The following is a 56,006-nucleotide window of genomic DNA, read 5'->3' as shown; positions in this document are numbered from 1 at the left end:
CCCGGTCAGCCGGCTCACCCAGGAGGAGAAGGAGCGGCTGCTCGGTCTTGAGGAGCATCTGCATCAGCGGGTCGTCGGCCAGGAGGAGGCCGTCGCGGTGGTCGCCGAGGCGGTGCTGCGTTCGCGCGCCGGGCTCGCCAGCCCCTCCCGGCCGATCGGCAGCTTCCTCTTCCTCGGCCCGACCGGGGTCGGCAAGACCGAGCTGGCCCGCGCGCTCGCCGAGGCGCTGTTCGGCAGCGAGGACCGCATGGTCCGCCTCGACATGAGCGAGTACCAGGAGCGGCACACCGTCTCCCGGCTGGTCGGCGCCCCGCCCGGCTATGTCGGCCACGAGGAGGCGGGACAGCTCACCGAGGTGGTGCGCCGGCACCCGTACTCGCTGCTGCTGCTCGACGAGGTGGAGAAGGCGCATCCGGACGTCTTCAACATCCTGCTCCAGGTGCTGGACGACGGCCGGCTCACCGACTCCCAGGGCCGCACGGTCGACTTCACCAACACGGTCATCGTGATGACCAGCAACCTCGGCTCCGAGGCGATCACCCGGCGCGGCGCCGGGATCGGTTTCGGTCCCGGCGGCGCGGAGGCCGACGAGGAGGCGCGGCGGGAGCAGATCATGCGGCCGCTGCGCGAGCACTTCCGGCCCGAGTTCCTCAACCGCATCGACGAGATCGTGGTCTTCCGGCAGCTCACCGGCGAGCAACTGCGGCAGATCACCGACCTGTTGCTGGAGAGCACCCGGCGGCTGCTGGACGGGCAGGGCGTCGCGGTGGAGTTCACGGACGCGGCGGTCGACTGGATCGCCGAGCGCGGCTACCAACCGGAGTACGGCGCCCGGCCGTTGCGCCGCACCATCCAGCGCGAGGTGGACAACCGGCTGTCTCGGCTGCTGCTGAACGGCACGGTCTCCGCGGGCGGCCGGGTCACCGTGGACGTCAGGGACGGGCGGCTGGACTTCCGCACACCCGAGGCGCCCGAGGCCGCGCAGGCCCCGCCCGCCGGATGAGACCCGTACGCGAGGGTGCCGGAGGCGAGCCGCCTCCGGCACCCTCGCGCATGTCGTGCGCCCGGCGGCTACGGGGCCGGGTCCACCACCATCGCCGAGCCCCCGCCGCGTCGTACCTTCTCGGCCGCGGCGAGCCACTTGCCGTCCGGCAGCCGCTGCACCCCGGTCGCGGCGCCGATCTCCGGGTTGAGGGTGAAGTGGTGGCCGATGGCCTCCAGTTGCTGTCTCAACGGGCTGTTGTACAGGGCGGGTTCGAGTTCCGTCCGGGCCGCGTTGCGCTGGCTGGCGCGGGGCGCGGCGATCGCGTCGACCAGCGGCAGCCGCCGGTCGAGGAACTCGGTCAGGGTCTGGAGCACGGTGGTGATGATGGTCGCGCCACCGGGCGAACCCAGCGCCACCACCGGCCTGTTGCCGCCGTCGAGGACGATCGCCGGGGAGATGGAGGAGCGCGGCCGCTTGCCCGGACCGGGCAGGTTCGGGTCGGGCACGGACGGGCTCGCCGGGGTGAAGGAGAAGTCCGTCAGCTCGTTGTTGAGCAGGAAGCCCCGGCCGGGCACGGTCATCGCGCTGCCGCCGGTCTGCTCGATGGTGAGGGTGTAGGAGACGACGTTCCCCCACTTGTCGGCGACCGTGAGATGGGTGGTGTTCTGGCCCTCGTACGTCGTCGGCGCCGCCTTGCCGCCCCTGGCGCAGTCCTTCGGGTGGTACGGGTCGCCGGGGGCGAGCGGGCTGGTGAGGACCGCGTCGTCCTTGATCAGGCAGGCCCGCGAGTCGGCGAACCGCTGCGCGAGCAACTGGCGGGTGGGGACCTTCTCGTAGGCGGGGTCGCCGACCCAGCGGCCGCGGTCGGCGAAGGCGATCCGGCTGGCCTCGATGAAGTGGTGCAGGTACTGCGCCTCGCTCATCTTCGACAGGTCGGAGCTCTCCAGGATGTTGAGCGCCTCGCCGACCGTGGTGCCGCCCGAGGAGGACGGGGCGATGGAGTAGACGTTCAGACCCCGGTACGCCGTCCTGGTGGGTGCCTGGAGCTTGGCGCGGTAGACGGCGAGGTCCTTCTCGGCGAGCTTGCCGGGGCGGGCGTTCCAGCCGGAGGCCGGGTCCACGGGCGGGTGCTCGACGGTCCTGACGATGTCGTCGCCTATGTCACCGTGATAAATCGCCCCCATCCCTTTCTTCGCCAACTCCTCGTAGGTCTTGGCGAGTTCGGGGTTCTTGAAGGTCGAGCCGACCGCGGGCGGCCTGCCGCCGGGCAGGAACAGCCGGGCGGTGTCCGGGAAGTAGCGAAACCGGGTCTCGTTGTCGGCGGTCTGCGAGCGGAAGGTGTCGTCCACGGTGAAGCCGTCACGGGCGAGCCGCTCGGCCGGTTCCAGGACGCTGCCGAGCTTACGGCTGCCCCACTGGTCGAGGGCGGTCTGCCAGGTGGCGGGGGTGCCCGGGGTGCCGACGCTGAGTCCGCTGCTGACGGCGTCGTCGAAGGAGAGCGGTTTGCCGTTCTCCACGAACAGGTCGGAGTCGGCGGACCGCGGTGCCGTCTCGCGGCCGTCGATGGTGTGGACCGTGCGGGTCCGCGCGTCGTAGTAGACGAAGTAGCCGCCCCCGCCGACGCCGGACGAGTAGGGCTCGGTGACGCCGAGCGCGGCGGCGGTGGCGACGGCGGCGTCCACCGCGTTGCCGCCGTGCCTGAGGACCTCGATACCGGCGGCGGTGGCGTCCTTGTCGACGCTGGCGACGGCACCGCCGTAGCCCACGGCCACCGCCTGCTTGGCGGCCGGCTCGCTCGCCCTCGGGGCGGGCGGCGGTGCCGCGGCCCCCACCGTCACCACGGCGGCCGAGACCACCGTCAGAACCGCCAGTCTCCGCGTGCCTGGACGACCCATCCGTACCTCCCGTCGGGACAGTCAGCGCAGCGTAGCCAGATTGTCACTCTAACGACAGTAGGCCCGGGCCGCTCGCCACACGACCGACACAGTTCGAACACCGGTACGTCCAGGGCACCCTGGCCCGCTACCATGCGCGGCCATGAACGACGACGTGCGCAACATCGTCCTGGGCCTGGTGGCGACCGCCATCTCCGCCTCCTTGGGCTGGCTGGCCCGCACCGGTCTGTGGCGCCGCAGACTCCGGCGCGAGCGGGCCTTCTTCGGGCTGCCGGAGCATGCCGAGTCGCTGCTCGTCGTCAACCGGGACCCGGCCGCGACCGAGCCCGCGGTGCACCGCTACGACGTGTTCGCGCTGCTGGAGCTGTCCGCGCTCATCAAGGAGTGCGGGGCGCACGCCGAGGTGGCCACCCAGGACACGGTCCGCCAGGGCTTCGGCGAACGCACCGAGTTCTGTGTGGGCGGGCCCGCCTCGAACCGCCGTACGGCCGCGCATCTGTCGGCGATGCTGCCCGGGCTGCGGATCACCACCGACCCCGAACCGGTCGCCGAGCGGGGCACGTTCCGCATCGGCGGGGAGGTGTACCGGATGGAGCGGGGCGTGTCGGAGTACGTGCTGCTCGCGCGGGTCACCACCGGGGGCCGGGCCCGTCCGGTGTTCCTGTTCTGCGGCCAGCGCGCGATCACCAACCAGGCCGCGACCCGCTATCTGGCCCGCCATCACGAGCGGTTGGCGCGCAGGTACGGCGACGGCACGTTCGTCCTCCTGCTGAAGGTCCTCAACTCGCAGGCGTACGGGCCGGACGTGGTGGAGCTGGTGGCGGATGTGACCCGAGCGGCGCGCACTCCGCTGCCGGAACCCGAGCCGGAGCCCGCGAGTTCCGCATGAGGCGGGGCGGTGACGGCCCGTCGAGCGCAACTCGTCCGGCGCAGCTGACCTTCTCCTCGCCCGTGCGAGCAGTGATCTCCGGCTGCCGCCGGACGAGCCTGGCCCGTGTGAACTGCCGCCCCTCTCACGGTGCGGGGGCCATGGGGTCCCCGCCCGGCGGCAGTGTCTCCATCCCGGTGCGGCGGGGCTTGATCACCTCACCACGGGGCGGAACGCACCATCGTAGTCGAGACGTCGGGGGCCCGGGTTCCCGGCATGGGGGTAGGGCCCGCGGGCAGTCGCCGGGGCCGGTTACCGAACGCGTCCGCGGGCCCCGGTAACGGGTGGGCCGCGAAGGGGTGTGACGGACGGGGATTGACGGGGCGCCGGGTGAACCGGCCGGTGCGCGTTGCCTGGTACGCCTTCTTCCAGTCGCCGTTCCTCGGTTCGATCAACGGATCGACGGCCATACGCAGCCCTACTCCACTCTCCGCTGGGTGGTGGTTGCCGCAAACTATCCAGCCGGGCCGGGGAGTCGGGAGGCGACACGCACCTTTCCGGCATTAGCCGTATTTAAGGCCGTGTTGGGGAGGACGTGGCTCCGGGGCCGCCGGGAGTCCGGACCGGTTCAGACCTCGGCGATCTCCGCGTACAGCTGGGACAGCTCGGGCACGCCGGTCGCGGCCCACTGGCGGCCCGCGTCCACCACCTCCACCTCGCGGCCTGAGGCGAGGCGCAGCACGGGCTCGCCGCCGGCGCTGATCCGCCAGGCGGCGCCGGGTACGGTGCGCACCACGACGGTGCCCAGGTACAGCCCGGCGTCATGGCCGAGCCAGGGCAGCGTCTCGGCGTCGTCGCGCCAGCGCGGGACCATCTGGTCCAGGGCCTCCAGGGAGGCCGGGGTGTCGTCCAGGCGGACGCCGCCCCGGGCCGCCTGGGCACGCAGCAGATCGCACTCGGACAGCAGCGCGGCCACCGACTCGGGGTCGGCGGGCAGCGCGGGGTGCTTCTTGTGCCGTGGGCCCAGGAACGGAAGGTTCATGGACCCAGCGTGGCATCACACGTCGAGGTCGACCACCACGGGCGCGTGATCGGAGGCGCCCTTGCCCTTGCGCTCCTCGCGGTCGACGTAGGCGTCCTTGACGGCCCCGGCGAAGGCCGCGTTGCCGTACACCAGGTCGATGCGCATGCCGCGGTTCTTGGGGAAGCAGAGCTGGCGGTAGTCCCAGTAGGTGAACGGGTGGTCGTACTTGAGCGGGCGCGGTACGACGTCGTCGAGGCCGGACTCGCGCAGGGCGGTGAGGGCGGCGCGCTCGGCGGGGGTGACATGGGTGGCGCCCTCGAAGGCGGCACGGTCGTAGACGTCGTCGTCGGTCGGCGCCACGTTGTAGTCACCGAGGACGGCGAAGGGGCGGCTGCCCTGGGCGTCGCCGAGGACGGCGGCGCGCAGGGCCTCGAACCACTGGAGCTTGTACGCGTAGTGCGGGTGGTCGACCTCGCGGCCGTTGGGCACGTACACCGACCAGACGCGGACGGGGCCGCAGGTGGCGGAGATGGCGCGGGGCTCGGTCACGCCCTCGTACCCGGGGTCGCCGGGCAGTCCCTTGACGACGTCCGCCAGGCCGACGCGGGAGAGCACCGCCACGCCGTTCCACCGGCCGGTGGCGTGCACCGCGGCCTCGTAGCCCAGCTCGCGCAGCGGCTCGATCGGGAACTGCCCCTCGGCGACCTTGGCCTCCTGGAGGCAGAGCACGTCGGTGCCGCTGCTCTCCAGCCAGGCCAGCAGGCGCGGGAGGCGGGCGGTGATCGAGTTCACGTTCCAGGTCGCGATGCGCATGTCTCACAACCTACCTGGCGGGTACGACAACCCGCCCCGCCCCGCCTCACAGGCGGGCGAAGGCCCCCGGGGCGAGCCGCTGGTGGTCGGTGCCGCCGAGGGCGCCGATCTGGTGGTCGTAGATCGGCCGGGCCAGGTCGGTGAGCAGGGCGTCGTGGATGTCGTAGGCGCGCCGCGGACGCACCTCGCGGACGTAGTCGATCACCTCGGAGATCTTGTTCCAGGGGGCCATGACCGGGAGCATCAGCGTCTCCACGGGCTGGTCGGGGACGGTGAGGGCGTCGCCGGGGTGGAAGATCTTCCCGCCGTCGAGGAGGTAGCCGACGTTGGTGATGCGCGGGATGTCCGGGTGGATCACGGCGTGCAGCTCGCCGTGCACGCGTACGTCGAAGCCGGCGGCGGTGAAGGCGTCGCCGTGCCCGACGGTGTGCACACGGCCCGGGAACGCCGCCGCGATCTTCTCCGCGACGGACCGCAGCGTCCAGATCCGGGCGGCCGGGTTGGCCTCCATCGCCGCCCGCAGCCGGGACTCGTCGAAGTGGTCCGCGTGCTCGTGCGTCACCAGGATCGCGTCCGCCCCGAGCGCGGCGTCCTCCTCACTGAACCCTCCGGGGTCGATGACGAGCACCTGCCCGTCCTTCTCCACCCGGACACAGGCATGGGACTTCTTGGTGAGCTTCATGCCTCACCATCCTGCCGGAGGGGGCGGGGGGATGCCTGGGGGGCGGAGCCCGCCCGTGCTGCGGACGTTCGGGGCCCGTTCACTCCGCCGGGGTCGTCTCCTCCTGGATGATCCGCTGGGCCACCTTGAAGGCGCTGGTGGCGGCGGGGAGGCCGCAGTAGAGGGAGGTGTGCAGGAGGATCTCGCGGATCTCGTCGGGGGTGAGGCCGTTGCGCAGCGCGGCGCGGGTGTGGGAGGCGAGTTCGTCCAGGTGGCCGCCCGCGACCAGCGCGGTGAGCGTGATGCAGCTGCGGGTACGGCGGTCCAGGCCGGGCCGGTCCCAGATCTCGCCCCAGGCGTAGCGCGTGACGAACTCCTGGAAGTCCCCGGAGAACCCGTCCGCCCCGGCCAGCTCCTGGTCGACGCGCGCGTCACCGAGCACCTCGCGGCGGATCTTGAGCCCGGTCTCGTACCGGTCGGCCCGGTCCGCGGGCGGCGCGGCGGCGGCCGGCGGGGCGATCTCCGCGACCGGGACCACGGCCTGCGGCGGCACCATCGGCGGCGGCGCCGCGACCTGGGCCCCCGGCAGGGCGAGCTGGCCGGTGTCGTACGGCTGCTGCCAGGCCGTGGCGAAGTGGTGGACCAGCAGATCGGTGACGGCGGCCGGCTGCTCGACCGGGACCAGATGGGAGGCGCCGGGCACGACCGCGAGCCGCGCGTCCCGGATGCCCGCGACCAGCGTGCGGGCCTCGGCCGGGCCGGTGACCTGGTCCTCGGAGCCGACCAGGACCAGCGTCGGCGCCGCGACCCGGCCCAGCTCGGCCCGCACGTCGAACGCGGCGAGGGCCTCGCAGGAGGCGATGTAGCAGCCGGGGTCCGTGGTGCGCACCATCTGCACCGCCCACTCGGTGATCGCGGGCTGCGCCGCCGAGAACCCGCTGGTGAACCAGCGGTCCGGCGAGGTACGGGCGATGGGGTCCAGGCCGTTGGTGCGGACGATCACGCCGCGCTGCCGGAACTCGTCGGCCGTCCCGAACCGGGGCGAGGCCGCGACCAGCGCCAGCGAGGCCAGCCGCTCGGGGTGCCGCAGGGCCAGCTCGATCCCGATCGCGCCGCCCAGCGCGCAGCCCGCGTACCCGAAGCGCTGCACACCGAGCGAGTCCAGGGTCGCGAGCAGCCGGGCGCTCAACTCCCCCACGGACCCGGCCGGATGCGCGGGCGCCCCGCCGTGCCCGGGCAGATCGAACCGGAAGATCCGCCACTGCTTGGCCAGCTCCGGGATCTGCCGGTCCCACATGTGCCAGGTGGTGCCCAGTGAGGGAGCCAGAATCAGTACGGGGGCCTCTTCCGGCCCGTCGAGGCGGTATTGCAGGGTGTTCGGTGGTGTCTCGCTCACGCCCAAGACCCTCTCACGGAACACCGGACCTCACGGGGCCGGGGGAACCCGGAGCCGCCGCGGCACGGGGTCGTGGTCACATCTCCGAGGACAGCGGGATCGGTGTGAACATCTCCGGTTCCTGGTCGGGGGTCAGCGCGGTCGGGCCGTAGAGCCAGTCGACGAAGGAGTAGTCGTAGGGGTCGCGGGCGCGCAGCAGGGCGTTGCGCTGCTCGCGGGGGGTGCCGTCGAGGTGCCACAGTTCGCCCCACTTTCGGGAGGTGGTCACCACGCGGCGGCAGTGTTCGGGGCGGACGGCCTGGTAGGCGGTGAGCGCGGGATCCCAGTCGACCGTGCCGTCGGCGGCGCGGTTGCGGGCGATGTGTTCGCCGAGGACCCAGCCGTCCTCGATCGCCATGATCGCGCCCTGGGCGATGTACTGGAGCGGCGGGTGCGCGGAGTCGCCGAGCAGGGCGATCCGGCCATGGACCCAGTTCATGGCCGGCTCGCGGTCGAACATCCGCCACCACTTGTCCCGCCACATGTACGGCAGGCCCTCCCGGACGAAGTCGCAGGTCCCGGCGAAGGCGGCGTCGAGCTCGTCGGGTGTGCCCCAGTCCTCCCGTCCGGCCAGCGCCTTGGGCGACTCGAACACTGCGACCTGGTTGAGCAGTTCGCCGCCGCGCAGGCCGTAGTGCACGAAGTGGCAGGAGGGGCCGACGTAGACCACGACCTCGCCGAGGTCGGTGGAGCGCACCCGCGGCAGTGCGGCGGGCACGGTGCCGCGGTAGGCGACGTACGCCGAGGAGACCGGCTCGTCGTCGACGAGCAGCTCGCGGGCGAGGGAGTGCAGGCCGTCGGCCGCGATCACCACACCGGCCGCATGGGTCTCACCGCCCGCGAGAGTCACCCGGGCGCCGTCCCCGGTGTTCTCGTACGCGGTCACCGTGGCGTCCGTGACCAGCTCGACGCCGACGCGTTCGCACGCGCGCAGCAGCAGGCCGTGCAGGTCGCTGCGGTGGATGACCAGGTACGGGTAGCCGTACCGCTTCTCCAGGTCCCGCAGGTCGAGCCGGGTCAGCTCGGTGCCGTCGACGGCGTCGCGCATGACCATGGAGTCGGGGACGACGCCGAGCCGTACGGCCTCGTCGAGCAGGCCGTAATCGTCCAGGATGCGGGTGCAGTTGGGCGCGAGCTGGATGCCGGCGCCGACCTCGCCGAAGGCGGGGGCACGCTCCAGCAGGCGGACGCGCAGGCCCTGGCGGGTCAGTGCGAAGGCGGCGCCGAGGCCGCCGAGGCCGCCGCCGACGACGATGACATCGGGAGGGGACATGACGACGTCAGGTTGGGACATGACTCGACTCCTCAGAGCCACGGGCCGAGGCCGGGGGCGTCGGCGAGCGAATGCGGGCGGCCGGTCAGCCAGGCGGCGAGCTGCGGGAGCGGCCCGGCGGGCAGGGCGGTCAGGCCGCGCCGGCCGCGGACCTCTTCGACCAGCGCGGTCAGGAATCCGTCGGGCAGTTCGGCGAAGGTGACGCCGGTACCGAGGTCGACGGCGTGCACGCACACCTCGCGGGCGCGCATCCACGGCAGTTCGGTGGCGGGGACGGTACGGCCCTGGGCGGTGACGACCTCGTGGCGCCACTGCTGGTCGGCGAGCGCGTCCAGGCCCTCGGCGAGCCGGGCCGCGGAGGCCGTCAGCCAGCCGCGCAGCTCCTCGGCCGACAGGGTCGGGCCCTTGGCGATGCCGGCGGCGCGTTCCCCGGCGGAGGCGTACATGGGCCGTTCCTCGCCGGTGGCCGCCCAGTGCACGAGGTTGCACAGCGCGTCGGCGTTCGCGGCGACATGCGCGGCCAGGTGCTTGCGGGTCCAGCCGGGCAGCGGGCTGTCGGCCGAGAGCGCGGCCTCGTCCAGGTCCGCCACGGCGGCGAGGAACAGCCGCGTGCCCGTGCGGGCCCAGCCGCGCGCGTCGGCGAGGGCCCGGGCGGCCCCGGTCACGCCTCGACCACCTTGTTCACGCAGGCGCCCAGGCCGGAGATCTCGGTGACCACGGTGTCGCCGGGGCGCAGGAAGACCTTCGGGTCGCGGGCGTTGCCGACGCCGGCCGGGGTGCCGGTGGCGATGATGTCGCCGGGGCGCAGGGTGATGACCGTGGAGATGTACCGCACCAGGAACACCGGGTCGAACAGCAGCGTGCCGGTGTCGTCCCGCTGCCTGACCTCCCCGTCGACGACCGTCCGCACCTGGAGCGCGGGGCGGACGCCGCCGACCTCGTCGGGGGTGACGACATAGGGGCCGACCGGGGTGGTGGCCTCCCAGATCTTGCCCTGGGTCCACTCGATGGTGCGGAACTGCCAGTCGCGCGCCGAGATGTCGTTCATGACGGTGAACCCGGCGATGGCGTCGGCGGCCTGCTGCTCGTCGGCGCGGCGCACCCGCTTGCCGATCACGACGGCCAGCTCGACCTCCCAGTCGAGCGCGTCGGTCTCGGCCGGCTTGACGATGTCGTCGCCCGCGCCCAGCAGGGTCTCGGCGAACTTCGGGAACAGCGTCGGGTATCGGGGCAGCTCCCGGCCCATCTCCTTGATGTGGTCGGTGTAGTTGTGCCCGACGCAGACGACCTTGGACGGGTGGGGCACGACCGGTGCGAAGTCGGCGTCGGCGGCGGGGTACGTCGCGCCGGGGGCGGTGGCCCGCTCCCGCCAGTCGGCCTCGGCGAACAGCTCGCCCAGGTCGGCGTACCCGAGGTCGACGAGGACCTCGCCGTCGAGGCGGACCGCGCGGGTCCCGTCGGCGGTGCGGATGGTGGCGAGCTTCATGTCAGGCGTCCTTCTGGGGGCGGGCGAGCTGAGTGCGGTCGAGCTGGGCGCGGTCGAGCTTGAGCGCCTCGAAGACGGGCGCGTCGGAGAAGCGGAAGAGGTCGAGGGCGCCCGCGTCGGAGTCGGTGCGGCCGGCCTCGGAGCGGGCGGAGAACGGGACCCAGGACGGGACGGCGAACAGGTCGCCGCGGGCCACCGTCCAGGAGGTGTCGCCGACGGTCACCACGCCGGAGCCGTCGAAGACCTGGTAGACGGAGGAGCCGGTCTCGCGCACCGGTGCGGTCTCGGCGCCGCGGGCGAGGCGGTGGAACTCGGCGCGGAGGGTCGGCAGGACGTCGGAGCCGTCGTACGGGTTGGCGTAGCGCACCGCGGCGTGGCCGGGTTCGACCGTGCCGCCGAACCCCTCCTTCTCCAGCAGGAGTTGATCACTCAGTGCCGCGTCGGTGTGGGCCCACTTGTAGGACAGCAGGGGGCTGCCGGGCGTGGCCGGGGCGGCGGAGAGCGGGCGCAGACCGGGGTGGCCCCACAGCCGCTCGGAGCGCGAGCGCTCGGGGGTGACGCGTTCGGCGTCGCTGATCTCGTCGCGGCCGAACTCGAAGAACTGCGCCTCGGTGACGTACTGGAAGGGGATGTCCAGGCCGTCGATCCAGGCCATCGGCTCGGTGGTGGCGTTGTGGTGGGCGTGCCAGTTCCAGCCGGCCTGCGGCAGGAAGTCGCCCCGGTTCATGGGCACCGGGTCGCCGCCGACGACCGTCCACACGCCCGAGCCCTCGACGACGAAGCGGAAGGCGTGCTGGGTGTGCCGGTGCTCGGGGGCGTCCTCGCCGGGCATGAGGTACTGGACGGCCGCCCACAGGGTCGGGGTGGCGAAGGGGCGGCCGCCGAGGGCGGGGTTGGCCAGCGCGATGGCCCGGCGCTCGCCGCCGCGGCCGACCGGGACCAGGTCGCCGGCCCACGACGCTCTTCCGATCTGGCCGACCGGGACCAGGTCGCCGGCCCGGGCGGCGAGGCGCCGCAGGCGTTCCCAGCGCCACAGGTGGGGCACGGCGCGGGAGCGCGGGTGGGCCGGCATCAGGTCGCCGATCTCGGTCCAGAGCGGGACCAGCAGTTCCTGTTCGAAGCCCCGGTAGAGCTCTTCGAGCGCCGGGGTGACATCGGGCTGCCCGGGCGCGGCGAGGGCCTGGAGCCGGACCGGGGAACCCGTGGCGGTGTCATGGGCGAGGGGGGTCTCAGTCACGGCATCAGCGTGCTCCGCGTCTGATGAGAGAACATGGAGATTCTGGAGAGCAGAATCGGACCCCGCCGACAGGGGCGGAATCAGGCCCCACCGCAGAGGCAGGACCAGGGAGCACGCCGCACCGGCGGAACCCGTACTGGCAGCACCCGCACCGGCAGAACCACCGGCACCAAGGAACCCCCGCCATGGACAAACCGCTGAAGACACCACCGCCCTATCCGATCGCCAGCGTGGACCACGCGCTGCGGGCGGCGACCGTCCTCCAGATGGAGGGCGGCGCGACCGTCTCGGGGATCGCCGAGCGCCTCGGGGTCGCCCGCTCCACCGCGCACCGGATCCTGGCGATGCTGGTCTACCGGGACTTCGCCGTGCAGGACGACGACCGCCTCTACCGCGCGGGGCCGGTGCTGGAACTCGCCGCGCACTCCCAGTCCCTGGTCTCACGGCTGCGCGCGGCGGCCCTGCCCCATCTGCGACGGGTCGTCGACCTGCTGGACGAGACCACGAACCTGACGGTGCGCACCGGGGACACGACCCGTTTCATCGCGAGCGTCGAGTGCCGGCAGGCCCTGCGGGTCGGCTCCCGGGAGGGCATGGTGTTCCCGGCGCACCGCACCACCGCGGGACTGCTCCTGCTCGCCGACCTCTCCGACGAGGAATTGGAGGAGGTGTACGACATCGAGCACTACCGCGACCGCCCCGCCGACCGGCCCGACCTCGGCCGGCTGCGCGCGGAGCTGAAGCGGCTGCGGGGCAACGGGTTCGTCGTCAACAAGGAGCGGTCCGAGCGGGGTCTGACCGCCGTCGGCGTACCGGTGCGCGACCGGGACGGCACCGCGCTGGCCGGGCTCTCCGTCTCGATGCCCAGCGTGCGCTACGACGCGCGCCGACTCCAGTCCCTGGTCACGGCGTTGAACAACACGGCGCGGGCGGTGGAGAGGGATCTGGGCGAGGACCGCTGAGCCCCTCCGCCAGAACCGAGGACCGCTGAGCCCCTCCGCCAGGACCGAGGACCGCTGAGCCCCTCCGTCAGGGCCGGGGGCCCGCCGCGATGGACTCGCCGAGGTTCGCGATCGCGTCGGTGAGCAGTTCCATCGCCTCGGCCATGGAGTGGGAGGGGTCGGCCTGCCAGGCGACGAAGGCCCCGTCGAAGCCCGCGATGGCGAAGTGGTCCAGCCGGTCGGCCACGGTCTGCGCGACCTGGGGGCCGTACCCGGCGAACGAGTCGGCGATCATGTGGTTCATGTGCGCGCGGCCGTCCCGCCGTACCCGCGCGACGATCCGGTCGACCTCCGCGGCCTCCGCGTCCTTCGCCGCCTCGGCGTTCATCACCAGGATCAGGTGCAGCCGCAGGAAGTCGGGGTTGGCGAGGAAGACCTCGCCGGTGCGCCGGAGGTACCAGCCGAGCCGCTCCCGCGCGCTCCCGCCCTTCGGGGGGTGCTCCTGCGCCCGGGCCATGTGCTCGAAGAACGCGTAGGCGCCGTGCTCCATGACCGCGGACAGCAGCCCGCCCTTGGAGCGGAAGTGGTGGTAGACGGCGCTCTTGGGCAGTCCCGACTCCTGGCTGAGCGCCGACAGCGTGGTCGCCGCGTATCCGCGCTCGGCCATCAGGCGGGACGCGACGTCGAGGATCTCTTCCCGGGAGCGCCGCCCCCTGCGGTTTCCGGTGTTGTCACGCCCTGGTGCCACCCGCCGAAGCATACCCGCGCCGAATCGCCCGGATCTTAGGCGACCGGCGCCCGTAGCGGCCCTGATTCTGCTGTGCGGAATCCGTGATGCACGCCCTTGACCGGTTTTTCCGGCCGTGTGAAAGTCCCCGCTATTGGACTGAACGACCGGTCCAAAACTTGGGATGATCGGCAAGGAGGCCGCCATGCCCCAGAACTTCGACGCGGACGTCGCCGTCATCGGCTACGGCCCTACGGGCGTCGTCGGTGCTCTCACCCTCGCTCGGCAGGGCGCGCGGGTGATCGCCCTCGAACGGGACCGGGACATCTATCCGCGGGCGCGGGCGGTCACCGTCAACGACTGGACCATGCGGATCTTCCAGAGCCTCGGCGTCGACGAGCGCATCGAGAAGGTCATCGACCCGCAGCGCGCACTGCGCTGGGTGACGTACGACGGGCACGAGGTGATGCGCATCGAGCACCCGCCGTCGGCGCTCGGGGCGAAGTCGCGCTTCTACAACATCTACCAGCCGGTCATGGAGACCGAGCTGCGGTCCTGCGCGCGGGAGCGGGAGGACCTGATCTCGGTGCGCTACGGCGCGGAGGTGACCGAGATCGAGCAGGACGCGGACGGGGTCACGATCACCACCACCGACACGGAGACGGGCGAGGTCGGCCGGGTGCGGACCCGGTACGCGATCGCCGCGGACGGCGGCAGCAGCAGGACCCGGCAGCGGCTCGGCATCGAGCTGCTCGGCGACACCGCCGAGGTCACCTGGGTGGTCATCGACTGCCGGGTCAAGCGCTGGTGGCCCGACCGCGACTTCCTCACCTTCTGGACGGACAAGGAGCGGCCGGTCGTCGACATCGCGCTGTCGGCCGGCAACCACCGCTGGGAGATCCCGCTCAAGCCGGACGAGACCGAGGCCGACTTCCCCACCGGGACCGAGGTGTGGGAGCTGCTGAGGGCGCTGGGCGTGAGCGAGGACGACGTCGAGATCCACCAGCACGCCTTCTACCGGCACCACGTACGGATGGCCCGCACCTGGCGCTCCGGCCGGGTCTTCCTGGCCGGTGACGCCGCGCATCTGATGCCGCCGTGGGCGGGCGCCGGGATGCAGACCGGGATGCGCGACGCGCACGACCTGGGCTGGAAGCTCGGCCGGGTGCTGGCCGGACGGCTGCCCGAGTCCTGGCTCGACAGCTACGAGAGCGAGCGCCGGCCGAACGCCGCCTTCTACACCGGGCTCGCGGTGCAGCTCGGCCGGGTGATCGAGCAGAAGATCTCCGACGTGGAGCGGGCCGCCCTGTCCACACCGCCCGAGGGCGGCGTCACCCCCTTCGAGCCGCCGCTGATCGCGCCGCCGGTGCTGGAGGCCGGTTGGCTGCGCGGCCCGCTGGGCGACGCCAGCATCGTCGGCCGGATGGTGCCGCAGCCGGTGGTCGGCGACACCGTCGGCCGGATGGCCCGGCTGGACGAGCTGCTCGGCGACACCTTCGTCCTGCTCGGCGACGACGTCGACCCGGCGACGCTGCTCACCGAGGAGGAGCGCCGGGGGTGGGACGCGCTCGGCGCCCGCTACCGCGCCGTCCGCCCGCAGAACGCCCACACCCGGGGCCCCGACGAACTCGTCGACCTGGACGGGGTGCTCAGCTCCTGGCTGCGCCGCTACGGGGTGCGCGCGGTGGCCCTGCGCCCCGACCGCTTCGTGGCCGCCGCCGACACCAGCGGGCTCGGCGTCCCGGCCTGACCTTCCGTCCGTCAACCTTCGAAGGAGGGATCCGCCATGAGCGGAGTCAAGGAACTCGCCTACGTCGTCTACGAGGTCGGCGATCCGGCCGCCTGGGAGCACTTCGGCGTCGAGCTGCTCGGCATGCAGCTCGGGGAGCGGGGCGCGGACCGGCGCACGCTGCGCATGGACGAGAAGGCGCACCGCTGGATCGTCACCCGGGGACCGGCCGAGGACCTGGTCACCAGCGGGTACGAGGTCGAGGGCGACGCCGAACTCGACGCGCTGGTCGAGAAGTTGCGGGCCGCGGGACTCCAGGTCGAGGAGGGCGACGCGGCGCTCGCCGCGGACCGCCGGGTGGAGCGGATCTTCGCCACCACCGACCCGATGGGCAACCGCCTCGAACTGGTCACCGGTCTGGCCGACGCCGACACCCCCTTCGCCTCCGCCTCGCTGCTCGGCGAGTTCGTCACCGGGCCCGGCGGCGCGGGACACCAGGTGCTGCTGGCCCACGGGGTGAGCCGCGAGGAGTACCTCGGCTTCTACCAGGGCCTGCTCGGCTTCCGGATCAGCGACATCATCGTCGAGGAACTGGCCCCCGGCATCGTCGCCGACCTGATCTTCCTGCACTGCAACGGCCGCCACCACAGCGTGGCGTTCGGCGACATGCCCTCGCCCAAGCGCACCCACCACTTCATGGTCGAGGTCACCGACATCCGGGACGTGGGCCTGGCCTACGACCGCTGCATGGACGCGGGGCAGCCGTTCGAGATGACGCTGGGGATGCACCCCAACGACCAGATGTTCAGCTTCTACGTCCGCACCCCCGCCGGCTTCTCCGTCGAGTACGGCTGGGGCGGGCTCGTCATCGACGACGCCACCTGGCAGGTGCGCACCCTCGACCGGCTGCACAGCTGGGGCCATCGCCCGCCGGAGGTGGTGGCCGAACTGCTGGCCGCGGCCCCGTCCTCGCCCCCGGCCCCGTCCCCGTCCCCGTCCCCGCTGGATTCGACCGAAGGAGAAGAGCGCTGATGGCACTCGACAAGGAGCAGATCGCGCGGACGGTCACGACCCGCGACTGGACGCTGCGCTACTACGAGGCCGGTTCCGGCCGTCCGCTGGTGCTGCTGCACGGCAGCGGCCCGGGGGCGACCGGCTGGAGCAACTTCAGCGGCAACATCGAGGCGCTCGCCGAGCACTTCCATGTGTACGCCGTCGACATGCCCGGCTGGGGCGAGTCCGCCCCGGCCACGGTGGACCGGCTCGACCATGTCGACGCGGCGATCCAGTTCCTCGACGCGCTGGGCATCGAACGGGCCGCGTTCGTGGGGAACTCGATGGGCGGCCAGACCTCGCTGCGGCTGGCCACCGAGCACCCCGACCGGATCAGCCACCTGGTGACCATGGGACCGCCGGTGGGGCGGATGCCGAGCCTGTTCGGCGCCGGTGACGGCCCGTCCGAGGGGCTGAAGGTCCTCATCGAGGCCTACCGGGACGCGAGCCCGGAGAACATGCGCCGGCTGGTCGAGATCATGTGTTACGACAAGGCGCGCTTCGCCACTCCTGAGCTGTGCGACGCCCGTTCCCAGGCGGCCCTCGCCCGGCCCGAGCACCTCGCCAACTATGTGGCGGGGCTGCCGCAGGGGGCGCCGCTGCCGCGCTGGGTGGACCCGGCGCTGCTGCCCGGCATCACGGTGCCCACCCTGCTGATCCACGGCCGCGACGACCGGGTGGTCCCCTTCGAGAGCTCCCTGTTCCTGCTGGCGAGCATCCCCGACTCCCGGCTGGTCCTGCTCAACCGCTGCGGGCACTGGGCGATGATCGAGCACGCCGAGGAGTTCAACCGGCTGGTCATCGACTTCGTCCGGGGGAATCCCAGCGATGACTGAGATCGGGCAGGTGTCACGCGGCGTCGAGGAGGCGGCCGTCCGGCTGCTGACGGCCGCCGCCGACGGCGTTCCCTGTGCGCCGGTACGGGAGCTGATCGGCACCGGCGACACCGGTGCCGCGTACGCCGTGCAGCAGCGGGTCACGGCGGCGCGGACGGCCCGCGGCGCACGCGTCGTCGGCCACAAGATCGGGCTGACCTCGCCCGCCGTACAGGGCCAACTGGGCGTGGATCAGCCGGACTTCGGGGTCCTGCTGGACGACATGGGGTACGCGGACGGCGAGCCGGTGCCGTACGCGTCGGTGCTCCAGCCCCGCGTCGAGGCCGAGATCGCGTTCGTGCTGGGCGCGGACCTGGCCGAGGGCCCGCTGGACCTGGCCCGGGTGCGGGCCGCCGTCGACCACGCGGTGCCCGCCCTGGAGATCTGCGGCAGCCGGATCGCGGGCTGGGACATCACCCTGTCCGACACGGTCGCCGACAACGCCTCCGCGGGCGCCTTCGTGCTCGGCCGAGGGGCCCGCACCCTCGCGGAGTTCGAGCCGCGGACGGCCGTGATGGAGATGTCCGTGGGTGGCCGGACCGTGGCCGAGGGCACCGGCGCGGACTGCCTGGGCGATCCGCTCGCCGCGGTGCTCTGGCTGGCCCGCACCGCGCGCGAGCTGGGCGATCCGCTGCGGGCCGGGCATGTGGTGCTCTCCGGAGCGCTCGGCCCGATGCGCCCGCTCACGCCGGGCGCGCACGTCACCGCGGTGATCGGCGGTCTGGGCACGGTCACCACCGTCATCGGGGAAGGAACGGCATGACGACGCACACGGCGGGCGCGCCCCGCACCAAGGTCGCCATCATCGGCTCGGGCAACATCGGCACCGATCTCATGATCAAGGTGCTGCGCACCGCCCGGCACCTGGAGATGGGGGCCCTGGTCGGCATCGACCCGGCGTCCGACGGTCTGGCGCGCGCCGGGCGGCTGGGCGTGGCCACCACGCACGAGGGCGTGGACGGGCTGATCGCGCTGCCCGGCTTCGAGGAGATCGGCATCGTCTTCGACGCCACCTCGGCGGGGGCCCACCGGGCCAACGCCGCGAAGCTGGCGCCGCTCGGCAAGCGGCTGATCGACCTGACACCGGCGGCGCTCGGACCGTACGTCGTCCCGGCGGTCAACATGGAGGAGCAACTGGACGCTCCGGACGTCAACATGGTGACCTGCGGCGGCCAGGCCACGATTCCGGTGGTGGCCGCGATCTCCCGGGTGGTCCCGGTCCGCTACGCGGAGATCGTCGCCTCGATCGCCTCCCGGTCGGCCGGTCCCGGTACCCGCGCCAACATCGACGAGTTCACCGAGACCACGTCCCGGGCGCTGGTCGAGGTGGGCGGCGCGGACCGCGGCAAAGCGATCATCGTCCTCAACCCGGCCGAGCCGCCGCTGATCATGCGGGACACCGTGTTCTGTCTCGTCGAGGCCCCCGACTCCGCCGCGCACGCCGCGATCCGGGAGAGCGTCGCCGCGATGGTGGCCGAGGTGGCGGCCTACGTCCCCGGCTACCGGCTCAAGCAGCGGGTGCAGATCACGCCGGTGCCCGGGGACCAGCCGGTGGAGACCCTGCTGGCCGAGGGCGCGGCCGCCCGGCCGACCCACCAGGTGTCCGTGTTCCTGGAGGTCGAGGGCGCCGCCCACTACCTCCCGGCCTACGCGGGCAATCTCGACATCATGACCTCGGCCGCCCTGCGGGTGGCCGAGCGGATCGCGGCCCGCGAGGTGACGGTATGAGCGGCATCTACGTCCAGGACGTGACCCTGCGGGACGGCATGCACGCCGTACGGCACCGGATCACCCCGGCGGACGTCCGGCGGATCGTACGGGCGCTGGACGCCGCCGGTGTCGACGCCGTCGAGGTCGCGCACGGCGACGGGCTGGCGGGCGGCTCGCTCAACTACGGCCCCGGCTCGCACACCGACTGGGCCTGGATCGAGGCGGCGGCCTCGGTGCTGGAGCGGGCCCGGCTGACCACCCTGCTGCTGCCCGGCGTCGGCACCATCCACGATCTGCGGACCGCCTACGACCTCGGGGTGCGCTCGGTCCGGGTGGCCACCCACTGCACCGAGGCGGACATCTCCGCGCAGCACATCGCCGCGGCCCGTGAACTGGGCATGGACGTGTCCGGCTTCCTGATGCTCTCCCACCGCGCCGAACCGGCCCGGCTGGCCGAGCAGGCGCGGCTGATGGAGTCCTACGGCGCGCACTGCGTGTACGTCACCGACTCCGGCGGGCGGCTCACCATGAAGGACGTGGCCGAGCGGGTCCGCGCCTACCGGGACGTCCTGGACGACGCCACCGAGATCGGCATCCACGCCCACGAGAACCTGTCCCTGTCGGTGGCCAACAGCGTCGTCGCCGTCGAGAACGGGGTGCGCCGGGTCGACGCCTCCCTCGCCGGGCACGGCGCGGGCGCGGGCAACTGCCCGCTGGAGGCGTTCATCGCGGTGGCGAACCTCTCCGGGATCGAGCACGGCTGCGATCTGTTCCGGCTCCAGGACGCCGCCGACGATCTGGTCCGCCCGCTCCAGGACCGTCCGGTCCGCGTGGACCGGGAGACCCTCACCCTGGGCTACGCCGGTGTCTACTCCTCCTTCCTGCGGCACGCGGAGATCGCCGCCGCGCGCCACGGCGTCGACGTCCGCGCCATCCTGCTGGAGTGCGGCCGCCGGGGCCTGGTCGGCGGGCAGGAGGACATGATCGTCGACGTGGCCCTCACCCTGGCGGACGGGGGGACGGTGGCCTGACCGTACGGGAAGTACCCGATTCGAGGCCCCGGGTGGGCTCCGCCTCCGACGGCGGTGCGCGCCCGGGGCCGTATGCGGTTGAGGGCCCGTGGCTGTCGAACGTGGCGCCCACGAGCACAGCGATGCAAGTATCCGCAAACCCTCGGGAATCTGCTGAGTGCCTACCGCAAGTCCACGCAAGTACCCGGCGTCACGGTGCGCAATCGTTCACCCTCGAAGGGTCAAGACGCCCCTGGCCACATGGAGGTATCTGTGGCGCTGCACTTGCTGTGCAAGGACCCGGAAAGCCCGAACAATGGCAGTCCAACGCTCTATTACGACGATGAGACGGACAGCTACCTGCTGCAGTCGTGGAAGGTGGACGACCCCGCCCGTCTGTCGTCCATCCTCGTGCCCGACCACGAGACCGTCGTCGAGTTCCCCGCCCGGCTGCTGTCCCTCTTCCCGAGACATGAAGCCATGCCGCACAAAACCGCAAAGAAGACGGAGAACATAGCCGATTGACCACGGAGTTCCGGGCCAGTTGGGCATTCATGCCGTTAGATGCCGTGAGCCGGAAGGCTGCACACTGTGCGCATGCCTACCTCTTCGAGCATCCGGGAAGCCCGACTCGCCCTGGGGCAGCAGCTACGCGCCCTACGACAGCAACACGGCCTGACGGCCCGTGAGCTGGCGCGCCGGTGCGGCTGGCACGAATCCAAGTGCAGCCGTATCGAGAACGGTCACAAGGCCGCGTCACCGAAGGACATCGAGGTCTGGGCAGGGGCCTGCGGAGATGGTTCCGCCGCGGCAGAACTCATCGGCATCGCCCGGGGCATCGACGGCATGTACGTCGAGTGGCGGGCCATGGAGAAGGCAGGACTCAAGCGCGCTCAGGAGAGAGTCCTGCCCCTGTGGGACCAGACACGCAGATTCAGGGCGTACGCCCAGAACCTGATCCCTGGTCCGCTGCAGACACGTGCCTACACCAAAGCGGTCCTGGCCGGCATCCGGGAGCGCCGCGGCCTTCCTGACGATGTGGACGCCGCGGTCGTCACCCGCATGGACAAGCAGAGAGTGCTGACCGAGAGGGGCAAGGAGTTCGACGTGGTCCTGGAGGAGTCCGTGCTCTACCGGCGGATGGGACCGCAAGAAGTCATGATCGAGCAGCTCAGCAGGCTCCTGGAAGTAAGCGTGCTGGCCTCCGTCAGCCTCGGGATCATTCCCCTGAGCGCCGACCGCAGTCTGATGCCGCCGGTCGAGGACTTCTGGGTGTTCGACGACCGCCAGGTCAACGTCGAGCTGGTGTCGGCGTTCCTGACCGTCAAACAGACGGGTGAGGTCAAGCGATACCTGGATGATTTCACGCGGCTCGGTCAGCTCGCCCACAGCGGCGGGCCGGCTCTCACCCTGATCGCCGCCGCGATCAACACCTACGCCCGCTCTCCGAATCCCTCGGGAAGGGCGGACCCGACCAGTGAATGACCGAAGGGGAGACAGGGTTGTACCCTCGATGGTCCAGCCGACGCACCGCCCGGCTCACCGCCTTGGACAAGCCCGAACGGTTCTACAGCAGGGAACGCCCCGCGTTCACCGTCATCGCCGCCATGGCCCTTGCGGCCCTGTGCACCGTGGGTCTGGCCATGACCGGCACCTTCACCGCAGGTGACAGCCCAGGGGCAACCTCCTACAGGGACACGGTGCCTTGAGCGACGATGACCGCGGGGCCCGTCAACCGCATGGCGCCGTCGGCGAGAACGGATACGCGGAGCCCCCCACCGGGCATGTCGACCGTGTAACTGCCGGTCGCAGGGCCGGCCGGCAGAGCGGCCACGGCGGCGCAGGCGCCGGTACCGCACGCACGGGTTTCACCGACGCCCCGTTCATGAACGCGTAGGGCGAGGTCGAACGGCGTACGGCAGACGACGAACTCGACGGTGACACCCTCCGGGTAGGCGTCCGCCGGGGTGACGACGGGTGGCGAAACAAGATCACCCGGGTCGGCAAGGTCGTCGACGAAGACGACGGCATGCGGATTGCCCATGTCGACATGCAGGGCGGGCCAGGCGTCGGCGCCCACGGTGACGACGACGTCCGCGAGGCCGGAGAGCCGGGGGCTGCCCATGTCGACGGTGACAGACCCGTCGGGACCGGCTTCGTCGTGGGGGACATGGACGGTACGCGGGCCCGCGCGGGTGGCGAGCGTGAGTGCACCGGGCGGGCAGTGTCCGGCATGGACGAGGTAGCGGGCCAGGACCCGGATGCCGTTGCCGCACATCTGCCCAAGGGAGCCGTCGGCATTGCGGTAGTCCATGAACCACTCGGCTTCCGCGGCCGTGCCGTCGGCTTCGGGCGTGGCGTCGCAGCGCACGGCGCGCAGGAGGCCGTCGGCACCGATGCCGGTGCGACGGTCGCACAGCCTCGCCACCTCGGTGGCGGACAGCCGCAGCCGGCCGTCGGGGTCGGGCAGCACGAGGAAGTCATTGCCGGCGCCGTGTCCCTTGGCGAAGGGATACGTGGTCGGGCCGACGGCAGTGGCGCTCATGCGGGCTTGCCTCCTCCTGCCGTGAAGCTCAACCAGGCGATTTGGCCGGTGGCGGTATCGGTGAGCCCGAAAGCGGTGCCCAGCTCCAGGACGGCGAGGAGCTGATCCCACCGTTCGAGCAGGTTCTCGGTGACGTCGGTCTCGATACGGACTGCGTCTGGTTCGCGGACGAGGCGGGGCCGGGTGCCGGTGAGGGCGGTGAGCCGGGCGATGGCGTCGTCGATCGCGGCCTTTGGGCAGGGGTGGTCCACAGTGGCTCGCAATCGAATCGACCTGAGATCACAAAGAGTACTTCTAGTTAACTAGATTTCAGCTCGTGAACTAGATTGTCAACACGTACCGGTCGGCAATGTGCCCGAGGAGATCGATGGCTGACTCTCACTCAGCAGGTGCGCCTTACTTGCGGGTTGCGGAGGGCCTTCGGTCGCGCATCGCCAACTCCTGCTGGGATCCGGGCGACCGGCTTCCCTCCCGGGGCAAACTCGGTGCGGAATTCGGGGTCGGGGAGAACGTCATCCGCCGCGCGCAGGAATTGCTGATCGCCGAAGGTCTTCTGGAGGGCCGGGCGGGCTCCGGTACCTACGTCCGGGCACCTGTTCCGCGGCACATCCTCCGTCGCGTCCCGGCCGTATCGGATCAGACGGGTGTCGCCCCGTCCGGGTTCACCGGCACATGGGAGGCGGATTCCACCGCCAAGGTCCCCGCACCCTCGGACATCGCCGACCGGCTGGACATTCGAACCGGCGATCCTTGCGTACGCACCTTCTACGAGTTCCTCGCCGACCGGCAGCCGGTGATGCTGGCGACCAGCTGGGAGCCCATGGCGATCACCGGTGGCACCCTGGTGGTACTGCCCGAGGGCGGTCCACTGGCCGGTGCCGGAGTGATCGCCCGTATGGCGCACCTGGGAATCGTCGTCGTACGGGCCGTCGAGCGGCCCTGCCCCGTACAGGCCGACCGCGACCAGGCGCATCTGCTGGGCATCTCGGCCGGGGCACAGGCCACGCTGATCGAGCGCACCCACTTCGCCACGGACGGCCGCGCGGTGGAGACCGCGGACTTCTTCGTTCCGGCGAGTCGCTGGGACATCGAGTACGACATCACCCTGCCCTCGCCACTCAACTGACAGCACCTGGCCGCATGTCCGCCGGGAATACTCTTGTCCGGCCTTTCGGCCGCCGAAGGGGGAAGACTTCATGCCGGAGCAGCAGCGCGACCCGCTGACGCGGGTCACCGATGCGCTCGGCTCACCCGTACTGGGCGCGGTGATCGGCATCGCCGGGCTCGTCACGCCGGTGATCGGCTGGGCCGTCGAGCGGGTCGACCTCAAAGCGCTCGTCGTGATCCAGGGCGCCCTCATCGTGATCCTGGCCATCGGTCATCTGTGGACGCACCGGTCCTATATCCGACTGCGCAGAACCACCAACCTCAAATCCATTGACGACGCCCGGTATTACGACGTCGTCCGCACTCATCTCGAACGTGAACTCGTCTCCGACTACGGCGAGATCGCCGACGGCCACCTCCGCGTCTACGCCTCCGAGGTCCCTCGGCTGTCGGCACTGCTGATCGACGCCCTCACCGACGCGGCTTCCGATCCCCCACGCATCCTCGCCGCGGACCTGACCACCAATCCCCGACTACTCAACCAGCGCCGCGAATACCTCGCCGCCAACCGTCGCTTCCTTGAGGGCCACGGCACCATCAACCGTCTCTTCATCGTCTACCGCGACGACCTGCTCAAGGAAGAGTTCGCCCGGGCCCTGCTGGAACTCATCGGCCGGCACCGCGACATCGGCGTCGTCTGCGGCCTCGCCGTACGCGACCGGCTGCGCGCCGACGAAGCCGTCGACTATGTCGTCTTCGCCGCCGCCGCCGTCCTGGTCGAGGAGGAACAGGGAGACGCCGACTACACCCGCGGCCGCAGTTCGGTGTACTTCAAGGGGGTCGATCGCTGGCGTCTCCGTTTCGAAGGTGTCTGGGGCAATGGCGCCGATTCCGCTCCGCGTGCCCTGCGGACCTATGAAGCCGTCGCGCGCGCCATGCTCGACGCCGGCGCCTGGGACGAGCAGCGGGTCAGCACGACCGTCGACGCCTTGTAGCGCGCATCTGTCCCCCCGTCACGCGCGGCCTCCGTCCCCTTGGGGCGGAGGCCGTTTCACTTCCCCATTCACCGAACTAGTCCACTAGATGTACTGTGCGTGACGACCTTGCGGGTGATCCACCCGTCTCCGCTCGTCCGTACCAGGAACATCATGTCGATCGCCTTAGCGCTCATCGTCGTCGGCGTCGCCCTGCGCCAGATCGACCGGCTGCACTTCGCGCGTCAGCGACCTCGCTCCGCCGGAGCCCGGGAGCTCATAGCCCTCCAGCGCCTGCGTGCCAACGACCTCACTCCGTCCCTGCTGCTGACAGGGCAATGGGTGCAGATCACAGGATGGTGGCTGCTCGCCGCGCACGGCCCGCTCCTCGCCACCGCGGCGGCGATCGCGGTCGCGGTCCACTTCCGGCACCTGCAGGAGATCAGCCATTTCGCCGTCCACGGCGTCCTGGCCCGCACCAACCGCGCCAACCATCTGCTCGGCGAGGCATTCGTCCATCACCCCCTCGCGCTCGGCCCGCTCCTGGCGCGCCGGCGCCGGCACGTCCGCGACCACCACCCCAATGCCACCCTGGCAGGCGACCCCAATCTCGCCGAACTCCACCGGGCGGGCCTGCGCCCCGGTATCACCGGCCCCAGGTACGCGGCCGCCCTGATCCATCCGCTGACGCCACGCGGCATCCGTCTCACCGCCGCCGGCCTCGCCGCGCACCTCCGGGGGCCCGGCGCCTGGCACCGCGCCTGCGCCCCGGCCGTCGTCGCCGCGGTCGCGTACCTGGCCGGCGGGTGGACCGCTCTGGTATGCGGGGTCATGCTGCCGCGACTGCTGCTCTATCCGCAGCTCGCCTGGATGTCCCTGCTGGTGGAGCACACCTGGTTCGATCCCGAGCACCGCACCGGCACCCCCGCTCGGATCGAAGCGGGACGCTGTCTGCGTCTCTACCCGCACAGCCGAGTCCTCACCGCCCTCGCCGCCGTCACCTGGCTCCCTTACGGCGACCTCCACCACTACGCGCACTCCGCCCACCCCTCGACCCGGTGGAACTACCTCCCGACGCTCGAAAACCACCTCCCTCCCCCGCACTTCAGCCCTGACGGGCTCCTGCTCGGCGCGCTCACCGTCGCCCGCCGCCACCACCGCGCGCTCGCCCCGGCACCGGCGGAGCTGCCGACGACCGTCTGATCCGGCACCGTGCCCGGCACGGCAGTCCGCACGGCGAAGCCCCATCGGAGTACTCCGGTGGGGCTTCGCCGACGCGGGAGCCCAGGGCGCGACGGTTTGACACCGCCTCAGGTGGTGACTACTTTCCCTAATCAATTAGGGAAAGGGTTACCCGATGAAGTACCAGCTGCGCAGATCCAGCGGCACCCCCGCCTATCAGCAGATCATCGAGCAGACCGAACAGGCCCTGCGGCTGGGCCTGTTGAAGCCCGGCGACAAGCTGCCCACCGCCCGTGAGGTGGTGGAGAGCGCCGTGGTCAACGGCAACACCGTGCTGAGGGCGTATCAGGAGCTGCAGCGGCGGGGCCTGGTGGAGTCCAGGACGGGTCTGGGCACGTTCGTGGTGGGCACGCTCGGCAGCGCCGACCGGGTCGACGGCTCGGGGCTGCGGCAGGAGCTGGAGCAGTGGATGACCCGCGCCAGGGAGCACGGCCTGGAGCGGGAGGACGTCATGGCCCTGGTCGTCTCCGTCGGTGACACCTGCTTCGCGGAGCGGGCCCCCGAGGGGCGGGCACGGTGACGACGCACGCTCCGACGGCCGTCCAGGCGGAGGGGGTCGGGCTGCGCGCCGGGCGGGGCGGGCGGCGCCGGGACCTGCTCGCCGACTGCACCTTCCGGGTCCCGCGCGGCGCGGTGTGCGGCATCGTCGGCCCGAACGGCGCGGGCAAGAGCCTGCTGCTGTCGGCCGCGGCCGGGCTCGTCCGCCCGGACTCGGGCCGGCTCACCGTGCTCGGACAGCCCGCGGACGCCGACGCGTTGCTCCCCGAGGTCGCGTTCGTCGACCAGCACCGCCCCCTGTACCCGCGGATGCGGGCCGCCGAGCTGCTGGCCACGGGCCGCGACCTCAACCCCCGCTGGGACCGCGAACGCGCCGAGGAACTGCTGGAGTTGGGCCGGATCCCGCTCCGTAGCAAGGCCGGTTCCCTCTCCGGCGGCCAGCGCTCCCTGCTGGCCCTCGCCCTCGCGCGCGCCAAGCGGCCCCGGCTGCTGCTGCTCGACGAGCCGCTGAGCGATCTGGACCCGCTCGTGCGCCGGGCCGCCCTCGGCCTGCTGCTCGGTGATGTCGCGGAGGACGGCGGCACGCTCCTGCTCTCCTCCCATGTGCTGGGCGACCTCGAAGAGGCCATCGACCATCTGCTGCTGATCGACGGCGGCCGGATCCGGCTGGCCGGCGAGCTGTCCGAACTGCTCGCCGCACACCGGCTGCTCGACCGGCTGGGCCTGCTGGAGTGCCAGGCCGGGCTGGCGCCGTGGCGGGTGCATCCGGTGGACCCGGTGGACGTCGAGCCACGCCACCTCACGCTGGTCCGCGTCGACCAGCAGCCGCACACCCGGGCGGCCGACGCCGAACTCCCCAGCCTGGAGGAGCTGGTGGTCTCCTACCTGCGCTCCCCCGCCGTGGCGGGCTGGCTGGCCCCCGGTATGCGGCCGGACGGGTACGGCGACGCGGACCGGACCGGCGCCGGGACGGTGGCGGCATGACCGCCTCGTCGCCGCTGCGGGTCGTGCCGGTCCGGCTCCACCGACCGGCCCCGCGCCCGCGGCCCGTGCGGTACCGGGCCCTGGTCCGGCTGAGCCTGCGACGCCATCGCGGCGCCCTCGCGGCGACGGCCGTGGTGTCGGCACTGCTGACGACATGGGTGCTGCGCACGGCGCGGGACATGGTGCGGGTCCGGGCCGAGCGCGCCGCGACCTCGTGCGCCGAACTCCCCTATCTCGACCGGTGCGACGCGACGGTCCGCGAGGTCTCCGACGCGCTCCAGGCGGTCCAGCACGCGCAGTTCGCCCTCGTGGTGGTGCCCGCGCTCGTGGCGGCACTGCTCGGCGCGCCGCTGCTGGCGCAGGAGTACGAGCGCCGTACGCACCGGCTCCTGTGGACGCAGTCGGTGCCCCGGCAGCGCTGGCTCACCGGTCAACTCCTCGTGCTGGGCGGCGCGTCCGCCGCGGTGGGCGTCCTCGCCGCGGCCCTCGGCGGCCGCCTCCGGTCGGTCACCTCGCCGACGCTCACCCACGACTCCTCCGCGTTCTCGGCGCTGCCGTACAACTCCTTCGGACCCGTCCTCGCGACGGCGACCGTACTGGCCTTCGCGATCGGGGTGCTGGCCGGGGAGCTGATCCGGCGCACGGTCCCGGCCCTGGTCTGCGCCCTCGCCGGGTACGCGGGCGTGCTGTCCCTGCTGACCTGGCTGCGCCGCTTCCTGCGGCCGACCCTCACCCGGTTCCCGCCGCACGGCTACGACCTGGCCCCCGACGACTGGCTGCTGCGGGACGGAGTGGTCACCCCCGACGGCCGATGGCTGTCGTACGCGCAGTGCGGGCCCGCCGGCTGTCCCGACGGCTCACGGGTCTTCGACGTTTACCACAGCGCGGGCCAGCTGTGGCCCATGCAGTGGACCCAGGCGGCGCTGACGGTGCCGCTGATCGCCCTGGCCCTCCTCGCGGTCCACCGGTCCATCCGCCGCCGCCTGCCGTGATCCGGCGGCCACCTTCCCCGTGGCACAGCCCATCCGACGAAGGACACCTTCACCATGTCCGTTTCCGCTGTCCCGGCCCCGCCGAAGGCCGCACCCCCATCGAGCCGAGCGGGCGGCGGGCGGCTCGCCGCCGTGGACGCGCTGCGCCTGCTCGCGGCGGCCGGAGTGGCCGCCTACCACTACCTCGGCACCCCCACCCCGCACTTCTGGGGCACGTACGACCTGACGCGCACCGCCCCCGTGCTGCACGCGCTGAGCCGCTACGGCTGGCTCGGGGTGGAGGCGTTCTTCCTGATCAGCGGGTTCGCCATCTGCATGAGCTGCTGGGGGCGCACCCCGGCGCAGTTCGCGGTCTCCCGGATCGCCCGGCTCTTCCCGCTCTACTGGACGGTCGTCCTCGTCATCGTCGTCGTCGCCTGGATCGCCCGGCTCGCCGGACAGCGGCCCGGGGCGCCCGTCGATCTGCGCACCACCCTCGGCAACCTGACCATGCTGCCGGGGCCGCTCGGGCTGCGGACCACCGACGGGGTCGCCTGGACGCTGTGGGTGGAGGCCCGGTTCTATCTGCTGATGGCCGTGCTGCTGCTGATCGGCCTCACCTACCGGCGGACGATCGCGTTCTGCGTGCTCTGGCTGACCCTGGCCGCCATCGGCCACGAGCTGCACTCCGCCGTGCTGGACGAGTTCCTGCTCACCCAGTACGCCGGGCTCTTCGTCGCGGGCATGGCGCTCTATCTGATGCACCGCTTCGGACCGAATCTGCTGCTGTGGCTGCTCACCGGCTTCGCCTGGTGCTACACGCTGACCCTGCTGGGCGACCGGGTCGCGGAGCACGCGGTCCCGGCGGGCCGGGGCTCCGCGCCGAGCTGGGGGATCTGTGCCGCGATCCTCACGGTGTTCCTGCTGCTGCTCGCCCTGTCCGGGCCCGGCCCCCTCGGTCGGCTGCGCTGGCGCGCGCTCGTCTACGCGGGCGCCCTGACCTACCCGTTCTACCTGGTCCACCAGAGCCTCGGCATACCGGTCGTCCGCGGGCTGCTCAAGGCGGTGCCCGCGCTCGGCCTGGTCCCCGCCGTCGCCCTCGGCCTGTGCTTCTCGCTCGCCCTGTCGGCCGCGCTCAACCATCTGGTCGACCGCAGGGCCGGGACGTGGCTGCGCCGCCGGCTCACGTCCGACATCGAGGTGCCGGGCGATCCGGTGGGGCGCCGCACTCCCCCACCGGATCCGCCGGTGCGTCAGCCGTCCAGTCGTACCGGGACCGTCTGCCAGCCGTAGGCGATGAAGGACGGGACCTGCCTCAGCTCGCCGGGCGTGAAGGCGGGGGCCAGGTGGGGGAAGCGGTCGAAGAGGGCGGACAGCGCGGTGCGGGCCTCCATCCGGGCCAGCGGGGCGCCGATGCAGCGGTGCACGCCGATGCCGAAGGACAGGTGGTCGTCGGCGGCGCGCGCGGCGTCGAAGGCCTCGGCGGTCTCCCCGTAGTGCGCCGGGTCCGAACCGGCCGCGCCGTAGGTGGTGAGGATCGCGTCGCCCGCGGGGATGGTGACGCCGTCCACGGTGACGTCGGACACCGCGAACCGCAGCGGCAGGGCGGCGATGGAGGGCCGCACCCGCAGCACCTCGTCGATGACCCGGTCCCAGTCGAGTTCCCCGGAGCGGACCGCGGCGAGCTGTTCGGGGTGGGTCAGCAGCTCGACCACGGCGTTGGCGATCAGGTTCACCGTGGTCTCGAAACCGGCGCCGATCACCAGCAGGAGGGTGAACAGCAGCTCCTCGGCGCTGAGCCGGTCGCCCTCCTCGTCGCGGACCCGAATCAGCTCGGTGGTGAGGTCGTCGCCCGGGTTCTCGGCGCGGTAGGCGATCTGCGCGGGGATCACCGTGCCGATCTGCCGCTGCACGAAGTCCGCGTGCTCGGGGCTCGGGTCGGTGGTGTCCATGATCGCCGCGATCAGCTCGGCGACGCTCGGCCGCAGATGGTCGGGCACGCCGAACAGCTCGCAGATGATCAGCATCGGCAGCGGCTGCGCGAACGCCTCCTTGAGGTCGACGACGGCGCCGTCCGCCCCCGACTGCGCCATTTTGTCGAGGAGTTCGGCCGCCACCGCGTCGACCCGGCCGCGCAGTGCCTCGGTGCGCCGGGCGGTGAAGCTGGGCGCGACCAGGCGGCGCAGCCGGGTGTGGTCGGCGCCGTAGGTGGAGAGCATGTTGACCACGCCGATCCAGCCCAGCACCCAGCCCCACTCCGGGTGTTCGCCGACCTCGGGCCACAACCGCCAGTGCTTACGGGGGTCCTTGCTGACCTGCGGGTCCAGGATCAGGGTGCGCAGGGCGTCGTACCCGGTGGGCGCCCAGGCCGGGATGCCGCCGGGGAGTTCCACGGGGACGACCGGTCCCAGGGCGCGCAGCCGCGCGCTCTCCGCGACGATGTCGGACCCGAACGGGTCGATGGGCACGCGGACGGGCGTAGTGGTCATGCTCGGGCTCCAGTCTGAGAGGACGCGGAAGGGGCCGGCAGGCCGGCGGGACGGTCGGGGGCGCAGGGGGTGAACCGGACCGGCAGCGAGACGAGGGAGCGGTGGAAGGGGCCCGGGCGCCAGGTGAGCCGGTCGCGGGGCACGGTGGGCTCCATGTCCGGCAGCCACTGGGTGAGCCGCTCGATGGCCTCCGTGGCGATCAGCAGCCCCTCGTGCTTGACCGGGCAGGTGTGCGGGCCCGCGCCGAAGGACAGGTGGGAGGCGTCCCGCGGGTCGTGCGTCCCGCCCCGCCCCTCGTCCGCGAACAGCGCGAGCGCCCCGTACGACACCACGACGGGCACCGCGGCCCGCACCCACGCGCCGTGGAAGCTGAGCGACTTGCGGGCGTACAGCACCCCGTAGTTGGTGAGCGGGGTCTCGTGGCGGAGCACCTCCAGGACCGCGTCCCGCACGGTGCGGGAGCCGCTGGTGAGGGTGGAGTAGTACGCCGGGTTGCCGAGGATGCGGGAGAGGGCGTTGCTCACCAGGTTGGTGGACGGCTCGTGGCCCGCGCCGAGGGTGAGGAAGACCTGCCAGGTGACCTCCTCGGTGGTCAGGCCCAGCGGGTGGTCGAGCAGCCGGCTGGTGAGGTCGTCGCCGCGCCGCGCCGTCTTGGCGCCGATCAGGTCCATGACGTACCTGCCGTACTCGGCCTCGCCCTGGACGGACGCCTCGCCGCCCTCCATCATCGCGCCGAGCGCGTCGTTGAGGCGGTCGGCCTCACCCTCGGGGAAGCCGAAGAGGCTGTTGAAGACCAGCGTCATCAGCGGGCGGGCGAAGTCGTTCACCAGGTCCGCCTCGCCGCGCGGGCCGAACCGGGAGACCAGGATGTGCACGGCGCGCAGCACCCGCTCGCGCAGATCGTGCGGCTCGACCAGGTCGAACGCCTGGAGCAGCGCGGTGCGGTAGCGGACGTGCTCGGCGCCGTCGGAGAAGAGGGTGTTGGGCCGCCAGCGCATCATGCCGAGGATCGGCAGGTCCTCGGGGACCGTCGCCTGCCAGGGGCGCGGGTCGCGGGACCAGGTCGCGTCGTCGTGCAGCAGGTCGAGCGCGGCGCGGCGGTCGGTGACCACGTACGCCGGTACGCCCGGGGCGAGTTCGGCCCAGCCGACCGGGCCCTGGGCGCGCAGCGCCTCGTAGTAGCGGCGCGGGTCGACGGCGAACCCGTCCTCCCACAGCCGTACCGGGGTGGAGCGGTCGAAGGACTCCGCGGGGGCGGGGTAGGGCGTCATGAGCGCACCTCCCCGGCCAGCGCGCGGGCGTCGAGGTCGATCAGGTGCTCCACGAGGGCGAGCAGGGCGTCGACGGAGGAGTTGCGGTCCCGGGCGTCGCACTCCACCAAGGGGGTGTCCGGAGCCAGGTCCAGGGATTCCCGCAGCTGCTCCTCGGGGTAATGGCGGGAGTCCGGGAAGGTGTTGACGGCGACCGCGTACGTGAGGCCCGACTCCTCGACCAGGCCGAGCACGTCGAAGGAGGCGTCGAGACGGCGGCTGTCCACGAGGACGAGCGCGCCGAGCGCCCCGTAGGCGATGTCCGCCCACAGCGCGCGGAAACGCTCCTGCCCGGGGGTGCCGAACAGGTAGAGGACGGTCTCCCCGCCGAGGGTGATCCGGCCGAAGTCGATGGCGACGGTGGTGGTCTTCTTGTCCCGCACCCCGTCGAGGTCGTCGACGGCGGTGGACGCCTGGGTGAGGTGTTCCTCGGTGTGCAGGGGGCGGATCTCGGACACCGAGTCGATCAGGGTGGTCTTGCCGACGCCGAACGGGCCGACGACGACGATCTTCACCAACTCCCGTGCCGTGGCGGGCAGGTGGAGTTCCCCGGCCCGGACACCGGAGTCGGCGGTCCGGCTGCCGGCCGGGACGGGTTCAGAGCTTGAGGGCGCGGAGGCCATCGGCGACTCTCTTCAGCAGATCGTGGTCGGGCTGGGCGGCGGGCGGGACGGGCGGGCGTGCCGTCACCAGCCCCTGGTCGATCAGGGCGGCGGCGAGGACCCGGACGGCGGAGACCGGCAGCCGCAGCAGCGCCGCCGCCTCCACGACGGTCAGGGAGCCGCCCTCCAGCGACTGGAGCAGCGCCTGCTGGGCCGGGGGCAGGTCGCCGAAGACCGGCCCGGCGGTGGAGGTGAGCACCGACAGGCGCTCCAGGCTGTTACGGCTGGGCCGCGCCACCCCCGAGGTGGAGAGGTAGGCGGGCACCAGCGGGCGGCCGGACCGGTGGCCCCTCACAGCAAAGCGCCGCCCTCGGCCGCGCGGGGGGCCGCGGCCATCGCCTTCTCGCCGAGCCGCGCCACCTGGGAGTGCACGCGGTGGCCGAGCAGGTCGAGCCGGACCTCGGGGTCGCCGTACGCGGCGACACAGGTGCCGTGGTCGGTCGGGGCGACCAGGATGTAGCCGTGGTCGGACTCGATCACGACCTGCCGCAGCTGGGCGGCCGGCATGTCCGCGAACGCGGCGGCGGCGGTGCGGCAGGCGCCCTGGACGGTCGAGGTGATCGCGGCGACCCGCTCGGCCGACTCCTGGCTGAGCGCCTCCGAGAAGCCGGAGATCAGGCCGTCCCTGGTGAGCAGGACGGCGGCCTTCACATGCGGGACTTCGAGGATCGGGTCGAGAACCCACGCGGTGTCACCGGTGTCGCGGTTGGTCATCGGGGAGGGGTCCCTTCGGATCGGGCTGCATCACGGGCAGCGGCGGTCGCCGACTGCAGGGCGCCGAGGGCCGCCGCGGTCTCCTCGGGCGAGCGGGCGGGGGCGGCGGTCCCGGCCGCGCTCGGACGGATCATCGCGGCCTGGTCGGGCGAGACCTGACGACGGCGACGCCGGGGGAGGTCGTCGACGGCGGGCGCGGGCGCGGGACGGCCGGGGCCGGGCGTCGGCTGGGCGGAGCCGGGCACCGGCTGGGCGGGCGCGTGGGTGTGCTCGGCGGGCTCGGTGTGTTCCGTGCGCCTGGCGTGTTCCGCGTGCTCGGCGTGCTCGGCGTGCTCCGCGTGCTCGGCCAGTGGTTCGGGCCTGGGCACCTCCCCGGTCCGGGTGGAGGGCGAGGTGCTCGCGGCGGCGGGGCGCAGCGCCGGGTCGATGTGGCTCAGCAGGTGCTTGTCGACCAGCAGGACCGCCCGTACGCCCCCGTAGGGGGACGGCGTGGACAGGTCCACCGAGAGGTCGAACTGCCGGGTCAGCTGGCCGATCGCGGCGAGGCCCATCCGGGGCGGGTCGCCCAGGTCGGAGAACATGATCGGGTCGGTGCCCGCGACCACCCGCTGCGCGGCGGCGCGTTCGTCGGGCGCCATGCCGACGCCCGCGTCGTCGACGGTCACGGCGACACCGTTGTGGACGTGTTCGAGGTTGACCACGACCGAGGTGTCCGGGGAGGAGTGCCGCAGCGCGTTGTCGAGGAGTTCGGCGGCGATGATCGCGACGGGCTCCACGGCGTGCGAGACCAGCGCGGTGCCGGGGTCGAGATGGTTGTGGAGCTTGACCCGCCGGTAGCCGGACAGCCGGGCCTGTCCACCGGTGACGGCGTCGACGAGGTGCGACTCCTCGCGGGCCAGACCGACCCAGGCCCCGCAGACCACGGCGGCGACCTGGGCGCGGCGCAGCGACTGCTCGTTCTCGTGGTCCAGGCTGTAGAGGTCCTGGGCCAACTCCGGTTCGTCGTAGCGCTGCTGGAGTCCGTGCAGGATGTCCTGGAGGCGGTAGAGGCTCGCCTGGATCTCCCGGGTGGTGCCGCGCATACCGGCACGGGCGGCGGCGTCGACCCGCTTGCGCTCCTGGAGGACCGCGGTGCGCAGGGCGGCCAGCACCGGCTCGGTCGCGGCGCCCTCGGGGCCGACCGGGCCGGGCACCGGTACGTGCGGGTGCGCGGTGCGGGACGCCTCGGCGGGCATGCGCCGGGCGGCGAGGTGCCGCAGCTCGGCGGTGAACGCCTGCCGGACGCGCTCGGCCTCCTCGGCGCCGGCGCGCGCGGACTGCTCGGCCTGGTGGCGCAGGCCGGTCATCTCCTGCCGCAGCCGGGCGCGTTCACGTCGGGAGCGCCACAGGCCGCTGCCCAGAGCCAGTGCCGACACCGTCCCGGCGGCCAGGCCGCCGAAGGCCAGCTCCGGTATCTCGATCATGGATGGGGACCTCGGGGATCTCGGATACGACTGGGCGTCTGACAGTCGACTGCTGGGCGTGGGGGTAAGGGGTGTCGGTCGAGCAGTTGGCAAACTACACACTGTTCGCCGCCGGTTGCACCTGGCATTTGTCTGAATTCCGCTCCCTTTTTGACCATTTGACAACTCTCGTCGTTCGATCCGTGACCGGAATGGGCTTCATGAGGCACTGTCAGTGGTGGGTGACAGCATCGGGTGCATGACGGACGACACAGCACGCGACTGGCGGCCCTTCCTGCTCCGGTGGAGCGAGGAATGGGCGGATTCCCTGCCGGACGACGAGGAACTGGACGAGGGCGACAAGGCCGCGCGGCGCACACGCTGGCTGGGGTTCCCGCCCGCGTCCGAGGAGCGCGTCACCGCGATGGAGCGGCGCGTCGGCCGCCGGATGCCGCCGTCGTACCGGGAGTTCCTGAAGGTGACCGACGGCTGGCGGAACGCGGGGGGATTCGTGTGGCTGCTGGCCGGGACCGAGCAGGTGCGCTGGCACGAGAACGAGGCGGGGCTCGCGGAGATCTTCGAGGAGTACCTGGACGAGGACGCCGGGCCCGAGGAGCGGGTGGAGGTGGACATCTGGCGGCGCGGGCTCCAGCTCGACGTCGAGTCCGACGCGACGTTCGTCCTGCTGGATCCCGAGGACGTTGACGAGAACGGCGAGTGGGCCGTCTACACCTGGGCGAGCTGGCGGGGCACATCACCCGAGCGGCACCCGAACTTCCGGGTGTTCATGCGGGCCATGCACCGGGAGTTCCGCGGCCTGCGGGACCACCGGAGCGAGGGGGTGGAGGAGTAGCGGTGCTCGCGAGCGGCACATCCCTCCCAGGGGCGGTTTGAGACGCCGTAAGCCGCGAAACGGACCCGAACGCTCCCCCTCCCGGTGACAATCACTGTTCGCAGCATCGGGAACACACAGAGCAATCGGGAAGGCGCATGTTACATATGCAGAAGCACCGTCTGGCCGCCTGCCTCGCCGCCGCGGGCCTCGTGGGTACGAGCGCCGTCGCGGTCGGCGTCCTGAGCACCACGTCGGCCCAGGCGACGGCCGCGGCGGCACCCGTCTCGCGGGCGCGGACCGTGGTCGGCCCGACCAGCGAGTCGGGAGAACCCTCGGTGGCCCACTGCCCGGCGGGCATGCGGGTCCTCAACGGCGGCTACAACGCGGTCTCCTTCAGCCAGTCCAACGGCGGGGAGCCCTACGACGGGGTCCAGGCGAACGCCCCGCTGGCGGACGGCACGGGCTGGTTCGCGGACCTGATGACCGGCCGGATCCAGGCCCGCGCGGTGTGTGTGCCGCAGGCGGAGGCACCGCGCGTCGTCGTGGGACCGACCAGCGCCGAGCACAGCGACTCGGACGCGTACTGCCCGGACGGCACCGATGTGATCGGCGGCGGCTACTCCGCGCAGAGCTGGTACAAGAACGGCTGGGGCGAGTCCCAGGACGAGGTGACGGCCAACGCGCCCATCGCCAGCGGCAAGGGCTGGTACGCGCGGTTGTTCGCGGGCAAGGTACAGGCACGCGCGCTGTGCGGCTGAACCGTCCGGAAGAGGCCCGGCGGACGGCTGGGCCTCTTCGCTGAGCAGCGCCGCCGGTCAGTGCCGTGCCGCCGCGGCCGGCCAGGTGCTGTACGAGCCGCGGCAGTACAGCAGCGGTTCCCGGGAGTACGTCCCTCCCCCGTGGACGTCGGCGATCAGCAGCCAGTGGTCACCGGCGTCCACGGTCTGCACGGTGCGGCACTCGGCGTAGGCGAGCGCGACGCCGGTGAGGATCGGCGCGCCCCCGGCATGCGCGGAGGGCTCCCAGACGAGGCCCGCGAACTTGTCCGGGCCCTTGTCGGCGAAGGTGCGGGAGGCCTGCTCACCGGACTCGGCGAGGAAGTTGACCACGAAGGCGCCGGAGGCGGCCAGCGCGGGGAACGTCTGGGAGCTCTTGCCGACCCCGACGAGCAGCCTCGGCGTCGCGGCCGAGACCGAGCAGACGGCGTTGCAGGTGAAGCCGCGCGGCTCGCCCTGCTCGTCCAGCGCCGTGACGATGGCGACGGCCGTCGGGAAGGAGCCGAAGATCTCGCGGAACCGCTCGCTGTCCAGGGACATATGGATCTCACCATGCTTTCGGATTCAGAGCAGTTCGTGCTCGAGCTCGCGGATCACCTTGTGGGCGTTGTCGATCTCGGCGGGGTCGGGATGCACCAGGAACACGGCGCCGGGCGAGGAGTTGAGGTCCACGGTCGGCCGGGTGGGCGCGCCGTCGGCGATCCGGAACCGGACGCTCTCGAAGGCGGGGATCCGCTCGAGCGCGGACGTGATGGCCGCCAGCGGCAGCGGTACGGCACGGCGCGCCATGAGATTGACGCAGCGCGCCCGCTGGAGCACCGGGTAGCGGGCCGGGCGCGCGGCGAGCCGGACACCGTCGCCCGCGTGGCAGTCGAGGGTCAGGCTCACCTGGTTGGCGCCGGTGCACATATCGAGCGCGGCGGGGTTGGCGAGGCCCGAGACGCGCGCCCCGGTCTCCAGGAGCAGCGGGCCGCGCTCGGTGCGGATCAGCTCGCTGTGCGCGGGTCCGTCGGTGATGCCGAGGGCGTCCAGGGACCGCGCGACGTACGGCAGGACGACGTCGAGCACCGGGTCGTCCGGCGTCAGCAGGTCCTCCGCCTCGTAGATCCGGCGGCCGCCCTCCCGTACCTGCTTGCGGCTGATCCAGGCGTCGGTGAACCAGTGACTCCCGTCGCGGCTCACGGTGTTGACGATGTACTCGTCCCCGGCGAGGTACTCCTGGGCGAGCACCTCCTCGTTCACCCGGAGCATGATGTTGGTCTTGCCGAGGACGGTCCGGCAGGCGTCCAGGACCTCCTGCTCGCTGTCGCAGGTGTAGACGTCGTCGGAACCCGCGCTGTCCAGCGGCTTGATCACGAGGCGCGCGATGTCCGGGTGGCCGCGCCACCAGTCGAGCAGTTCGGCCGGGTCGCCGGAGCGGCACTGCCGGGCCGTGGGCACGCCCGCCCGGGAGAGGGCGTCCATCATCAGGGACTTGTCCCGGCGGGCGGCGGACAGCGCGGGGTCGTTGCCGCGCAGCCCGAGCCGGTGGGCCAGTTCGTCCGCCACCTCGACGCCGAACTCGCTGGCGGCGACGACGCCCACGGGGTGCCGTGCCCTCAAGTGGGCCAGTACGTCGGCCTCGTGGCCGGGGTAGGTGAGGTCCTCGGCGAGCAGGGCGCTCGGCAGGCTCGCGCCGAAGGTGCCGGACGCGAGGTCGCGGGAGCGCACATGCAGGACGCGATGGGTCTCGGCCGCCTCGCGGGCCAGCATCGAGCCCGTGGAGAACGCGTCCACCAGGACCAGGGCGGGCCGGTCCTGCCGGTGGTGCGGGACAGTCATGGGCGGGGAACCAATCTGGGCTCGGACGACGCGCTGTCGTAGCGCTCCGCCACGTGGTTGAGCATCCCGTACAGGTCGTCGGAGGAGAGCCGGCCGGCCGTACGGGAGGTGGGGGTGCTCAGGGGCAGGTTTCCGGTGGACCCCCAGGCCAGCGCGCCCCGTTCGTCGATGACGCAGGTCGCCGCCGCCCTGTTGTCGGGGTGCAGGCAGTAGGGGATGTCGAGCAGACCGAGCCGGAACGCCTCGGTCAGCGCGGTGCCGATGTCCGCGTGCAGGTCCAGCACCGCGGCCACGATGGCCCGTGCCTCGGCGAGCGTCTCCTCGTAGTACCCGTCCTCCTCGGCGCTCCGGGCGGCCGCCGGTCCGCGCGCGGCGGCCGCGGCGAGCCGCAGCGCGGACAGGTTCTCCGAGACGCTCGGGATCTGCCACGCCTCGGAGACCGTCTTGACGATGAGCCGCTCGCAGCCCGCGTCCCGGGCGAGCCGCGCGCTGTCCTCGATGAGCGCGCTCGCGCCCGCCGGGGTGCGCGGGAACAGGCCCATGTAGGTGTACAGGACCACATGCCAGGTGGCGTCCCCCAGCAGCTCGGCCGCGAGGGTGCGCAGGGCCCGCAGCGCCCCGCGGTCCTGTGCCGCGAGGGTGCCCTGCGCGTAGCTGAAGGACATGTGGCGCAGCCCGTGGGCACGGAAGAAGCAGCCCTCCAGCACCGCCGTCGCCACCAGGAGCGACGGCGGGCAGAGCTGGCCGAGCAGACAGCCGCCGAAGCTCTCGATGTGCCCGTGCTCGGTCTCCCCGGCCAGCAGCAGACAGCTCTCCGACCAGGCGCGCACCGCGTCACCGAGGGGGAGCCTGCTGTAGGGCAGGCAGTAGGAGATCGGGCCGCCCTCGGTGGCGTCCAGGCCGACCTCGACCAGTCGGCGGAACACGGCCAGCGGCAGCGCCGTGCCGTGCCGGACCTGTACGGGGAACTCCGGTCCGTACAGGTCCGCCAGCATGTCCCGGGTGGCGGCCGCGGGGTGGGAGACGAGCGGGTAGCCGTTCAGCTCCTCGTCCGCGGCCAGCCGCTCCAGCGGGGTGGTGTGGTCGCCGACCCGGGTGTAGCTGTCGATGGTGATCGTGCCCACCACGGGGAAGTCGAGGGCAGCCACCTCGCGCAGCCCGGCCGCCATCGCGCCGATCCTGCCGAAGCCCATGCGGGGCTGCACGACCAGGGTCCGCTCGGCCCGGCGGCCGGCCACGAACCGGTCGAGGTGGCCGGTCACCGCCCTGAGATCAGTTCGGTGACGGGGGCTCCGCCGACCGGGTCGATGGTGGCCACATGGTGCTTGTGCGGGTCGCCGGCCCGGACCCGGGAGATGATCGTCCCCGGGGTGCCGAAGTCGACCAGGCCGCTGGTGTAGAGGGTGCGCAGGTGGGTGAGGCCGAGGCCGGAGACGTCCTGGAGCCAGGCCGCGATCTCGTCGTCGGCCGTGCCGTGGGCGCCGAGCACCGCGTGGATGCGGTCGGTGTCGGCGGCCCGGTCGGGGTGGCAGCGCTTCAGGAAGGCGGCCAGCCGCGCGCCGCGGTCGGTGAAGGGCGAGAACACCATGGCCACGAGCGCCTCTTCGGACAGCCCGAACGCCTCCCGCGCGAACGCGTCGGAGAGCGCCCGCCGGTGGAGCCGCTTCTCGGCCGTGTCGTAGCGGCCGAGCGCGAGGTCGACGAGGTGCTGCGGCATCTCCTTCTTGTGCATCAGCCGCTCGGCCAGCTCCAGGTACTCGGCCAGGCCCTCGTCGTACGTCCGGTCCTGGACGAACTCGGCGCGCAGCGCCCGCAGATGGGCCATCAGGCCGGGGTTCGCGCAGTCGGACTCGCTGAAGCTGAAGGCGAGTTCGTCGAACTGGAACCCGAGGAAGTCCACGATGAGGTCCCAGTGGTCGTGCACCCGGTAACTCACCAGGTCGTAGACCGAGATGAACTGCGGCTGCATCGAGCGATCGCCGGTCGACACCTCGCGCTCGGCGAGTTCGCTCTCGCTGTCGTCGCCGAACAGCTCGCGGAAGTAGGTGTCGCCGATGCCGCGCAGGGCCAGCAGGATGCCCCGGAAGCCCATCGTGCGGCACTCCTGCACATCCACGCCGGACGCCTTGGCGAGGCGCATGATCCAGGCGGAGTACAGGAGTTGCTCGCGCCGGGAGTCGCCGGTCATCACCACGTCGACGCCGCCGTCGAACCAGGCGGCGCGGCCGTAGAAGTCGGCGACGGCCAGGTTGCAGCTGTTGCAGAAGGTCGGCCGGCCGTCGCCCGCGGCGCGGTGGCCGTTCATCAGGACGTCGAGGCGGTTGATCGCCACCAGGTGCTCGGGCAGCGGCAGATCGACATGGAAGGGGCGGACCAGCGTGTGGTCGACGGTCAGCAGTTCCGCCCGGTCGTCGTCGAGCAGGCCGAGCGCCCGGTAGACGCGGTCGATGTTCTCCATGACGGCCCGGGGCACGCCCGCGTGCCGCATGTTGGCGACGCGCAGGGTGAAGGTGCGGCCGAAGTTCAGCGCGAGATGCAGCTGCACCGCGCGCACGAACGCGACGACGTACGTGCTGTCCTTGCCGCCGCCGTAGGCCACCATGACCTTGTGGTCGGGCAGCGCGTCGACGCCGCCCGCGGCCTCCATGAGCCGCTCTCCGGTCGCCTTGACGCCGTCGAGCTCCACATCGCTGAGGAAGCCGGTCAGCCGGGCGTGCAGCGCCGGGTACCGCTCGTTCGCGGGCTCCCCCCTGTGCTGGTTCATATGCGCGTGGCCTCGAATTCGAAGGTGTCGATGATGCGGTGGATGTCCGCCTCCACCTGGGCCTCGTCGTCGGCCAGGAGGATGAAGCGGCCGCTGTGCAGGGCGTCGTAGGAGCCGCCCGGCTGGAGCACCTCGCCGACCGGGGGCAGCAGTTCCCGCCAGATCGAGGGCACGCTCGCGCGCGGGGAGACGGCCTTGGTGACCCGCGCGGGCAGCTCGGCCGGCTTCGGCACGCACAGCCAACCGCCTGACGGATCACCGGACTTGGTGGTGATCCCGGCGGTGGACTCGCCGCCCACCGCGCGCAGCCAGACCTCGAAGAGGTTGACCCCGAAGAGCTTGTTCAGCAGGTGCGGCACCTCGCTGCCGCCCACCCGGCCGCCGATCTCCAGGAAGACGAGTTCGTCGGCGGGCGTGACGAAGACCTCCAGGTGGAAGGGGGTCGCGCGGATGCCGAGTGCGGCGACGCACTCCCGGCTGAACGCCTCGATACGGTCCCGCAGTTCGCTGTTCTGCACCACGACCGAGCCGAGCGGGGCACCGAGGCCGAAGGCCAGGCAGTCGTTCACATAGCGGGAGACCACCTGGAAGGGGATCTCCGCGTGGTCGTCCGCGTAGCCGTCGATGTGGAAGACGCGGCCGGTGACGAACTCCTCGATCTCGTACCGGGACAGGTCGAGGGCGGGCAGCAGTTCGACGAGCCGCCGCTCGTCCTCGACGCGGTGCACACCGATGCTGGCGGCGCCGTCGACCGGCTTGAGGATCACCGGGTATCCGGCGGACCGCGCGAACGCCACGGCGGCTTCCGGGGTTTCGCAGCCGCTGAAGCGCGGCACCCGGACGCCCTTGAGGGCGAGGATCTCCTTCATCCGCACCTTGTCGCGGTAGACCGCGACCTCGTCCGGACTCGGACCGGGGATGCCGAGGTCCCGGCGGACCCGGGCGGCGATCTCCAGGGTGAACTCGGACAGCGCGACGAGCTGGTCCACCGGGCCGACCCGGTCGGTGATCTCGGCGACCGCGTCCCGCAGCGCCTCGAAGTCGTTGACGTCGTCGACCTGGACCCGCGCGGCGATCTTCGCCGGATCGGCGAGCACGCCCTCGGCGCCGAGCGGGTCCACCACATAGCTGACCCGGTGGATGTCGTGGTCGATGAACTCCTCGTAGCGGGTGAGTTCGTTGTCCCAGCGCACTCCGTCGGAGAAGCGCGGCCAGCGGTTGACGATGACGATGTGCATTCAGACTGCTCCTGCGATCACGAGTGCCGGGTTGTCCCACGGCGGTACGGGGGCGGACGGCGGCTGCCAGGCGGCGAAGCCGTGCTGCTCGCCGTGGTGGAGGAAGTCCCGGAAGCGGGGGACGGCTTCCTCGCCGGTGAACACGTCGGTCCAGCCCTGGTCGATCAGATCGCGGCGCACCCGGTCGTTGTCCGACTCCGAGGTGGTCAGCTTTCCGCCGATGACACAGGGCAGTTCGACGCCCCGGCTCCGGAGTTCGGTCATCAGGACCCGGGCGCCGTGGTGGCCGTGCCCGTTGATGCTGGAGACCACGAGCAGATCGGGGCGGTGCTCCTCGATGCCGCGCAGCACCACCGGCACCGGGGTGCAGCTGCCGAGGTTGCGCACCAGACCGCCGTGCTCCTCCAGGAGCTTCTGGAGGTAGACCAGGTTCCAGATGTGCGAATCGGACTCGACGGTGCTCACGAGGCACCGGAAGGACGTACTCAAGACTGCACTCCTACGGGAAGTCGTTCACGGTCCGTGAGCGTCCGGCGGAAGCTGCGCATGGTCAGGGGCAGGAGGACGGCGCCGAAGACGCTGAGCACGACGGCGAGCACGCCCACCAGGCGCTGCGGCCCGTACGTGGCCCCGACGCTGCCGACCAGCAGTCCCGCGATGGGGTACGACAGGAGGTTGAGCAGGTAGAAGGGCCCCATCACCTTGCCGAGGTGCTCCTTGGGGATCACCTTCACCCGCTGGGTGCGGTTGAAGACGTTGTAGTACGCCGCCCCCGTGAGCACCGCGATGAACAGCACGGCGTAGACCGGGAACGAGCCGGCGATGCCGATCAGCAGCAGCGCGGCGCACAGCACCGCGAAGCCGAGCGCGCCCAGCAGCGAGACCTCGAACCGCCTGAGGACGAGCGGGATCACCAGCAGGTTGACCAGTCCGACGACGCCGACGCAGGTGTTGAGCAGTGCGAACGACCAGTCGGGCGCGGCGAAGACACCGGTCACCAGCGCCGCGTTGGCGCTGAGCACCGAGGCCACCACGAGGTTGATGCCGAAGTTGAGGAAGCCGAGCAGCAGGACGGGGCGGTTGCCGGCCATCAGCCGCCAGCCCAGGGCCAGTTCGCGCAGGGTGGCCCGCGCGGTCACCGGCTCGGTCGGCCGCTCGCCGCGCGGCAGCGGCAGCCAGCAGGCGGCGGCGAGGGCGAACACACAGGCGGCCACGGCCAGCAGCCACACCTTGCCGATCAGCGCGGCGGCGAGCGTCGCGAGCGCGGGACCGAGGGCCATCGCGAGCAGCTCCATGTTCTGCACCAGCGCCTGGGTGCGCGCCATGGCCTCGCCCGCCGCCAGCTGGGGCACCATCTTCTCGACGGACATACGGGTCGGCGCGACCAGCACCGAGAGGACCGCGCCGCTGGTCATCAGGGCGGGCGTGGTCCAGCCCGGCCGGGTCAGCAGGACCACCACGACCACGGCGAGCGCGAGGGCGCGGGAGCCGGTCACGACGGAGAACAGCCGGGCGCCGCCGTCCCGGTCGGCGATGAGACCGGCGAAGGGATAGGCGATCAGACCGGGCAGCCACTCCAGCGCGAACGCGAAGCCCAGCGTGGAGACCTGCTTGGTGTCCTGGAAGAGGAGCAGGGGCACCGCGAACATCACGACCTGCTCGGCCATCAGGCCGAGCAGCACGCCCGCGCCGAACAGGCCGCGGCCGTAACGGGGTTGAGGGGTCACGAACCCGCCGCGTTTCGCTCGTGCTCGCGGATCAGCGGGGCGACATGCGTGTAGAAGATCCGCATCTCGTCGCGCGTCGGCCAGCCGGAGAAGATGAACTCGCTGACGCCCGCGGCCTTGTAGGCGTAGAGGTACTCGGCGACCTCCGCGTAGCTGCCGACGACGCACAGCGCCGGGCCGCCCCGGTAGGCGACGGCGCCGGACCACAGCATCGGCGACAGCCAGTCGTCGGAGGCGGTGTCGGCGAGCCGGAACGACGTCTTGACGGCCTCGGAGTCGGACTTGCCGACGAAGTCGCTGACCCAGGCGCGGTGTTGCTCGTCCGGGTCGCGCATCATGTCCTCGACCGCGGCGAGCGCCTCGGCGCGGGTCTCCCGGGCGAGGACGTGCATCCTGATGCCGACCTCGCAGCCCTGGGACAGCAGCGGCTCGGTGACGGCCGCGATGCCCTCGGGGGTGTCGCCGTACCGCAGCCAGCAGTCCGCGTATGTGATCGCGGTCTTCTGGGCCACGGCGGAGGCGCCGCTGAGGTAGATGTGCGGGCGGCCGCCGCCCTTGTAGCCGAGGCCGAGCTGAGCGTCCTCGATCGTGTAGTGCTCGCCCCGGTGGGTCAGGGGTGTCTCGCCGCGCCAGAAACGGTGGCAGACGTCAAGGAATTCCTCGGATCTGGCATACCGCTGGTCATGCGCGAGGAAGTCCCCGTAAAAGGCTTGCTCGGCGGGCGAGATGCCGGCCACGAGATTCAGTGCGATACGCCCGTCGGACATCCAGGAAACGGTGTTCACAATCTGGGTGAACAGTGTCGGGGAAAGCAGTCCTGGACGGTACGCGAGGATGAACTTGACCCGTTCGGTTTCCCGGACGAGAGCACCGATCATCGGAAGCGGATCGGGCATGTGGTAACTGATTCCCATGAGCAGGGAATCAACCCCGAGTTCATCCGCCTCACGGGCGAAATCAACTATCCCGTCAAAGTCGAGCTCGCCCGCCTGATACTTGTCGGTGGCCTTCTGCTGGCCACTGTCCAGAGGCGAACACCAGTGCAACTTCAAATCGTTCACAGCTACCCACCCGAAAAGACTTGGTCTTTACAGCCGACGGCCGAACAAATGAGATAAATGGCGAAGCAGGAGAACTTTACTGACGCCCCGCGAGATGCGTCCGACCTTGACACGTCTCCTGACGTTACGTCAAGATCACGGCGCTGCTCGCAGTAGAGAGTAAACCGCCGACTTTGACTTTGCGGACGAGAGACAACCTTGTCGCGCTGTGCTTCATCTCACAGGCAAAGGTTGCACCTTGCTTGCGTTCGCTTACGAAATAGGTCAGAGCAAAGGCAAATGATTTCTCAACGTTGGTTCAGCCTGAGGTGAGCGGAATGTTTCGCCCCGGATCGGCCGGCCGACGTGACCGACGGACATGAAAGGTTACGAGGTTGTCCCAGGAGACAGGCAGGGTCCAACTGCCCACCCCACGCGCCCACCTGACGTCGGACCGGACCCGCGCCACGCTGGCCGTGCAGAGCAAGTTCCTCACCGGAGCCCGGGAGTTCCTGGTCGGCGAGGGCTTCCAGGAGCTGCTGCCGCCCACGATCGGACCGGTCACCGACCCCGGCGCCCGCGGTGCCAAGCAGGTCGACATCGACTACTACGGGCACCGCTACAAGCTGATGACCAGCGGAATCCTGTACAAGCAGGCCTCCCTGCTCAGCTTCGACAAGATCTTCCACGTGGCCCCGAACGTGCGGCTCGAACCGCTGGAGACCGCGGTCACCCACCGCCATCTGGTGGAGTTCCACCAGCTCGACGTGGAGATCGGCGAGGGCTCCCGGGAGGACGCCCTGGACATCGCCGAACGGCTGACGAAGTACGTGGTGGAGTACGTCCTCGTTCACGCCCAGCCCGAACTCGCCGTTCTGGGACGCGATTTGGAGAGCCTCAAGCAGATACTCGCCGGTCCCTACGGCCGCCGGAGCCACGCCGATGTCGTCGCGGACCTCCAGGGGCGCGGGCACGCGCAGGAGGCCGGCGCGGAGGTCGACTGGGAGGGTGAGGAGATCATCTCCCGGGCCGCCGCCCACCCCTTCTTCATCACCGACTACCCCAAGGGCTCCCGCGGCTTCTACGACAAGGAGAGCACGACGGAGCCGGGGGTGCTGCGCAACTTCGACCTCGTCTTCCCGGGCGGCTTCGGCGAGATGATGAGCGGAAGCGAACGCGAATCCGACTACCGCAATCTCGTCATGCGCATCCGGGAGACCGGGGAGAACCCCGCGAAGTATGACTGGTACTTGACCCTCGCCCGGGAGGGACTCCCGTCCAGCGCCGGTTTCGGGCTCGGCGTGGAGCGCTTCACCCGGTTCCTGTGCGGTCTCGACGCGGCCTGGCAGGCGTCGGGCTACCCGAAGCTCCCGGGGGACCCGCGGCCATGACCGATCTGCACGCCCCGGGTTTCCCCCGGCGGCAGGTGGCGGAACGCGCCCGGCACGGCACCGCGATGGCGTTCCCCGACGCCGACGGCTACGGGACGACCATGTTCGGGCAGCAGCCCGCGGAGCCGGACGCGCCCCTGGACGCGATCGACCGGACCCGCCTGGTGCCCCCGGTCTTCGTGCCCCGGCGCCTTGAGCGGCTGATCGACCTGGGCCGTGAGCCGGTGGTCGGGGACGCCGAACTCGCCACCACCATCGGGGGGTTCAGCTCTCCGCTGCCCGTCTACGTCTCCGCGTTCGGCTCGACCCGGGTCGCCGGCGGCGACCTCGGCCGGGCCGTAGCACGCCAGGCGGGCCGGCTGGGCATCCCCATGGTCATTGGCGAGAACATCGTCCCCGTCGCCGGTTACGGCCGGATGGCGCGGACGGCTCCCAGCTCGCTGCTGCAAAGAATCACCGAGTACGCGGCGGCCGTCCCCGACGGACAGGGCGGTGTCGTCGTCCAGCAGAGCACCGAGGACGCCGACGCCGAGGTCTGGAACCTCGTCCACAGCGATCCCGCGGTGCGGCCGCTGCTCGAATCGGGCCGTCTGGCCTTCGAGTTGAAGGTGGGCCAGGGCGCCAAGCCCGGACTCGGCGGCATGACGCTCGTACCGCGCGAGAAGGCCGCCGCGCTCTCCGCGCAGTACGACCTCATGGACGTCTTCGGCGCCGACAGCGACGCGGTGCTGCGGTGCAGCAGTCCGGGCACCTTCACCGACGAGATCCTGCGGCAGCAGATCCGGCTCATGCGGAACAACTATCCGCGCTGCCGGGTGTGGGTGAAGCTGCCGCCGGCCCGCGATGTGGGCGAGGCCGCGGCCGTCGCCTGGACGGCCGGGGCGGACGCGGTCGGCGTGGACGGCGCCGAGGGCGGCACCGGCTGGGCGCCCCGGGCGTTCCTCGGCCATGTCGGGCTGCCGCTCGCGGAGTGCCTCGACCGGGTCGACCCCCAGGACCACTGCCTGCTCGTCACCGGGCGGATCTGGGAGGGGGCGCGCGCCACCAAGTGCCTCGCGCTCGGCGCCCGCGCCGTGGGTCTCGGCCGGGCCGCGCTCGCGGCGGTGGACGCGGATCCGGACGGCGGTCTGGTGAACCTGGTGGAGTGCCTGGCGCTGGAGATGCGGATGCTGCTCAGTTCGCTCGGCAAGTACGAGGTGTCCGAGCTGGGCCGGGAGGACCTCTGGTCCGAGGAGCGGCCCACGCTGCGCTGACCGGGGCGCGGCACATGCGGGCGCCGTCCGCGACGGGGGTCGTCTCCCCCGGACCGGGCGGCGCCGCGCGCGGCGAACGGTCGGCACCCGCCCGGGACGCAAGCCGTCCGAGGCCCCGCATGCTCAGGGCTCGTACTGTCACAGGCAGGTTGCCGCCGCGCCCGATCAAGATCTCAGAGGCCGAGAACTCCAGTCAATCCTGGAGTTTTCTGGCGAAAACCCAAGCGTTCCCTTGGGTCTCCTCCCTACGATGCCGTGGTGACCCTGGAAGACCTGAAGGTGTTCGCGGCCGTGTGCGAGGCGCACAACCTCAGCACGGTGGCCCGCGAGATGAAGTGCACCCAGTCCGCCGTGAGCCAGCACATCCGGCGGCTGGAGAAGGAGACCGGGCTGCCGCTGGTCGAGCGCCGGCCGCGCGGGGTGGTGCCGACCGGGGCGGGGCTGATCCTGCACCGCGCCGTGCAGGAGGGGCTCACCGCGCTGCACGACGCCATGCGGCTGCTGGACGAACTGCGCACGGGCCGGCACGGCAGTGTGGCGATCGCCACGGGCAGCACCACGATCCGCCATTTCATGGGCGCCTCGGTCAAGGAGTTCCGGCACACCTTTCCCGAGGTGCGCCTGGAGTTCCACACCGAGCGCTCCAGCGAGCGCTGCCTGGACGCGCTGCGCAAGGGCCTCGTCGAGCTGGCCTGGGTCACCATCACTCCGGACGTGCACGGCCTGGAGCAGCGTCCGGTGATCGACCTGGACTGGGTGCTGGCCGTGCACCGGGACGATCCCCTCGCCGCCGAGGCCGCCCTGTCCCTCGCGGATCTCTCCCGCACCCAGCTGATCCGGCCGCCGGCCGGCACCAGCTCCGGACGGCAGGTGGACGAGCGGCTGGGCCTCGGCCCCACCAGCGCCACCGACTGGGACACCGCCCTGCTGCTGGCCGAGCTGGGCCTGGGTCACGCGCTGGTGCCCGCGGTCCCGGGGGTGACCTCGCGCCCGGACCCGCTCCGGCTGATCCCGGTGCGCGGGCTGGTGCCGCTGGAGGTCGGCTGGGCGGCCCGCCAGTGGTCGGCGCTGTCCCCCTCCGCGCACGCCTTCGCCGAGACGGTGATCGCCCACCTCGACGCGCGGGGCGGCACGGCCGAGGAGCGGAAGACGTCCTGAGCCGTGCCGCCCCGCGGGCCGGTGGTCAGACGGAGGGGGCCGTCGCCGCGCCGTCGGCCAGTTCCGCGACCAGGCGGGTGGCGAGCGGCACCTCGATGCCGTGCCGCTCGGCCGCCCGCAGTACGGCGCCGCCGATCGCGTCCAGCTCCAGCGCCCGGCCGGCCTCCGCGTCCCGCAGCATGGAGGACTTGCTCCCCGCCGGGAAGGCGTCGTAGCGCGCGAGCACCTGGGCGGCGTCGCCCGGTCCCCCGCAGGCCCGGCTCACCGCGGTGGTCTCCTCGACCAGCGCCGCCAGCTCCTTGGGGTGCTCGTCGCGGATGCCGCCGATCGACAGCCCGTAGCGCGTGGTGAGCAGGGCGAAGGGCGCGAGGAAGGCCAGCTTGGCCCAGAGGGCGGCGTTCTCGTCGGCGACCGTGCGGGTCTTCACCCCGGCGGCGTTCAGCACGGCGGCCAGCGGCGCGAGCCGGGCCTCGTCGGCGCCGGTCACATCGATCTCGGTGAAGGGGCTGCCGTGCTCGACGACGCCCGCGGCGGTACGGGTGGACTCGACCCGGATGACGGCCGGTACGACCTGCTCGGCGCCGTGGCGTGCGCGCAGCGCGGCGACGTGCTCGACGCCGTTGAGCAGCGGCAGCACAAAGCCCTGGGCATACTGCGGCGGCACCCGGTCGAGCGCCGCGTCGAGCGCGGTGTGCTTGACGGTGACCAGGCACAGGTCCACGGGCTCGCGCAGTTCGGTGTCCGCCTCCACCGGTGCCGTGAAGTCGCCGTGCTGCCCGCTGGACACCCGGATGCCGTCCCGGGCGAGCGTCCGCGCGGTGTCCTCGCCCGCCAGGCAGATCACCCGGTGTCCGGCGCGGGAGAGCAGGGCCGCGAGGAGGCCGCCGACGCCCCCGGGGCCCAGCACGGCGATGGTCCAGGGCGTTGCGGGCGCGGTGTCCGGCGCGGTGTCCATAGAAGGGGTGCCCTCTCCTTGGGCCGCGGCAGCGACCGGGGAATCGTCAGGATGTCCGGCAAGATCATCAGTTTGCGCCCAGGGCGCCGTCAACCCCAGGGATCGCTGGGGACGCCGTAGCGAAGCCTTGGTGTGCTCCACGGACCGTCACCGCGCCCTTGCGGCGCGTCCGGAAACGAGACCCCGCGACCCCTCGCGCGGCCGGCCCCCGCTCCCCCGAATCGGGGCCGATCCAGGCCGTTTTGGGGCCCCTGCTTGTGACGCCACCCATAGGAGCCAGATCACGTCCTAGGGCGGGCCGTAGGAACGGGACGCCCTGAGCTGCGCAGACATCTCCATATCGGTACATAACGGGCATTGCTCCGAAGAGGGGTAGTACGTCACATCCTTGCCAAGCACTTCGGCCCCGGCTAACCATTGCTGTCGTTGCCGGGAAGCAACGGGCCGGACCGAGCGGATCTCCGCCGGAGTCGCCCGGTCCCACCCGCAGCGCGGGGCACACCGCCCCACCGCCACCGCGAGATTCGCGGCAGGCACGACCTTGTCCCCCAGAGGAAGAGTTCACGCATGACCATGGCCACCACCCGCACCCGCATCGCCCGCCTCGCCGTCACCGGTCTCGCCACCACCGGAGCCGCTGCCGCGGCCCTGACCCTGGTGCCGACCGGCGCGCAGGCCGCCGAGATGCCGCAGGTGCACGCCTCTGTGGTCAAGGCATCCCACACCACCGCCGCCAAGGCGGGCTCCGGCAACAACCTGGACGGCTGGATCAAGCAGTCGCTGGCCATCATGAAGGCCAAGGGCATCCCCGGTAGCTACGACGGTCTGAAGCGCAACATCATGCGCGAGTCCGGCGGTAACCCCAACGCGCAGAACAACTGGGACATCAACGCCAAGAACGGCGTTCCGTCCAAGGGTCTGCTCCAGGTGATCTCCCCCACCTTCAACGCGTACCACGTCTCCGGTACCGCGAAGAACATCACCGACCCGGTGGCGAACATCACCGCCGCGGCCAACTACGCCGCCCACCGCTACGGTTCGATCGACAACGTCAACTCGGCGTACTGATCGCACTGATCGACGCGGTCCCCGCACCGAAGGCCGGTGCCGGCAGCTCCCACGCTGCCGGCACCGGCCTTTTCCATGTCCCGGCGGGAGCGGGTCGTTCGGCGAGGCCGGTGCGTTCGGCGGGGTCGGTCAGGCGCTGTCCGGGGTGCCGAGTCCGGTGAGCGCGCCGACCGGGTCCAGGTCAGGGGTGCCCCGGGGCCACCAGTCCTCTTCGCCGGGCTCGGACTCGTAGCCGTACCAGAGTCCGTCGCGGCCCAGGCGGAGCTGGAGCCGGCCGAGCGGGTGGGTGAGGCGGTTGCGCCAGGGCCGGAACGCGGGCAGGTCGGCGGCGAGCAGCAGCGGCCGGGCCCGGTCGAAGCGGCCGGCCGGGGGGTCCCACGGCTCCTCCAGGACGGCCAGCCCCGCCACCCCGCCCTGCCGCCAGGCGGCGACGGCCCGCGCGAGGTCGCCCGGGGTGCGGTCGGTGGCCTGGGCGAGCGTCGCGTAGAGCGCGCGGGTCGTCACGGTCAGCCCGGATCCGGGGCGGGCGGCGGCGAGCCGTACCGCGTCCTGCCACAGGGACAGCTCGCCGACCGGGTCGCGTCCGGTGCCGAGCAGCGCGTGCGCGCGGGCGGCGGCGTCGGTCGCCAGCTGGTCCAGCGCGAACGGGTCCGGGCCGCCGGGCGCGGACGGCGCCTGACGGGGGTACCTGACAGTGCGCCGACAGGTGCGTCACGTACTGTCGAGGCATGCCACGCCGCACCGAGACGATGCTCGGCCGAAGGCGCCCGGTCGCGTCCGTCGCGGGCCGCGCGGGCGGCGCTGCGCCGGGAGAGCGCGTCGAGCAGCTCCCGCTCGCCCCGGCCGCGCAGGAGCAGCAGCACGAAGGGGTCGGCGTCGAGCAGCCGCGCCGTCTGGTAGCAGAGGGCGGCCGCGTGCTTGCAGGGGTGACCCGAGTCGGGGCAGCTGCACCGCGGGGCGAGGTCGCCGGGGCCGGGCAGCAGCGGGACCCCGCAGTCGGCGAGGGAGTGCGGCAGCTCCTTGTCGAGCAGCGCGGCGATATGGCCGGGCCGGTCGACGGCGGCGTCCAGGAACCGCTCCCACTCGGCGTCCTCCAGCGGCCGTACCCGCACCTGGACGCGGTACGGGCGGGGGCGGCTCCCCCGCACATAGGCGAGGACCGATCCCGGGGTGACGGTGATCGCGTCCACATGCCCCTGGTCCGCGTACCCCCGGCCGCGCGCCACCCGCTTGGCGTCCAGCGCGCCCCGCTCCAGCGCCTCCACCCATGCGTTCCCCCACCAGGTCCGGGCGAACGGCCCGTCCTCGGCCCGCTCCCCGCGGGGCGCGAACGCCGGGAACGTACGGCGGTGTTCACCGTCCCGGTGCGGGGTGGCCATGGTGGGCGGCGCGTGCGACACGGCGGGCTCGTGCTCGGGTTCGGGTTCGGGTTCGGGTTCGGGGAGAGTGGGCGCGGTATCGGTCTCCGGGGGCATCCGGAAGGCGTCCTTGAGGAACCGCCGCATCTCACCGGCCGCCTTGAGCCGCGCGGCACGGGAGGGGTCGTGCTCGGCGGCGGGCGCGAGGGAGGGCACGCCCTTGGCCCGGGCCTCCGCGCCGGTCCCCACCGACCGCCCGGCCTTACGCCGCCCCCCACGATCGGCCTCCGCCGCCTCCGCCTCCACCCGCAACGCCTCACGCCGCGCGGCCCGCAGCGCCTCTCGGGCGATGTCCCCGGGACGGGGCCGGGGGGTGCCGTCGGAGACGGAACGCGGTCCGGGGTCGGGGCTGGGGCTGGCGCTGGGGCTGGGGTGTGGATCGGGGCGAGGGCCGGAGACGCCGCCGGGAGCGGGGGCACGGTCGGGGTGGGGCGCGAGATCGGGGCGAGGGCCGGAGACGCCGCCGGGCGCGGGGTTCTGGTCGGGGTGGGGCGCGCGATCGGGAGCGGGGGCATGGTCAGGGTGCGGCACGCAGTCGGAGTGGGGTGCGCGGTCGGGGCCGAGGTCACGGTCGGAGTGCGGCGCACGGTCAGGGCGCGGCGCACGATCAGGGCCGAGGTCACGGTCGGGAGCGGAGCCATGGCCGAAGCCGGTGTCCTGGGCCCCGCCGGGTCCGTGGCCGGAGCCGATGTCCCGGCCCTGGTGGGTGCCGTGGACCTGGCCGGTGCCGTGAGCGAGACCGACGTCCCGGCCCTGCCCGGCGCCGTGACCCTGATCGGTGCCGTGACCGAGGCCGGTGTCCTGGCCCCGGCCGGTGTCGTGACCGATGCCGGTGTCCTGGCCCCGGCCGGTGCCGTGACCGAGGCCGGTTTCCTGGCCCCGGCCGGTGCCGTGACCGAGGCCGGTTTCCTGGCCCCGGCCGGTGCCGTGACCGAGGCCGGTGTCCTGGCCCTGGCCAGTGTCGTCACCGAAGCCGACGCCCCGGCTCTGCCCGGCGCCGTGACCCTGGTCGGTACCGTGCCCGAAGCCGACGTCCCCGCCCTGCCCGGTGCCGTGGCCGAAGCCGACATTCCGGCCCTGGCCGGTGTCCTCGTCCTGGTGTCCCGCGCGCTCGACGCGGCTGCCGCCGACGGCGGCTGCCCGCAGTGCCGCCCTCGCGGCATCCCCTGGCCTGGGCGCGGGCTCGGCGGTACGGCCCTCGGAGCCGTCGAGCCCCGGCTCGCCCGCCCGGTCCGGCTGCGTGCCGAGGCCGACCGCACCGGACTCGGCGACCGACCCGGCCGTCCCCGCTGCGGCGGAGCTGTCTCCCGTCGGCCCGTCGTCGACCACCCCGTCCGCACCGGGCACGGCCGACTCCGCCCCCGGACGTGCCCGCTCTCCCTCGAACCCCACGTCCAGCCCCAGGCCCCCCTCCCAGACCGCCCGCTCCGCCCCCGGACGTGCCCGCCCCCCGCTGTCCCGCTCCCCGTCGAACCCCTCGTCCAGCCCCCGCCGCCCCTCCGAGACCGCCCGCTCCGCCCCCGGCAGGGCCCGTGCCCGGCGTCGGGCCGCCCGCAGGGCCTCGCGGGCGAGGTCGGCCGGGCGGTTGGAGTCGGTGGGGGTCATGGGGTGCTCCGCAGGGAGACGAGGTCGGAGAGCTCGCGGTCGGTCAGTTCGGTGAGGGCGGCCTCGCCGGAGCCGAGGATGGCGTCGGCCAGCGCCCGCTTCGCGGCGAGCATCTCGGCGATCCGGTCCTCCACGGTGCCCTCGGTGACCAGGCGGTGGACCTGGACGGGCTGGGTCTGGCCGATGCGGTAGGCGCGGTCGGTGGCCTGTTCCTCGACGGCCGGGTTCCACCAGCGGTCGAAGTGCACGACATGCCCGGCGCGGGTGAGGTTCAGGCCGGTGCCCGCGGCCTTCAGGGAGAGGACCAGCACCGGGGTACCGCCGTCCTGGAAGCGGTCGACCATGCGCTCGCGCTCCGGCACCGGGGTGCCGCCGTGCAGCAGTTCCACGGGGATCGCGCGGGCGGAGAGATGGGCGGTGATCAGCCGGGCCATGCCGACGTACTGGGTGAAGACGAGCACCGAGCCGTCCTCGGCGAGGACCGTGTCCAACAGCTCGTCCAGCAGGGCGAGTTTGCCCGAGCGGTGGACCAGCCGGTCGGTGGCCCCGGCCTCCTTGAGATAGAGCGCGGGGTGGTCGCAGATCTGCTTCAGCGCGCCGAGCAGCTTCAGCACGAGGCCCCTGCGCGCGATGCCCTCGGCGGTCTCGATGGCCAGCATCGACTCACGCACCACCGCCTCGTACAGCGCGGCCTGTTCGCGGGTGAGCGGCACCGGGTGGTCGGTCTCGGTCTTCGGCGGCAGCTCCGGGACGATGCCGGGGTCGGACTTCCTGCGCCGCAGCAGGAAGGGCCGCACGAGACGGCCGAGCCGGTCCACGGCCTCCTGGTCCTCGCCGTTCTCCACCGCGCGGGCGTGCCGGGCGCGGAAGGACTTCAGCGGGCCGAGGAGCCCGGGGGTGGTCCAGTCGAGCAGGGCCCACAGCTCGGAGAGGTTGTTCTCCACCGGGGTGCCGGTGAGCGCCACCCGCGCGGGCGCCTCGATGGTGCGCAGCGCCTTGGCGGTGGCCGAGTAGGGGTTCTTCACATGCTGGGCCTCGTCCGCGACGACCATCCCCCAGGGGTGCTCGGCGAGTTGGGCCGCGGCGGAGCGCATGGTGCCGTACGTGGTGAGGACGAAGCCGCCGTCGGGTCCGGCCAGGGTGCGTTCCGTGCCGTGGAAGCGGCGGACGGGGACGCCGGGGGCGAACCGGGTGATCTCCCGCTGCCAGTTGCCCAGCAGGGAGGCGGGGCAGACCACGAGGGTGGGTTCGCTGCGCGCCCGCTTGAGGTGCAGGGCGATGAGGGTGACGGTCTTGCCGAGACCCATGTCGTCGGCCAGGCAGCCGCCGAGTCCGAGGGAGGTCATCAGGTCCAGCCAGGCGAGTCCGCGCAGTTGGTAGTCGCGCAGGGTGGCGGCGAGTCCCGGGGGCGGCTCGGCGGGGCGCAGGCCCGCGGTGAGGCGGTCGCGGAGGGTGGCGAGGGCGCCGACGGGCACGGCCCGGACGGTCTCGCCGTCGACCTCGGCGGTGCCGGTGAGCGCCACGGACAGCGCGTCGAGGGGGTCGAGCAGGCCCAGTTCCCGTTTGCGGGCCTTGCGGACGAGGGCGGGGTCGACGAGCACCCAGCGGTCCCGCAGTCGTACGACGGGACGGTGGGCCTCGGCGAGGGCGTCCATCTCGGCCTCGTCCAGCGGGTCCCCGCCGAGCGCGAGCTGCCAGCGGAAGCGCAGCAGGTCCTCGCTCTCGAAGAAGCCGGTGCCGTCGGTCGCGGAGCCGGGTGCGGGCCGTACCTCGGCGGTGGCGGTGAGGTCGCGGGCGAGGTCCCGGGGCCAGTGCACGGCGACCCCGGCGGCGGCGAGGCGGCTCGCCGCGACGCCGAGCAGGTCGCCCACTTCCTCCTCGGACAGGGCGAGGACGTCGGGCACGTCCTGTTCGGCGAGCCGGTCCAGGGGCGGCCACACCCGTCCGGCGCGGCGCACGGCGAGGGCCGCGTCCACGAACCCGCCGACGAGGCCCGCAACGCCATCTACTACCTGGACGAACTGCACGCCGACGCCGTCGGCGACGTCCTGGAGGACCTCACCGCCGAACTGGAGCGCGTCGGCGTCCACCTGCCCGAGCGGACCAGCAGGGGCAGGGCCGCGGCGAGCGGCAGGCCCAGCGCGGGCACCTGGCGGCGGCGCGCTCCGGCGCCGTGCCGTCGTACGACCGTGAGCTCCTCGGGGTCGGCGGACGCGGGGGGCAGGGGCTCGCCCGCGGGGTCCCAGAAGGCGATACGGCCCTCGCGGGGCAGCGGCGCGGGCAGATAGACCGCGGCC

General features: G+C 72.3%; 51 protein-coding genes and 3 pseudogenes (2 of these 54 cut by a window edge). 24 read left to right on the top strand and 30 right to left on the bottom strand.

Features of this window, described 5'->3' with window-relative positions; all coding sequences use genetic code 11:
* Window positions 1-1,003 carry the end of an ATP-dependent Clp protease ATP-binding subunit gene (locus tag ACLF5H_RS10025; RefSeq protein WP_421675708.1) on the top strand. The gene continues 1,556 nt to the left of window position 1, outside the view, so 1,003 of the gene's 2,559 nt are visible here — the last part of the coding sequence; its start codon lies beyond the left edge, outside the window; the stop codon is at window positions 1,001-1,003.
* Between the two features lie 68 nt (window positions 1,004-1,071).
* Here ACLF5H_RS10025 and ggt read toward each other — a convergent pair whose 3' ends face one another.
* Complete coding sequence (ggt, locus tag ACLF5H_RS10020; RefSeq protein WP_421675707.1) at window positions 1,072-2,880, bottom strand: gamma-glutamyltransferase; 1,809 nt, start codon at window positions 2,878-2,880, stop codon at window positions 1,072-1,074.
* Between the two features lie 142 nt (window positions 2,881-3,022).
* Between ggt and ACLF5H_RS10015 the strand changes: the two genes are divergently transcribed.
* The gene (locus ACLF5H_RS10015) at window positions 3,023-3,769 is read left to right on the top strand and encodes a hypothetical protein (RefSeq protein ID WP_421675706.1); all 747 of its coding nucleotides are present in this window, start codon (window positions 3,023-3,025) and stop codon (window positions 3,767-3,769) included.
* Window positions 3,770-4,376: 607 nt separating this feature from the next.
* On the opposite strand, the gene ACLF5H_RS10010 is transcribed toward ACLF5H_RS10015, so the two are convergent.
* The 8 genes from ACLF5H_RS10010 to ACLF5H_RS09975 form a co-directional block, all read right to left on the bottom strand.
* Entirely contained in the window at window positions 4,377-4,790 is a 414-nt protein-coding gene (locus ACLF5H_RS10010) for a DUF6278 family protein (RefSeq protein WP_086810772.1), read from the bottom strand.
* Between the two features lie 15 nt (window positions 4,791-4,805).
* A complete protein-coding gene (locus ACLF5H_RS10005) occupies window positions 4,806-5,585 on the bottom strand; it encodes an exodeoxyribonuclease III (protein WP_421675705.1) in 780 nt (259 codons plus the stop codon).
* Window positions 5,586-5,631: 46 nt separating this feature from the next.
* A complete protein-coding gene (locus tag ACLF5H_RS10000) occupies window positions 5,632-6,267 on the bottom strand; it encodes an MBL fold metallo-hydrolase (RefSeq protein WP_421675704.1) in 636 nt (211 codons plus the stop codon).
* Between the two features lie 79 nt (window positions 6,268-6,346).
* On the bottom strand, window positions 6,347-7,642 hold the full coding sequence (locus ACLF5H_RS09995; protein WP_421675703.1) for an alpha/beta fold hydrolase: 1,296 nt from the start codon (window positions 7,640-7,642) through the stop codon (window positions 6,347-6,349).
* 76 nt (window positions 7,643-7,718) lie between these two features.
* Window positions 7,719-8,975 carry an FAD-dependent monooxygenase gene (locus ACLF5H_RS09990; protein ID WP_421675702.1) on the bottom strand — a complete coding sequence of 419 codons (1,257 nt, stop codon included), beginning with the start codon at window positions 8,973-8,975 and terminating at the stop codon, window positions 7,719-7,721.
* Between the two features lie 11 nt (window positions 8,976-8,986).
* Window positions 8,987-9,619, bottom strand: coding sequence for a maleylpyruvate isomerase family mycothiol-dependent enzyme (locus ACLF5H_RS09985; protein WP_421675701.1), 633 nt, complete (start codon window positions 9,617-9,619; stop codon window positions 8,987-8,989).
* Window positions 9,616-10,440, bottom strand: coding sequence for a fumarylacetoacetate hydrolase family protein (locus ACLF5H_RS09980; RefSeq protein ID WP_421675700.1), 825 nt, complete (start codon window positions 10,438-10,440; stop codon window positions 9,616-9,618). The genes ACLF5H_RS09985 and ACLF5H_RS09980 overlap by 4 nt, the downstream gene beginning before the upstream one ends.
* Window position 10,441: 1 nt before the next feature.
* The gene (locus ACLF5H_RS09975; protein WP_421675699.1) at window positions 10,442-11,677 is read right to left on the bottom strand and encodes a cupin domain-containing protein; all 1,236 of its coding nucleotides are present in this window, start codon (window positions 11,675-11,677) and stop codon (window positions 10,442-10,444) included.
* A gap of 185 nt (window positions 11,678-11,862) precedes the next feature.
* On the opposite strand from ACLF5H_RS09975, the gene ACLF5H_RS09970 reads away from it, so the two are divergent.
* Window positions 11,863-12,639, top strand: a complete 777-nt coding sequence (locus tag ACLF5H_RS09970) for an IclR family transcriptional regulator (RefSeq protein WP_421675698.1) — start codon at window positions 11,863-11,865, stop codon at window positions 12,637-12,639.
* Window positions 12,640-12,706: 67 nt separating this feature from the next.
* Here ACLF5H_RS09970 and ACLF5H_RS09965 read toward each other — a convergent pair whose 3' ends face one another.
* Entirely contained in the window at window positions 12,707-13,366 is a 660-nt protein-coding gene (locus tag ACLF5H_RS09965; protein ID WP_421675697.1) for a TetR/AcrR family transcriptional regulator, read from the bottom strand.
* Window positions 13,367-13,550: 184 nt separating this feature from the next.
* Here ACLF5H_RS09965 and ACLF5H_RS09960 point away from each other — a divergent pair, with 184 nt between their 5' ends.
* The 8 genes from ACLF5H_RS09960 (at window position 13,551) to ACLF5H_RS09925 (ending at window position 21,207) form a co-directional block, all read left to right on the top strand.
* Window positions 13,551-15,095: an FAD-dependent monooxygenase gene (locus ACLF5H_RS09960; protein WP_421675696.1), complete on the top strand. Its 1,545-nt coding sequence runs from the start codon at window positions 13,551-13,553 to the stop codon at window positions 15,093-15,095.
* Window positions 15,096-15,131: 36 nt separating this feature from the next.
* Window positions 15,132-16,106, top strand: a complete 975-nt coding sequence (locus tag ACLF5H_RS09955) for a VOC family protein (protein ID WP_421675695.1) — start codon at window positions 15,132-15,134, stop codon at window positions 16,104-16,106.
* Window positions 16,106-16,963 (top strand): alpha/beta fold hydrolase, encoded by an 858-nt coding sequence (locus ACLF5H_RS09950; RefSeq protein ID WP_421675694.1) that lies wholly within the window; start codon window positions 16,106-16,108, stop codon window positions 16,961-16,963. Before ACLF5H_RS09955 ends, ACLF5H_RS09950 begins: the two co-directional genes overlap by 1 nt.
* Window positions 16,956-17,765 carry a 2-keto-4-pentenoate hydratase gene (locus tag ACLF5H_RS09945; RefSeq protein ID WP_421675693.1) on the top strand — a complete coding sequence of 270 codons (810 nt, stop codon included), beginning with the start codon at window positions 16,956-16,958 and terminating at the stop codon, window positions 17,763-17,765. Before ACLF5H_RS09950 ends, ACLF5H_RS09945 begins: the two co-directional genes overlap by 8 nt.
* Window positions 17,762-18,730: an acetaldehyde dehydrogenase (acetylating) gene (locus ACLF5H_RS09940; protein WP_421675692.1), complete on the top strand. Its 969-nt coding sequence runs from the start codon at window positions 17,762-17,764 to the stop codon at window positions 18,728-18,730. The genes ACLF5H_RS09945 and ACLF5H_RS09940 overlap by 4 nt, the downstream gene beginning before the upstream one ends.
* On the top strand, window positions 18,727-19,743 hold the full coding sequence (dmpG, locus tag ACLF5H_RS09935; protein WP_421675691.1) for a 4-hydroxy-2-oxovalerate aldolase: 1,017 nt from the start codon (window positions 18,727-18,729) through the stop codon (window positions 19,741-19,743). The genes ACLF5H_RS09940 and dmpG overlap by 4 nt, the downstream gene beginning before the upstream one ends.
* Window positions 19,744-19,995: 252 nt before the next feature.
* Window positions 19,996-20,247, top strand: a complete 252-nt coding sequence (locus ACLF5H_RS09930; protein WP_421675690.1) for a hypothetical protein — start codon at window positions 19,996-19,998, stop codon at window positions 20,245-20,247.
* Between the two features lie 72 nt (window positions 20,248-20,319).
* Window positions 20,320-21,207, top strand: a complete 888-nt coding sequence (locus tag ACLF5H_RS09925) for a helix-turn-helix domain-containing protein (protein ID WP_421675689.1) — start codon at window positions 20,320-20,322, stop codon at window positions 21,205-21,207.
* Window positions 21,208-21,409: 202 nt separating this feature from the next.
* Here the strand turns inward: ACLF5H_RS09925 and dapF are convergent, their stop codons facing one another.
* Together dapF and ACLF5H_RS09915 are read right to left on the bottom strand one after the other, a co-directional pair.
* Complete coding sequence (dapF, locus tag ACLF5H_RS09920) at window positions 21,410-22,267, bottom strand: diaminopimelate epimerase (protein WP_421675688.1); 858 nt, start codon at window positions 22,265-22,267, stop codon at window positions 21,410-21,412.
* A complete protein-coding gene (locus ACLF5H_RS09915) occupies window positions 22,264-22,530 on the bottom strand; it encodes a hypothetical protein (RefSeq protein ID WP_421675687.1) in 267 nt (88 codons plus the stop codon). Before ACLF5H_RS09915 ends, dapF begins: the two co-directional genes overlap by 4 nt.
* Before the next feature lie 104 nt (window positions 22,531-22,634).
* Between ACLF5H_RS09915 and ACLF5H_RS09910 the strand changes: the two genes are divergently transcribed.
* The 7 genes from ACLF5H_RS09910 to ACLF5H_RS09880 all read left to right on the top strand — a co-directional run bounded on the left by ACLF5H_RS09910 (window position 22,635) and on the right by ACLF5H_RS09880 (window position 29,336).
* Entirely contained in the window at window positions 22,635-23,393 is a 759-nt protein-coding gene (locus tag ACLF5H_RS09910; RefSeq protein ID WP_421675686.1) for a GntR family transcriptional regulator, read from the top strand.
* A 70-nt stretch (window positions 23,394-23,463) separates the two neighbouring features.
* Window positions 23,464-24,369, top strand: coding sequence for a hypothetical protein (locus ACLF5H_RS09905; RefSeq protein WP_421675685.1), 906 nt, complete (start codon window positions 23,464-23,466; stop codon window positions 24,367-24,369).
* A gap of 153 nt (window positions 24,370-24,522) precedes the next feature.
* The gene (locus ACLF5H_RS09900; protein ID WP_421675684.1) at window positions 24,523-25,551 is read left to right on the top strand and encodes a dihydrouridine synthase; all 1,029 of its coding nucleotides are present in this window, start codon (window positions 24,523-24,525) and stop codon (window positions 25,549-25,551) included.
* A 154-nt stretch (window positions 25,552-25,705) separates the two neighbouring features.
* The gene (locus ACLF5H_RS09895) at window positions 25,706-26,110 is read left to right on the top strand and encodes a GntR family transcriptional regulator (RefSeq protein WP_421675683.1); all 405 of its coding nucleotides are present in this window, start codon (window positions 25,706-25,708) and stop codon (window positions 26,108-26,110) included.
* Window positions 26,107-27,072: an ATP-binding cassette domain-containing protein gene (locus tag ACLF5H_RS09890; RefSeq protein WP_421675682.1), complete on the top strand. Its 966-nt coding sequence runs from the start codon at window positions 26,107-26,109 to the stop codon at window positions 27,070-27,072. Before ACLF5H_RS09895 ends, ACLF5H_RS09890 begins: the two co-directional genes overlap by 4 nt.
* The gene (locus tag ACLF5H_RS09885) at window positions 27,069-28,064 is read left to right on the top strand and encodes an ABC transporter permease subunit (RefSeq protein WP_421675681.1); all 996 of its coding nucleotides are present in this window, start codon (window positions 27,069-27,071) and stop codon (window positions 28,062-28,064) included. Before ACLF5H_RS09890 ends, ACLF5H_RS09885 begins: the two co-directional genes overlap by 4 nt.
* A gap of 54 nt (window positions 28,065-28,118) precedes the next feature.
* Complete coding sequence (locus ACLF5H_RS09880) at window positions 28,119-29,336, top strand: acyltransferase family protein (protein ID WP_421675680.1); 1,218 nt, start codon at window positions 28,119-28,121, stop codon at window positions 29,334-29,336.
* Here the strand turns inward: ACLF5H_RS09880 and ACLF5H_RS09875 are convergent.
* The 6 genes from ACLF5H_RS09875 to ACLF5H_RS09850 are packed head-to-tail and all read right to left on the bottom strand — an operon-like array spanning window position 29,297 to window position 34,681.
* Complete coding sequence (locus tag ACLF5H_RS09875; protein WP_421675679.1) at window positions 29,297-30,532, bottom strand: cytochrome P450 family protein; 1,236 nt, start codon at window positions 30,530-30,532, stop codon at window positions 29,297-29,299. The genes ACLF5H_RS09880 and ACLF5H_RS09875 overlap by 40 nt on opposite strands.
* Entirely contained in the window at window positions 30,529-31,803 is a 1,275-nt protein-coding gene (locus ACLF5H_RS09870) for a cytochrome P450 (RefSeq protein ID WP_421675678.1), read from the bottom strand. Before ACLF5H_RS09870 ends, ACLF5H_RS09875 begins: the two co-directional genes overlap by 4 nt.
* The gene (locus tag ACLF5H_RS09865) at window positions 31,800-32,465 is read right to left on the bottom strand and encodes a GTP-binding protein (protein ID WP_421675677.1); all 666 of its coding nucleotides are present in this window, start codon (window positions 32,463-32,465) and stop codon (window positions 31,800-31,802) included. Before ACLF5H_RS09865 ends, ACLF5H_RS09870 begins: the two co-directional genes overlap by 4 nt.
* A complete protein-coding gene (locus ACLF5H_RS09860) occupies window positions 32,440-32,799 on the bottom strand; it encodes a DUF742 domain-containing protein (RefSeq protein WP_421675676.1) in 360 nt (119 codons plus the stop codon). The genes ACLF5H_RS09865 and ACLF5H_RS09860 overlap by 26 nt, the downstream gene beginning before the upstream one ends.
* Window positions 32,796-33,218, bottom strand: coding sequence for a roadblock/LC7 domain-containing protein (locus ACLF5H_RS09855; RefSeq protein ID WP_421675675.1), 423 nt, complete (start codon window positions 33,216-33,218; stop codon window positions 32,796-32,798). The genes ACLF5H_RS09860 and ACLF5H_RS09855 overlap by 4 nt, the downstream gene beginning before the upstream one ends.
* Window positions 33,215-34,681 (bottom strand): ATP-binding protein, encoded by a 1,467-nt coding sequence (locus ACLF5H_RS09850; RefSeq protein ID WP_421675674.1) that lies wholly within the window; start codon window positions 34,679-34,681, stop codon window positions 33,215-33,217. The genes ACLF5H_RS09855 and ACLF5H_RS09850 overlap by 4 nt, the downstream gene beginning before the upstream one ends.
* Before the next feature lie 238 nt (window positions 34,682-34,919).
* Between ACLF5H_RS09850 and ACLF5H_RS09845 the strand changes: the two are divergent.
* Window positions 34,920-35,501, top strand: a pseudogene (locus ACLF5H_RS09845) (SMI1/KNR4 family protein); the annotation flags it as partial.
* A 158-nt stretch (window positions 35,502-35,659) separates the two neighbouring features.
* Complete coding sequence (locus tag ACLF5H_RS09840) at window positions 35,660-36,253, top strand: hypothetical protein (RefSeq protein WP_421675673.1); 594 nt, start codon at window positions 35,660-35,662, stop codon at window positions 36,251-36,253.
* Between the two features lie 57 nt (window positions 36,254-36,310).
* Here the strand turns inward: ACLF5H_RS09840 and ACLF5H_RS09835 are convergent, their stop codons facing one another.
* The 8 genes from ACLF5H_RS09835 to ACLF5H_RS09800 are packed head-to-tail and all read right to left on the bottom strand — an operon-like array spanning window position 36,311 to window position 44,882.
* Window positions 36,311-36,811, bottom strand: coding sequence for a flavin reductase family protein (locus tag ACLF5H_RS09835; protein WP_421675672.1), 501 nt, complete (start codon window positions 36,809-36,811; stop codon window positions 36,311-36,313).
* 24 nt (window positions 36,812-36,835) lie between these two features.
* Window positions 36,836-38,092 (bottom strand): ATP-grasp domain-containing protein, encoded by a 1,257-nt coding sequence (locus ACLF5H_RS09830; RefSeq protein ID WP_421675671.1) that lies wholly within the window; start codon window positions 38,090-38,092, stop codon window positions 36,836-36,838.
* Window positions 38,089-39,354: a methylaspartate mutase gene (locus ACLF5H_RS09825; RefSeq protein ID WP_421675670.1), complete on the bottom strand. Its 1,266-nt coding sequence runs from the start codon at window positions 39,352-39,354 to the stop codon at window positions 38,089-38,091. The genes ACLF5H_RS09830 and ACLF5H_RS09825 overlap by 4 nt, the downstream gene beginning before the upstream one ends.
* Complete coding sequence (locus ACLF5H_RS09820; RefSeq protein WP_421675669.1) at window positions 39,351-40,856, bottom strand: PqqD family protein; 1,506 nt, start codon at window positions 40,854-40,856, stop codon at window positions 39,351-39,353. Before ACLF5H_RS09820 ends, ACLF5H_RS09825 begins: the two co-directional genes overlap by 4 nt.
* Complete coding sequence (locus ACLF5H_RS09815; RefSeq protein ID WP_421675668.1) at window positions 40,853-42,094, bottom strand: ATP-grasp domain-containing protein; 1,242 nt, start codon at window positions 42,092-42,094, stop codon at window positions 40,853-40,855. Before ACLF5H_RS09815 ends, ACLF5H_RS09820 begins: the two co-directional genes overlap by 4 nt.
* The gene (locus ACLF5H_RS09810) at window positions 42,095-42,583 is read right to left on the bottom strand and encodes a cobalamin-dependent protein (RefSeq protein WP_421675667.1); all 489 of its coding nucleotides are present in this window, start codon (window positions 42,581-42,583) and stop codon (window positions 42,095-42,097) included.
* Window positions 42,580-43,821: an MFS transporter gene (locus ACLF5H_RS09805; protein ID WP_421675666.1), complete on the bottom strand. Its 1,242-nt coding sequence runs from the start codon at window positions 43,819-43,821 to the stop codon at window positions 42,580-42,582. The genes ACLF5H_RS09810 and ACLF5H_RS09805 overlap by 4 nt, the downstream gene beginning before the upstream one ends.
* Window positions 43,818-44,882, bottom strand: a complete 1,065-nt coding sequence (locus tag ACLF5H_RS09800; protein ID WP_421675665.1) for an LLM class flavin-dependent oxidoreductase — start codon at window positions 44,880-44,882, stop codon at window positions 43,818-43,820. The genes ACLF5H_RS09805 and ACLF5H_RS09800 overlap by 4 nt, the downstream gene beginning before the upstream one ends.
* A gap of 374 nt (window positions 44,883-45,256) precedes the next feature.
* Between ACLF5H_RS09800 and ACLF5H_RS09795 the strand changes: the two genes are divergently transcribed.
* The 3 genes from ACLF5H_RS09795 (at window position 45,257) to ACLF5H_RS09785 (ending at window position 48,663) form a co-directional block, all read left to right on the top strand.
* Window positions 45,257-46,252: an asparagine synthetase A gene (locus tag ACLF5H_RS09795; protein WP_421675664.1), complete on the top strand. Its 996-nt coding sequence runs from the start codon at window positions 45,257-45,259 to the stop codon at window positions 46,250-46,252.
* Window positions 46,249-47,505: a glutamate synthase-related protein gene (locus ACLF5H_RS09790; protein ID WP_421675663.1), complete on the top strand. Its 1,257-nt coding sequence runs from the start codon at window positions 46,249-46,251 to the stop codon at window positions 47,503-47,505. Before ACLF5H_RS09795 ends, ACLF5H_RS09790 begins: the two co-directional genes overlap by 4 nt.
* Before the next feature lie 258 nt (window positions 47,506-47,763).
* Window positions 47,764-48,663, top strand: a complete 900-nt coding sequence (locus ACLF5H_RS09785) for a LysR substrate-binding domain-containing protein (RefSeq protein WP_421675662.1) — start codon at window positions 47,764-47,766, stop codon at window positions 48,661-48,663.
* 25 nt (window positions 48,664-48,688) lie between these two features.
* Here the strand turns inward: ACLF5H_RS09785 and ACLF5H_RS09780 are convergent, their stop codons facing one another.
* The gene (locus ACLF5H_RS09780; RefSeq protein ID WP_421675661.1) at window positions 48,689-49,618 is read right to left on the bottom strand and encodes a ketopantoate reductase family protein; all 930 of its coding nucleotides are present in this window, start codon (window positions 49,616-49,618) and stop codon (window positions 48,689-48,691) included.
* 573 nt (window positions 49,619-50,191) lie between these two features.
* Here ACLF5H_RS09780 and ACLF5H_RS09775 point away from each other — a divergent pair.
* Window positions 50,192-50,686 (top strand): transglycosylase SLT domain-containing protein, encoded by a 495-nt coding sequence (locus ACLF5H_RS09775; protein WP_159708695.1) that lies wholly within the window; start codon window positions 50,192-50,194, stop codon window positions 50,684-50,686.
* 129 nt (window positions 50,687-50,815) lie between these two features.
* Here the strand turns inward: ACLF5H_RS09775 and ACLF5H_RS09770 are convergent.
* The 3 genes and pseudogenes from ACLF5H_RS09770 to ACLF5H_RS09760 all read right to left on the bottom strand — a co-directional run.
* Window positions 50,816-52,065, bottom strand: a pseudogene (locus ACLF5H_RS09770) (SWIM zinc finger family protein).
* A 1,640-nt stretch (window positions 52,066-53,705) separates the two neighbouring features.
* Window positions 53,706-55,685, bottom strand: a pseudogene (locus tag ACLF5H_RS09765) (DEAD/DEAH box helicase); the annotation flags it as partial.
* Window positions 55,686-55,717: 32 nt separating this feature from the next.
* On the bottom strand, window positions 55,718-56,006 hold the 3' portion of the coding sequence (locus tag ACLF5H_RS09760; RefSeq protein ID WP_421675761.1) for a hypothetical protein. 80 nt of this gene lie beyond the right edge of the window; only the last 289 of its 369 coding nucleotides appear in the window; the start codon falls outside the window, past its right edge; it ends in the stop codon at window positions 55,718-55,720.

It is taken from the genome of Streptomyces sp. LaBMicrA B280, assembly GCF_049222185.1.
Lineage (GTDB): Bacteria > Actinomycetota > Actinomycetes > Streptomycetales > Streptomycetaceae > Streptomyces > Streptomyces murinus.
The sequence above is the reverse complement of the archived record's forward strand: the minus strand, read 5'-3'. Positions and strand labels throughout refer to the sequence as shown.

Excerpts from the sequence above, each read along its gene's own strand:
- ggt (WP_421675707.1), bottom strand. The coding sequence starts at position 2,880 with ATGGGTCGTCCAGGCACGCGGAGACTGGCGGTTCTGACGGTGGTCTCG.
- ACLF5H_RS10015 (WP_421675706.1), top strand. The coding sequence starts at position 3,023 with ATGAACGACGACGTGCGCAACATCGTCCTGGGCCTGGTGGCGACCGCC.
- ACLF5H_RS10010 (WP_086810772.1), bottom strand. The coding sequence starts at position 4,790 with ATGAACCTTCCGTTCCTGGGCCCACGGCACAAGAAGCACCCCGCGCTG.
- ACLF5H_RS10005 (WP_421675705.1), bottom strand. The coding sequence starts at position 5,585 with ATGCGCATCGCGACCTGGAACGTGAACTCGATCACCGCCCGCCTCCCG.
- ACLF5H_RS10000 (WP_421675704.1), bottom strand. The coding sequence starts at position 6,267 with ATGAAGCTCACCAAGAAGTCCCATGCCTGTGTCCGGGTGGAGAAGGAC.
- ACLF5H_RS09990 (WP_421675702.1), bottom strand. The coding sequence starts at position 8,975 with ATGTCCCAACCTGACGTCGTCATGTCCCCTCCCGATGTCATCGTCGTC.
- ACLF5H_RS09980 (WP_421675700.1), bottom strand. The coding sequence starts at position 10,440 with ATGAAGCTCGCCACCATCCGCACCGCCGACGGGACCCGCGCGGTCCGC.
- ACLF5H_RS09970 (WP_421675698.1), top strand. The coding sequence starts at position 11,863 with ATGGACAAACCGCTGAAGACACCACCGCCCTATCCGATCGCCAGCGTG.
- ACLF5H_RS09960 (WP_421675696.1), top strand. The coding sequence starts at position 13,551 with ATGCCCCAGAACTTCGACGCGGACGTCGCCGTCATCGGCTACGGCCCT.
- ACLF5H_RS09955 (WP_421675695.1), top strand. The coding sequence starts at position 15,132 with ATGAGCGGAGTCAAGGAACTCGCCTACGTCGTCTACGAGGTCGGCGAT.
- ACLF5H_RS09950 (WP_421675694.1), top strand. The coding sequence starts at position 16,106 with ATGGCACTCGACAAGGAGCAGATCGCGCGGACGGTCACGACCCGCGAC.
- ACLF5H_RS09945 (WP_421675693.1), top strand. The coding sequence starts at position 16,956 with ATGACTGAGATCGGGCAGGTGTCACGCGGCGTCGAGGAGGCGGCCGTC.
- ACLF5H_RS09940 (WP_421675692.1), top strand. The coding sequence starts at position 17,762 with ATGACGACGCACACGGCGGGCGCGCCCCGCACCAAGGTCGCCATCATC.
- dmpG (WP_421675691.1), top strand. The coding sequence starts at position 18,727 with ATGAGCGGCATCTACGTCCAGGACGTGACCCTGCGGGACGGCATGCAC.
- ACLF5H_RS09925 (WP_421675689.1), top strand. The coding sequence starts at position 20,320 with ATGCCTACCTCTTCGAGCATCCGGGAAGCCCGACTCGCCCTGGGGCAG.
- dapF (WP_421675688.1), bottom strand. The coding sequence starts at position 22,267 with ATGAGCGCCACTGCCGTCGGCCCGACCACGTATCCCTTCGCCAAGGGA.
- ACLF5H_RS09910 (WP_421675686.1), top strand. The coding sequence starts at position 22,635 with ATGGCTGACTCTCACTCAGCAGGTGCGCCTTACTTGCGGGTTGCGGAG.
- ACLF5H_RS09905 (WP_421675685.1), top strand. The coding sequence starts at position 23,464 with ATGCCGGAGCAGCAGCGCGACCCGCTGACGCGGGTCACCGATGCGCTC.
- ACLF5H_RS09900 (WP_421675684.1), top strand. The coding sequence starts at position 24,523 with ATGTCGATCGCCTTAGCGCTCATCGTCGTCGGCGTCGCCCTGCGCCAG.
- ACLF5H_RS09895 (WP_421675683.1), top strand. The coding sequence starts at position 25,706 with ATGAAGTACCAGCTGCGCAGATCCAGCGGCACCCCCGCCTATCAGCAG.
- ACLF5H_RS09885 (WP_421675681.1), top strand. The coding sequence starts at position 27,069 with ATGACCGCCTCGTCGCCGCTGCGGGTCGTGCCGGTCCGGCTCCACCGA.
- ACLF5H_RS09880 (WP_421675680.1), top strand. The coding sequence starts at position 28,119 with ATGTCCGTTTCCGCTGTCCCGGCCCCGCCGAAGGCCGCACCCCCATCG.
- ACLF5H_RS09875 (WP_421675679.1), bottom strand. The coding sequence starts at position 30,532 with ATGACCACTACGCCCGTCCGCGTGCCCATCGACCCGTTCGGGTCCGAC.
- ACLF5H_RS09870 (WP_421675678.1), bottom strand. The coding sequence starts at position 31,803 with ATGACGCCCTACCCCGCCCCCGCGGAGTCCTTCGACCGCTCCACCCCG.
- ACLF5H_RS09865 (WP_421675677.1), bottom strand. The coding sequence starts at position 32,465 with ATGGCCTCCGCGCCCTCAAGCTCTGAACCCGTCCCGGCCGGCAGCCGG.
- ACLF5H_RS09855 (WP_421675675.1), bottom strand. The coding sequence starts at position 33,218 with ATGACCAACCGCGACACCGGTGACACCGCGTGGGTTCTCGACCCGATC.
- ACLF5H_RS09850 (WP_421675674.1), bottom strand. The coding sequence starts at position 34,681 with ATGATCGAGATACCGGAGCTGGCCTTCGGCGGCCTGGCCGCCGGGACG.
- ACLF5H_RS09840 (WP_421675673.1), top strand. The coding sequence starts at position 35,660 with ATGCAGAAGCACCGTCTGGCCGCCTGCCTCGCCGCCGCGGGCCTCGTG.
- ACLF5H_RS09835 (WP_421675672.1), bottom strand. The coding sequence starts at position 36,811 with ATGTCCCTGGACAGCGAGCGGTTCCGCGAGATCTTCGGCTCCTTCCCG.
- ACLF5H_RS09830 (WP_421675671.1), bottom strand. The coding sequence starts at position 38,092 with ATGACTGTCCCGCACCACCGGCAGGACCGGCCCGCCCTGGTCCTGGTG.
- ACLF5H_RS09820 (WP_421675669.1), bottom strand. The coding sequence starts at position 40,856 with ATGAACCAGCACAGGGGGGAGCCCGCGAACGAGCGGTACCCGGCGCTG.
- ACLF5H_RS09815 (WP_421675668.1), bottom strand. The coding sequence starts at position 42,094 with ATGCACATCGTCATCGTCAACCGCTGGCCGCGCTTCTCCGACGGAGTG.
- ACLF5H_RS09790 (WP_421675663.1), top strand. The coding sequence starts at position 46,249 with ATGACCGATCTGCACGCCCCGGGTTTCCCCCGGCGGCAGGTGGCGGAA.
- ACLF5H_RS09780 (WP_421675661.1), bottom strand. The coding sequence starts at position 49,618 with ATGGACACCGCGCCGGACACCGCGCCCGCAACGCCCTGGACCATCGCC.
- ACLF5H_RS09775 (WP_159708695.1), top strand. The coding sequence starts at position 50,192 with ATGGCCACCACCCGCACCCGCATCGCCCGCCTCGCCGTCACCGGTCTC.